This window comes from Rhizobium sp. Leaf341 (assembly GCF_001424325.1).
GTDB lineage: Bacteria > Pseudomonadota > Alphaproteobacteria > Rhizobiales > Rhizobiaceae > Ferranicluibacter.
The window spans coordinates 9,839-67,509 of sequence record NZ_LMPE01000002.1 but is presented as its reverse complement, the minus strand read 5'-3'; the positions used below and the strand labels follow the sequence as shown (position 1 = coordinate 67,509).

48 protein-coding genes (1 of these 48 cut by a window edge) are annotated in these 57,671 nt (G+C 62.9%); 10 read left to right on the top strand and 38 right to left on the bottom strand.

Annotated elements, in window-relative coordinates; genetic code table 11:
• On the top strand, nt 1-819 hold the 3' portion of the coding sequence (locus tag ASG03_RS00310) for an NAD-dependent succinate-semialdehyde dehydrogenase (RefSeq protein ID WP_062691423.1). It extends 663 nt beyond the left edge of the window; 819 of the gene's 1,482 nt are visible here — the last part of the coding sequence; the start codon falls outside the window, past its left edge; it ends in the stop codon at nt 817-819.
• Nucleotides 820-914: 95 nt separating this feature from the next.
• On the opposite strand, the gene lpdA is transcribed toward ASG03_RS00310, so the two are convergent.
• From lpdA to sdhC, 15 genes are all read right to left on the bottom strand, one after another.
• A complete protein-coding gene (lpdA, locus tag ASG03_RS00305; RefSeq protein ID WP_062691421.1) occupies nt 915-2,318 on the bottom strand; it encodes a dihydrolipoyl dehydrogenase in 1,404 nt (467 codons plus the stop codon).
• Nucleotides 2,319-2,429: 111 nt separating this feature from the next.
• Nucleotides 2,430-3,080 (bottom strand): LysE family transporter, encoded by a 651-nt coding sequence (locus ASG03_RS00300; RefSeq protein ID WP_062691726.1) that lies wholly within the window; start codon nt 3,078-3,080, stop codon nt 2,430-2,432.
• Between the two features lie 95 nt (nt 3,081-3,175).
• Entirely contained in the window at nt 3,176-3,589 is a 414-nt protein-coding gene (locus tag ASG03_RS00295) for an MAPEG family protein (protein ID WP_062691420.1), read from the bottom strand.
• A 60-nt stretch (nt 3,590-3,649) separates the two neighbouring features.
• Nucleotides 3,650-4,927, bottom strand: coding sequence for a 2-oxoglutarate dehydrogenase complex dihydrolipoyllysine-residue succinyltransferase (odhB, locus tag ASG03_RS00290; RefSeq protein ID WP_062691418.1), 1,278 nt, complete (start codon nt 4,925-4,927; stop codon nt 3,650-3,652).
• Between the two features lie 239 nt (nt 4,928-5,166).
• Nucleotides 5,167-8,163, bottom strand: coding sequence for a 2-oxoglutarate dehydrogenase E1 component (locus ASG03_RS00285; protein WP_062691416.1), 2,997 nt, complete (start codon nt 8,161-8,163; stop codon nt 5,167-5,169).
• A gap of 219 nt (nt 8,164-8,382) precedes the next feature.
• A complete protein-coding gene (sucD, locus tag ASG03_RS00280; RefSeq protein WP_062477869.1) occupies nt 8,383-9,285 on the bottom strand; it encodes a succinate--CoA ligase subunit alpha in 903 nt (300 codons plus the stop codon).
• Between the two features lie 3 nt (nt 9,286-9,288).
• Complete coding sequence (locus ASG03_RS00275; protein WP_062477871.1) at nt 9,289-9,666, bottom strand: hypothetical protein; 378 nt, start codon at nt 9,664-9,666, stop codon at nt 9,289-9,291.
• Between the two features lie 4 nt (nt 9,667-9,670).
• The gene (sucC, locus tag ASG03_RS00270) at nt 9,671-10,867 is read right to left on the bottom strand and encodes an ADP-forming succinate--CoA ligase subunit beta (protein ID WP_062477874.1); all 1,197 of its coding nucleotides are present in this window, start codon (nt 10,865-10,867) and stop codon (nt 9,671-9,673) included.
• A gap of 45 nt (nt 10,868-10,912) precedes the next feature.
• Nucleotides 10,913-11,875 (bottom strand): malate dehydrogenase, encoded by a 963-nt coding sequence (mdh, locus tag ASG03_RS00265; protein WP_062477877.1) that lies wholly within the window; start codon nt 11,873-11,875, stop codon nt 10,913-10,915.
• A 189-nt stretch (nt 11,876-12,064) separates the two neighbouring features.
• Complete coding sequence (zapE, locus tag ASG03_RS00260) at nt 12,065-13,159, bottom strand: cell division protein ZapE (protein ID WP_443216572.1); 1,095 nt, start codon at nt 13,157-13,159, stop codon at nt 12,065-12,067.
• 137 nt (nt 13,160-13,296) lie between these two features.
• Nucleotides 13,297-13,842, bottom strand: coding sequence for a protease inhibitor Inh/omp19 family protein (locus ASG03_RS00255; RefSeq protein WP_062478166.1), 546 nt, complete (start codon nt 13,840-13,842; stop codon nt 13,297-13,299).
• A 160-nt stretch (nt 13,843-14,002) separates the two neighbouring features.
• Complete coding sequence (locus ASG03_RS00250; protein ID WP_062477884.1) at nt 14,003-14,782, bottom strand: succinate dehydrogenase iron-sulfur subunit; 780 nt, start codon at nt 14,780-14,782, stop codon at nt 14,003-14,005.
• A 26-nt stretch (nt 14,783-14,808) separates the two neighbouring features.
• The gene (gene sdhA / locus ASG03_RS00245) at nt 14,809-16,653 is read right to left on the bottom strand and encodes a succinate dehydrogenase flavoprotein subunit (protein ID WP_062477887.1); all 1,845 of its coding nucleotides are present in this window, start codon (nt 16,651-16,653) and stop codon (nt 14,809-14,811) included.
• 4 nt (nt 16,654-16,657) lie between these two features.
• A complete protein-coding gene (sdhD, locus tag ASG03_RS00240; protein WP_062477890.1) occupies nt 16,658-17,038 on the bottom strand; it encodes a succinate dehydrogenase, hydrophobic membrane anchor protein in 381 nt (126 codons plus the stop codon).
• Nucleotides 17,039-17,048: 10 nt separating this feature from the next.
• Nucleotides 17,049-17,441 (bottom strand): succinate dehydrogenase, cytochrome b556 subunit, encoded by a 393-nt coding sequence (sdhC, locus tag ASG03_RS00235; protein ID WP_062477893.1) that lies wholly within the window; start codon nt 17,439-17,441, stop codon nt 17,049-17,051.
• Nucleotides 17,442-17,743: 302 nt separating this feature from the next.
• On the opposite strand from sdhC, the gene ASG03_RS00230 reads away from it, so the two are divergent.
• Nucleotides 17,744-18,289 (top strand): hypothetical protein, encoded by a 546-nt coding sequence (locus tag ASG03_RS00230; RefSeq protein ID WP_062691411.1) that lies wholly within the window; start codon nt 17,744-17,746, stop codon nt 18,287-18,289.
• Nucleotides 18,290-18,319: 30 nt separating this feature from the next.
• On the opposite strand, the gene ASG03_RS00225 is transcribed toward ASG03_RS00230, so the two are convergent.
• The 5 genes from ASG03_RS00225 to tsaD are packed head-to-tail and all read right to left on the bottom strand — an operon-like array spanning nt 18,320 to nt 21,814.
• Nucleotides 18,320-19,021 (bottom strand): class I SAM-dependent methyltransferase, encoded by a 702-nt coding sequence (locus ASG03_RS00225; protein ID WP_200934673.1) that lies wholly within the window; start codon nt 19,019-19,021, stop codon nt 18,320-18,322.
• Nucleotides 18,961-19,404 (bottom strand): EVE domain-containing protein, encoded by a 444-nt coding sequence (locus ASG03_RS00220; protein ID WP_062477902.1) that lies wholly within the window; start codon nt 19,402-19,404, stop codon nt 18,961-18,963. Before ASG03_RS00220 ends, ASG03_RS00225 begins: the two co-directional genes overlap by 61 nt.
• A gap of 5 nt (nt 19,405-19,409) precedes the next feature.
• The gene (locus ASG03_RS00215; protein ID WP_062477905.1) at nt 19,410-19,700 is read right to left on the bottom strand and encodes a YciI-like protein; all 291 of its coding nucleotides are present in this window, start codon (nt 19,698-19,700) and stop codon (nt 19,410-19,412) included.
• 18 nt (nt 19,701-19,718) lie between these two features.
• On the bottom strand, nt 19,719-20,723 hold the full coding sequence (locus ASG03_RS00210; RefSeq protein WP_062691407.1) for an NAD(P)H-dependent glycerol-3-phosphate dehydrogenase: 1,005 nt from the start codon (nt 20,721-20,723) through the stop codon (nt 19,719-19,721).
• Nucleotides 20,720-21,814, bottom strand: a complete 1,095-nt coding sequence (tsaD, locus tag ASG03_RS00205) for a tRNA (adenosine(37)-N6)-threonylcarbamoyltransferase complex transferase subunit TsaD (protein WP_062691405.1) — start codon at nt 21,812-21,814, stop codon at nt 20,720-20,722. Before tsaD ends, ASG03_RS00210 begins: the two co-directional genes overlap by 4 nt.
• A gap of 77 nt (nt 21,815-21,891) precedes the next feature.
• Between tsaD and hemC the strand changes: the two genes are divergently transcribed.
• From hemC to ASG03_RS00180, 5 genes are all read left to right on the top strand, one after another.
• Nucleotides 21,892-22,821: a hydroxymethylbilane synthase gene (hemC, locus tag ASG03_RS00200; RefSeq protein ID WP_062691403.1), complete on the top strand. Its 930-nt coding sequence runs from the start codon at nt 21,892-21,894 to the stop codon at nt 22,819-22,821.
• 4 nt (nt 22,822-22,825) lie between these two features.
• Nucleotides 22,826-23,527 (top strand): uroporphyrinogen-III synthase, encoded by a 702-nt coding sequence (locus ASG03_RS00195; protein WP_062691402.1) that lies wholly within the window; start codon nt 22,826-22,828, stop codon nt 23,525-23,527.
• 87 nt (nt 23,528-23,614) lie between these two features.
• Entirely contained in the window at nt 23,615-24,973 is a 1,359-nt protein-coding gene (locus ASG03_RS00190; RefSeq protein ID WP_062691401.1) for a COG4223 family protein, read from the top strand.
• 11 nt (nt 24,974-24,984) lie between these two features.
• Complete coding sequence (locus ASG03_RS00185; protein ID WP_062691400.1) at nt 24,985-26,781, top strand: heme biosynthesis protein HemY; 1,797 nt, start codon at nt 24,985-24,987, stop codon at nt 26,779-26,781.
• Nucleotides 26,782-26,905: 124 nt separating this feature from the next.
• Nucleotides 26,906-27,382, top strand: a complete 477-nt coding sequence (locus tag ASG03_RS00180) for a tellurite resistance TerB family protein (RefSeq protein ID WP_062478169.1) — start codon at nt 26,906-26,908, stop codon at nt 27,380-27,382.
• A gap of 40 nt (nt 27,383-27,422) precedes the next feature.
• Here ASG03_RS00180 and ASG03_RS00175 read toward each other — a convergent pair whose 3' ends face one another.
• Complete coding sequence (locus ASG03_RS00175) at nt 27,423-28,664, bottom strand: MFS transporter (RefSeq protein WP_062691399.1); 1,242 nt, start codon at nt 28,662-28,664, stop codon at nt 27,423-27,425.
• A 264-nt stretch (nt 28,665-28,928) separates the two neighbouring features.
• Between ASG03_RS00175 and ASG03_RS00170 the strand changes: the two genes are divergently transcribed.
• On the top strand, nt 28,929-29,231 hold the full coding sequence (locus tag ASG03_RS00170; RefSeq protein WP_062477929.1) for a YggT family protein: 303 nt from the start codon (nt 28,929-28,931) through the stop codon (nt 29,229-29,231).
• 79 nt (nt 29,232-29,310) lie between these two features.
• Here ASG03_RS00170 and ASG03_RS00165 read toward each other — a convergent pair whose 3' ends face one another.
• The 11 genes from ASG03_RS00165 to ASG03_RS00115 form a co-directional block, all read right to left on the bottom strand.
• A complete protein-coding gene (locus ASG03_RS00165; RefSeq protein WP_062477932.1) occupies nt 29,311-30,963 on the bottom strand; it encodes an OFA family MFS transporter in 1,653 nt (550 codons plus the stop codon).
• 111 nt (nt 30,964-31,074) lie between these two features.
• Nucleotides 31,075-31,452 carry a formate dehydrogenase subunit delta gene (locus ASG03_RS00160; RefSeq protein WP_062691398.1) on the bottom strand — a complete coding sequence of 126 codons (378 nt, stop codon included), beginning with the start codon at nt 31,450-31,452 and terminating at the stop codon, nt 31,075-31,077.
• The gene (gene fdhD, locus ASG03_RS00155; protein WP_062691724.1) at nt 31,442-32,311 is read right to left on the bottom strand and encodes a formate dehydrogenase accessory sulfurtransferase FdhD; all 870 of its coding nucleotides are present in this window, start codon (nt 32,309-32,311) and stop codon (nt 31,442-31,444) included. Before fdhD ends, ASG03_RS00160 begins: the two co-directional genes overlap by 11 nt.
• A 79-nt stretch (nt 32,312-32,390) precedes the next feature.
• Nucleotides 32,391-35,270, bottom strand: a complete 2,880-nt coding sequence (gene fdhF, locus ASG03_RS00150) for a formate dehydrogenase subunit alpha (protein WP_062691396.1) — start codon at nt 35,268-35,270, stop codon at nt 32,391-32,393.
• A gap of 225 nt (nt 35,271-35,495) precedes the next feature.
• On the bottom strand, nt 35,496-37,064 hold the full coding sequence (locus tag ASG03_RS00145; RefSeq protein WP_062691394.1) for a formate dehydrogenase beta subunit: 1,569 nt from the start codon (nt 37,062-37,064) through the stop codon (nt 35,496-35,498).
• On the bottom strand, nt 37,061-37,540 hold the full coding sequence (locus tag ASG03_RS00140; RefSeq protein WP_062691392.1) for a formate dehydrogenase subunit gamma: 480 nt from the start codon (nt 37,538-37,540) through the stop codon (nt 37,061-37,063). The genes ASG03_RS00145 and ASG03_RS00140 overlap by 4 nt, the downstream gene beginning before the upstream one ends.
• A 158-nt stretch (nt 37,541-37,698) precedes the next feature.
• Nucleotides 37,699-38,592, bottom strand: coding sequence for a LysR family transcriptional regulator (locus ASG03_RS00135; protein WP_062477958.1), 894 nt, complete (start codon nt 38,590-38,592; stop codon nt 37,699-37,701).
• A gap of 102 nt (nt 38,593-38,694) precedes the next feature.
• Nucleotides 38,695-39,465 carry a sugar transferase gene (locus ASG03_RS00130; RefSeq protein WP_082475461.1) on the bottom strand — a complete coding sequence of 257 codons (771 nt, stop codon included), beginning with the start codon at nt 39,463-39,465 and terminating at the stop codon, nt 38,695-38,697.
• A 262-nt stretch (nt 39,466-39,727) separates the two neighbouring features.
• Entirely contained in the window at nt 39,728-40,741 is a 1,014-nt protein-coding gene (locus ASG03_RS00125) for a DUF6030 family protein (protein WP_062691390.1), read from the bottom strand.
• Between the two features lie 138 nt (nt 40,742-40,879).
• Nucleotides 40,880-41,077, bottom strand: coding sequence for a hypothetical protein (locus ASG03_RS00120; RefSeq protein ID WP_062477964.1), 198 nt, complete (start codon nt 41,075-41,077; stop codon nt 40,880-40,882).
• Between the two features lie 176 nt (nt 41,078-41,253).
• Nucleotides 41,254-42,036, bottom strand: a complete 783-nt coding sequence (locus tag ASG03_RS00115) for a potassium channel family protein (RefSeq protein WP_062691720.1) — start codon at nt 42,034-42,036, stop codon at nt 41,254-41,256.
• A 344-nt stretch (nt 42,037-42,380) separates the two neighbouring features.
• On the opposite strand from ASG03_RS00115, the gene mprF reads away from it, so the two are divergent.
• Together mprF and ASG03_RS00105 are read left to right on the top strand one after the other, a co-directional pair.
• Complete coding sequence (mprF, locus tag ASG03_RS00110) at nt 42,381-45,020, top strand: bifunctional lysylphosphatidylglycerol flippase/synthetase MprF (protein ID WP_082475460.1); 2,640 nt, start codon at nt 42,381-42,383, stop codon at nt 45,018-45,020.
• Nucleotides 45,017-46,396, top strand: coding sequence for a virulence factor family protein (locus tag ASG03_RS00105; protein ID WP_062477969.1), 1,380 nt, complete (start codon nt 45,017-45,019; stop codon nt 46,394-46,396). The genes mprF and ASG03_RS00105 overlap by 4 nt, the downstream gene beginning before the upstream one ends.
• Nucleotides 46,397-46,411: 15 nt before the next feature.
• On the opposite strand, the gene ASG03_RS00100 is transcribed toward ASG03_RS00105, so the two are convergent.
• The 6 genes from ASG03_RS00100 to ASG03_RS00075 form a co-directional block, all read right to left on the bottom strand.
• Nucleotides 46,412-46,987, bottom strand: a complete 576-nt coding sequence (locus tag ASG03_RS00100; RefSeq protein ID WP_062691388.1) for a dual specificity protein phosphatase family protein — start codon at nt 46,985-46,987, stop codon at nt 46,412-46,414.
• 106 nt (nt 46,988-47,093) lie between these two features.
• The gene (locus ASG03_RS00095; RefSeq protein ID WP_062477976.1) at nt 47,094-47,573 is read right to left on the bottom strand and encodes a chemotaxis protein CheW; all 480 of its coding nucleotides are present in this window, start codon (nt 47,571-47,573) and stop codon (nt 47,094-47,096) included.
• A gap of 96 nt (nt 47,574-47,669) precedes the next feature.
• Nucleotides 47,670-48,593: an arginase gene (gene rocF / locus ASG03_RS00090; protein ID WP_062477979.1), complete on the bottom strand. Its 924-nt coding sequence runs from the start codon at nt 48,591-48,593 to the stop codon at nt 47,670-47,672.
• 186 nt (nt 48,594-48,779) lie between these two features.
• A complete protein-coding gene (locus ASG03_RS00085; RefSeq protein ID WP_162241347.1) occupies nt 48,780-54,497 on the bottom strand; it encodes a translocation/assembly module TamB domain-containing protein in 5,718 nt (1,905 codons plus the stop codon).
• A gap of 264 nt (nt 54,498-54,761) precedes the next feature.
• A complete protein-coding gene (locus ASG03_RS00080) occupies nt 54,762-56,681 on the bottom strand; it encodes an autotransporter assembly complex protein TamA (RefSeq protein ID WP_062477984.1) in 1,920 nt (639 codons plus the stop codon).
• Between the two features lie 247 nt (nt 56,682-56,928).
• A complete protein-coding gene (locus ASG03_RS00075; RefSeq protein WP_062477987.1) occupies nt 56,929-57,186 on the bottom strand; it encodes a YMGG-like glycine zipper-containing protein in 258 nt (85 codons plus the stop codon).
• Nucleotides 57,187-57,671: the final 485 nt, after the last annotated feature.

The following is a 57,671-nucleotide window of genomic DNA, read 5'->3' as shown; positions in this document are numbered from 1 at the left end:
GATTCGGCCGCCGTCGGGCTTGAAATGTGCGAGAGCGACAAGGTGCGCAAGCTGACCTTCACCGGCTCCACCAATGTCGGCAAGATCCTGTTCCGGCAGTCGGCAGGGCAGGTGATGAAGCTCGGACTGGAGCTTGGCGGCAATGCGCCCTTCATCGTGTTCGATGATGCCGATCTCGATGCGGCGGTCGAAGGCGCAATGATCTCGAAATATCGCAACAACGGGCAGACCTGCGTCTGCGCCAATCGTCTCTATGTGCAGTCGAGCATCTATGACGCCTTCGCCGAAAAGCTGGCCGCCAAGGTGCGGGCCATCAAGGTCGGCGGCGGCTTCGAGCCGAACGTCAGTGCCGGGCCGCTGATCTCGGACAAGGCGCTGGCCAAGGTCGAGGATCACATCGCCGATGCCGTCGCCAAGGGCGCGTCGATTGCCGTTGGTGGCGCGCGCGATACGGACAAGGGTGATCTGTTCTTCCAACCGACGATCCTGACCGGCGTGACGCCAGAGATGAAGCTCGCACGCGAGGAAACCTTCGGTCCCGTCGCGCCGCTGTTCCGCTTCGAGACGGAAGAGGAGGCGATCGCCATGGCCAACGACACGGAATTCGGCCTGGCCGCCTATTTCTACGCGCGTGACATCTCCAAGATCTTCCGCGTGGCGGAAGAGCTCGAATACGGCATGGTCGGCATCAATACGGGCCTGATTTCCACGGAGGTCGCACCCTTCGGCGGCATCAAGCAGTCCGGCCAGGGCCGCGAGGGCTCGAAGTACGGGATCGAAGACTACATCGAGGTCAAGTATCTCTGCCTCAGCGTGTGACGTCGCCGGGTCATCGATAACGAAAAGCGGGCGCCTCTCGACGCCCGTTTTTTCTTTTCAGGATAGATGCTCGGACAGGTCCATCCGGCTTTCCCCTACATATGGATCGGCTTGAAGAAGGTCGCGAGCGCAGCTTCCTTGACGGCTTCCGACATGGTCGGATGGGCGTGGCAGGTGCGGCCGAGATCCTCCGAGGAGCCGCCGAATTCCATGAGGACGGCGATTTCGTGGATCATCTCGCCGGCGCCGAAGCCGATGATGTGGCCGCCCAGAACGCGGTCGGTTTCCTTGTCGGCCAGAATCTTCACGAAGCCGTCGACGGCCTGCATGGCGCGGGCGCGACCATTGGCGGTGAAGGGGAACTTGCCGACCTTGTAGGCGACACCGGCACTCTTCAGCTCTTCCTCTGTCTTGCCAACGGAGGCGACCTCCGGCTGGGTGTAGACGACGCCGGGAATGACGTCATAGTTCACATGGCCGGCCTGGCCGGCGAGGATCTCGGCCAGCGCGACGCCTTCGTCTTCTGCCTTGTGGGCAAGCATCGGCCCGCGTACGACGTCGCCGATGGCGTAGATGCCATCGACATTCGTCTTGAAGTGACCGTCGATCTCCACGCGGCCGCGATTGTCGAGCGCTACGCCCGCTTCCTCGAGACCAAGGCCTGCCGTGTAGGGCTTGCGGCCTGTCGCCACCAGAACCACGTCGGCCGAAATCGTCTGTGCCTCGCCGCCCTTTACAGGTTCGAACGTGACCGTTGCGCCGTCGCCTTCGCGCGCCACGCCGGTGACCTTGGCGCCAAGGTTGAAGGTGATGCCCTGCTTGGCGAGAATCCTCTGGAACTGCTTGGAGACTTCGCCATCCATGCCGCCGAGGATGTTGTCGAGATATTCGACAACGGTGACCTGCGCGCCCAGGCGGGCCCAGACAGAGCCGAGTTCGAGGCCGATAACCCCGCCGCCGACCACCACCATGGTGCCGGGAACCTTCTCCAGTGCGATGCCGCCGGTGGAGGAGACGATCACCGTCTCGTCGATCTCGGCGGGAACGCCCGGGATGCCGGCGACATCGGAGCCGGTGGCGATGACGATGTTCCTGGTTTCGACGGTCTGCTCTTCGCCGGCCTCGTTGGTGACGACGACCTTACCGGCACCGGCGATGCGACCTGTGCCCTGGATGGCGTCGATCTTGTTCTTCTTGAACAGGAACGCCACGCCCTCGACGTTCGACTTCACCGTCGCGTCCTTGTGCTCCATCATCTTCGGCAGGTTGAGGCGCGGGGCCTCGACCTCGATGCCGAGGCTGTCCATGTGTCCAGCGGCGTGGAACATCTCGGACGCATGCAGCAGCGCCTTGGAGGGAATGCAGCCGATGTTGAGGCAGGTGCCGCCATAGGTCGCGCGCTTTTCGACAACGGCGACCTTGAGGCCGAGCTGGGCTGCCTTGATGGCGGCGACATAGCCGCCGGGGCCGGTTCCGATGATGACGACGTCATAAGCCATGATTTGTCCTTCCGTGTGCAGCCGTGTCGGGCTGCCGATGTTGACGCTGGCGGCCGCTGAAGCGGCTGCCGGATGTGACTGTCGAGCAGGGCGCGCCGTGAGACCGTCGGCTCAGGCGGCCTTCTCGGTTGCGAGTTTCAGGCCGAGCGCAATGAAGACCATGCCGCTCGCACGGTCGATCCAATGGCTGATGCGGGCAAAACGCGCCCGCATGGCAGGAGTCGTCATGAACAGGCTGACGGCAACGAACCACAGGATGAGGCAGCTCGCCATGACGAGGCCATAGCCGAACTTGACGGTAACCGGCGTGTGCGCGCTGACCACGGTCGAAAAGATGGAGAGGAAAAAGAAGACCGGTTTCGGGTTCAGCGCATTTGCGGCAAAGCCGAGGCCGAACGCCTTGAAAGCGGACTGTGTGCTGCGGGTGGCTGGCGCGGTCTGGGCCGGCGCCGATGCGTCGACGTCTTGTACCCGCTTTGACCGCAGCGCCTTCGCACCAATGTAAAGCAGGTAGGCGACGCCGCACCATTTGACGATGTTGAACAGGGTGATCGACTGCGAAATGACGAGCCCGAGTCCGAGGATCGTATAGGTGACGTGAAACATCAACGATGTCCCCACACCGAAAGAGGTAAGTATCGCCGCGCGGCGTCCGTGCAGGATCGACTGACGCATGACCATGGCAAAATCCGCGCCGGGCGAGATGATGCCGAAGACGAAGATAGCCATCAGCGATGTGAGTTCGAAGAGATAAGGATGCACGGACAGTTCCATCATGCGTCTCCGGCAATGGCGGCGCCCGGCTATCAGAACCGTCGCACTTAAGGATCGGGCAACCGGGCGCGAAGCCTGGAGCCTCAGAACACCAGGACAAGCCCCATCATGCCAAGGCCGACGAGAGAGCCGAGCCAGACGAGCGAGCGGATATAGGGGATACCTGCGAGATAGAGCGGGATGTAGACGATGCGGCAGGCAAACCAGATCCACGCGCCGACAAGTCCCCAGCCGGACGGATCGCCTGTGATCGCAAGACCAAGGGCCAGGCCGACGAAGGCCGGATAGGTTTCCTGGAGGTTTTTGGACGCGCGCCCCGCTCGGCCGGCCAGAACGCCTTTCGCCTGCTTGTCGCCGTCGCGCGGGCCAGCATTCCAACCAGAGCCCAGTTCGCGCGTGACCAGCATGGCATGCAGGCAAATCTGGATGACGAGCAGCACAACGCTCCAGGCAACGAGCGCCGGAAACGGCGAAGCGGCGATGACGGTAGGTTCCATGACAGTCTCTTTCAGTCAGGCAAAGGCCCACCCGTTGCGGGCGGGCCTCGCGATGGGCTCCTAGAGATCGAGAACGAGGCGTTCCGGATCTTCAAGGCTTTCCTTGACGCGCACGAGGAAGGTAACGGCCTCCTTGCCGTCCACGATGCGGTGATCGTAGGAGAGGGCGAGATACATCATCGGACGGATGACGATCTGGCCACCGACGACCACGGGACGATCCTGGATCTTGTGCATGCCGAGGATACCGGACTGCGGGGCGTTGAGGATCGGCGAAGACATCAACGAGCCGTAGACGCCGCCATTGGTGATCGTGAAGGTACCGCCCTGCATGTCGGCCATCGACAGCGAGCCGTCACGTGCAGCCTTGGCAAGGCGGCCGAGTTCCTTTTCGATCTGGGCGATCGACATCTGGTCCGCGTCGCGGATCACGGGAACCACCAGACCCTTGTCGGTGCCGACAGCCATGCCGACGTGGCAGAAGTTCTTGTAGACCAGATCCGTGCCGTCGATCTCGGCGTTGACGGCCGGCAGTTCCTTCAGCGCGTGGGTGACGGCCTTGGTGAAGAAGCCCATGAAACCGAGCTTGACGCCGTGCTTCTTCTCGAAGACGTCCTTGTACTTGGTCCGCAGGTCCATCACGGCCTTCATGTCCACCTCGTTATAGGTGGTCAGCATAGCGGCCGTGTTCTGGGCGTCCTTGAGGCGCTTGGCGATGGTCTGGCGCAGGCGCGTCATCTTCACGCGCTCTTCGCGCGGCGCGTCCGCAGCATTCGAAGGGCCGCGGGCCGGGGCTTTGGCCGGTTCGGCAGGTGCAGCCGGTGCCTGAAGGCCGCGATTGACGGCCGCAATGACATCGCCCTTGAGAACCTGGCCGCGCTTGCCGGAACCATCGATATCGTCTGCCGAGGCGTTGTTCTCAGCGAGCATCTTGGCGGCAGCAGGGGCTGGCGGCATGGAAGACGGGGAGGAGGAAGACGAGGAGGAGGGAGACGGGGAAGAGGCGGAAGCGCCAGCCGCTTCGGCTGCAGGCTTCTCCGCGGTCTGGGCAGGGGCCGAGGTTTCGGCAGGCTTTGCGGCCGGGGAGGCGCCAGCGCCTGCACCTTCAGCGATCTGGCCGAGAAGCGCGCCGAGACCGACCGTCTCGCCCTCATTGGCCACGATTTCCGAAAGCGTGCCGGAGGACGGCGCGGGAACCTCGATCGTGACCTTGTCGGTTTCGAGCTCCAGCAACGGCTCGTCGGCGTTCACGGTGTCGCCGACCTTCTTGAACCAGGTGCCGATCGTGGCTTCGCTGACGGATTCACCCAGGGTGGGCACGCGGATTTCGGTTGCCATTGTTAAAACGTCCTGATGTTGTGGGCGTTGCTGCCGGACCGGTCAGTCGCGCCTGGAAAGGGAAGATGTGAGGAAGCGGAGCGGGGCGAAACGGCGTTCCGCCCTTGGAACCGGCCCTGCGCAGGGCCGGTGGTGGGTTGACGCCTCCACCACCTCGCCAGATCGGGCAGATCCGCTGCGGGAGCAGCGGTCCAACCGTTCCGGGTAGGGATGATGCAAAGGAAACCCATATCGACGCGTCAACCTCCGAGCGCGTCTTCGAGGAAGGCGGCAAGCTGGGCAAGATGCTTTGACATCAGGCCGGTTGCCGGCGAGGCTGCGGCCGGGCGGCCGGTGTAGCGTACCCGCTGGTACTTCGCATCGATATGGGCCAGGACCCATTCGAGATAGGGATCGATGAACGACCAGGACCCCATGTTCTTCGGCTCTTCCTGGCACCAGACCATTTCCGCATTGCGGAAACGGCTGAGCTCGTTGATCAGCGCCTTGGCCGGGAACGGATAAAGCTGTTCCAGACGCAGCAGGTAGATATCGTCGATGCCCCGCTTTTCACGCTCTTCGAGAAGGTCGTAATAGACCTTGCCGGAGCAGAGCACGACACGACGGATCTTTGCATCCTTCTGGAGCTTGATCGGGCCATCCTTGATGACCTCCGCGTCATCCCACAAGAGACGGTGGAACGACGTCTCGCCGGCCATTTCCGACAGGTTGGAAATGGCCCGCTTGTGCCGCAGAAGCGACTTTGGCGTCATGATGATCAGCGGCTTGCGGAAGTCGCGCTTCATCTGCCGGCGCAGAACGTGGAAGTAGTTTGCCGGCGTCGTGACGTTGACGACCTGCATGTTGTCTTCCGCGCACATCTGGAGCCAGCGCTCGAGGCGGGCGGAGGAGTGTTCCGGGCCCTGGCCCTCATAGCCGTGCGGCAGCAGGCAGACGAGACCGGACATCCGCAGCCATTTGCGTTCGCCCGACGAGATGAACTGGTCGAAGACAACCTGCGCACCGTTGGCGAAGTCGCCGAACTGGGCTTCCCAGAGCGTCAATGCGTTCGGGCGGGCGAGCGAGTAGCCGTATTCGAAGCCGAGAACGGCTTCTTCCGACAACATCGAGTTGATCACTTCGTAGCGCGCCTGGGTGGGCGAGAGGTTGGCGAGCGGAATGTAACGCTCTTCCGTCTGCTGATCGTAGAGGACGGTATGGCGCTGGGAGAAGGTGCCGCGCTCGCAATCCTGGCCGGACAGGCGGATCTTCGTGCCTTCGACGGCGAGCGAACCGAAGGCGAGCGCCTCCGCCATCGCCCAGTCGATGCCTTCGCCCGTCTGGATCATGTTGGCGCGGTTGTCCATGAAGCGCTGGATCGTCTTGTGAACGTTGAAGCCTTCGGGAACCTCCGAAAGCTTGCGCCCGATCTCCTTCAGCGATTTCATCGGCACCGAGGTCTTGCCACGGCGCTGTTCGTCCTGATTGTCGGCGGTGCGCAGGCCCGACCAGGCACCATCCAGCCAGTCGGCCTTATTAGGCTTGTAGGACTGGCCGGCCTCGAATTCCTGCTCGAGGCGGGCACGCCAGTCGGCCTTCATCTTTTCCAGTTCGCCGTCGGTGATCAGGCCTTCGGCGATCAGGCGTTCGCCATAGAGCTGGACAACCGTCTTATGGCCACGGATGACCTTGTACATCTTCGGCTGCGTGAAGGACGGCTCGTCCCCCTCGTTATGGCCGAAGCGACGGTAGCAGAACATGTCGACCACAACCGGCTTGTGGAACCTCATGCGGAATTCGATTGCGATCTTTGCGGCATAGACGACCGCTTCCGGATCGTCACCGTTGACGTGGAAGATCGGCGCTTCGATCATCTTCGCGACGTCGGAAGGGTAGGGCGACGAGCGCGAGAAGGCCGGATTGGTGGTGAAGCCGATCTGGTTGTTGATGATGAAGTGAAGCGTTCCGCCGACGCGGTGGCCACGCAGACCGGAAAGGCCGAGGATTTCGGCCGTCACGCCCTGGCCGGCGAAGGCCGCATCTCCGTGCAGCAGCAGCGGCAGGACCTTCGAGCGTTCCTTGAGCGGAATCACGTCGCCTTCGAAGACCGTCGCCATCTGATCCTGCTTGGCGCGCGCCTTGCCCATGACCACGGGATTGACGATTTCCAGGTGCGACGGGTTGGCCGTCAGCGACAGGTGCACCTTGTTGCCGTCGAATTCACGGTCCGAGGAGGCGCCGAGGTGGTACTTCACGTCGCCGGAGCCTTCAACGTCGTCAGGCGCGGCGGAGCCGCCCTTGAACTCGTGGAAGACAGCGCGATGCGGCTTGCCCATGACGTTGGTGAGAACGTTGAGGCGGCCCCGGTGCGCCATGCCCAGAATGATTTCCTTCATCCCTTCCTGGCCGCCGCGCTTGATGATCTGCTCAAGCGCCGGGATCAGGGATTCGCCCCCATCGAGGCCGAAGCGCTTGGTGCCCTTGTACTTGACGTCGATGAACTGCTCGAAGCCTTCGGCCTCGATCAGCTTGGAGAGAATTGCCTTCTTCCCCTCCGGCGTGAACTCGACGCCCTTGGCGGGACCCTCGATGCGTTCCTGAATCCAGGCTTTGATTTCCGGATCGGAGATGTGCATGAACTCGACACCGAGCGTCGAGCAATAGGTCCGCTCGAGGATGTCGACGATCTCGCGCATCGTGGCGTATTCGAGCCCGAGCACGTTATCGAGGAAGATCTTGCGATCCATGTCGCCGGCTTCAAAGCCGTAATTGGACGGGGACAGCTCATGGTAATCATCGACCGGGGCTGCGATCTGCAGCGGGTCGAGCTTGGCATGCAGATGGCCGCGCATGCGGTAGGCGCGGATCAGCATGATCGCGCGGATGCTGTCGCGGGTCGACTGATGCACGTCGGCAGGCGAGGCAGGGACGCCGGTCGCTTCCGCCTTGGCCTCGGCCTTCGCCTGGACCTTCTTCTCGATGACCTTCTCGACCGTGCCCCAATCGCCGTCGAGCGCCGACGTGAGGTCGTCGCGGGGCGTCAGAGGCCAGTTCGGCTTCTTCCACGAAGCGCCCTTGGCGGCCTTCGCGACGTCTTCGGGATTGTCGGCCAACGCCTTGAAGAAAGACTGCCACTCGCCCGAAACCGACGATGGGTCGGCCTCGTAGCGCGCATGGAGCTGCTCGATGTAGCTCGCATTGGCGCCGTCCAGAAAGGACGTCAGTTGAAATTGCTCGTTGGCCTCTTGCCTTGCCATGGTTTTATCGCGGACCTGTCCGTCCGCCTCCTGACTTGTTGGATGCGGCCCTGGGCTCTGCAACATGCCGTCCCGGGCCGACTGTGCGACGGCCATCCAATACGGCCGAGCGCGTGTCATTTCTTTGGCAGAACCACAGGGCGGGGCCTTGACTGCCGTGTACCTTAGATGGGTTGAGGGACGCCCGACGCCAATGGCCGGCCGTCCCTCGAGATTGCATCAGCCCTTCAGGACTTCCACCAGGGTCTTGCCGAGGCGGGCCGGGGAAGGCGAAACGCGGATGCCGGCCCGTTCCATGGCGGCGATCTTGTCTTCTGCGCCACCCTTGCCGCCGGAGATCACGGCGCCGGCGTGGCCCATGGTGCGGCCGGGAGGTGCGGTGCGGCCGGCGATGAACCCGACCATCGGCTTTTTCCGGCCACGCTTGGCCTCGTCCATGAGGAACTGCGCGGCTTCCTCCTCGGCGGAGCCGCCGATTTCGCCGATCATGATGATCGATTTCGTCTCGTCGTCGGCCAGGAACATCTCAAGCACGTCGATGAACTCGGTGCCCTTGACCGGATCGCCACCGATACCGACGGCGGTCGTCTGGCCGAGGCCTTCGTTCGTCGTCTGGAACACCGCTTCATAGGTGAGCGTGCCCGAGCGCGAGAGAACGCCGACGGAGCCCTTCTTGAAGATGTTACCCGGCATGATGCCGATCTTGCATTCGTTCGGGGTCATGACGCCAGGGCAATTCGGGCCGATCAGGCGGGACTTCGACGCGTCCAGGCGCGCCTTGACCTTGACCATGTCGGCCACCGGAATGCCTTCGGTGATGCAGACGATCAGCGGAATTTCCGCGTCGATCGCTTCGATGATGGCAGCGGCAGCGCCCGCCGGGGGAACATAGATGACCGAAGCGTCGGCACCGGTCTGTTCCTTGCCCTCGGCAACGGTCGCGAAGATCGGCAGCGTCTCGCCCTTGGACCCTTCCCAGGTTTCGCCGCCCTTCTTCGGGTTGATCCCGCCGACCATCTTCGTGCCGTGATAGGCAAGCGCCTGTTCGGTATGGAAGGTGCCTGTCTTGCCCGTCAGACCCTGAACGAGGATCTTGGTGTCTTTATTGATGAGAATGGACATGGATCAGTTTTCCTCTTCCTCGAATTCGAGGGAATCAAATTCTTCGAAGGCGCCGTTGGACCAGCGGTAACCCTTGCCGGATGTCGATTTTTCGTCGTGATGGCTGTTGAGGTTCTTCGACCAATGGGTCTGGAACCAGTCGAATTGCTTGTCGGCCTTCGAGATCCCGAGCTCACCCTTCCAGACATACAGCGTGTCGTCCTTCGACTTCAGCTTGAAGAACTCGACGGCGTCGTCGTCATGCGTGAAATGCGCCCAGCGATCGGCAGCCTCGTCGTCGAGGTCCGGCGTGGTGTCCCAGCAGACGAAGTAGCAAAGATTGATATCGGTTTCGTTCGGGCCGAAGGATTGGCGATTGACCGTCTTTTTTGCACCGCTCATGAGATCAGGCTTCCTTCACGGCAGCGACGATCTTCTGCGCGGCGTCATCGAGATCATCGGCGGAGATGACGTTGAGGCCGCTCTCGTTGATGATCTTCTTGCCGAGATCGACGTTCGTGCCTTCGAGACGCACGACGAGCGGTACGGTGAGACCGACATCCTTCACGGCCGCGATCACGCCTTCGGCAATCACGTCGCACTTCATGATGCCGCCGAAGATGTTGACGAGGATGCCTTTCACGGCCGGATCGGCGGTGATGATCTTGAAGGCTGCAGTCACCTTTTCCTTCGTGGCACCGCCGCCGACGTCGAGGAAGTTTGCGGGCTCGGCGCCGTAGAGCTTGATGATGTCCATGGTTGCCATGGCAAGGCCGGCACCGTTGACCATGCAACCGATGTTGCCGTCGAGGGCGACATAGGCGAGGTCATATTTGGACGCCTCGATTTCCTTCTCGTCTTCCTCGGTCTTGTCGCGAAGCGCGACGACGTCTTCGTGGCGGAAGAGGGCGTTGCCATCGAACGACATCTTGGCGTCGAGAACGCGCAGGCGACCGTTGGTCATGACGATCAGCGGGTTGACCTCGAGCAGGCTCATGTCCTTCTCGATGAAAGCCTTGTAGAGGATCGGGAACAGACGCTCGCCGTCGGCCTTGGCTTCGCCTTCGAGCTTCAGCGCCGTGGTGAGGGTATCGAGGTTCTCAGCGGTGACGCCGGCAACCGGATCGATCGCGACGTTGATGATCTTTTCCGGCGTGTCATGGGCAACGGTCTCGATGTCCATGCCGCCTTCCGTGGAGACCACGAAGGAAACCTGTCCGACGGCGCGGTCCACGAGAATGGAGAGGTAGAGCTCGCGGTCGATGTCGGCACCGTCCTCGATATAGAGGCGGTTCACCTGCTTTCCGGCATCGCCGGTCTGCTTGGTGACGAGGGTGTTGCCGAGCATTTCCTTCGCGTGGGAAACGGCTTCCTCGATCGTCTTTGCCAGCCGCACACCGCCCTTGGCGTCGGGGCCGAGTTCCTTGAACTTGCCCTTGCCCCGACCGCCGGCATGGATCTGGCTTTTCACGACGTAGAGCGGGCCGGGAAGCGACTTCGCTGCGGCCTCTGCCTCGTCGGCCGAGAAGATCGCGACACCTTCGGCCACTGGAGCGCCAAAGCTCTTTAGAAGAGCCTTGGCCTGATATTCATGAATGTTCATGGGAAATTTTCCTGTCTGATGTCGGGCTGTCTGATGCCGGAAAGATTACTTCAGGCTCGGAGCGATACCGACGCAAGCTTCGCAGAGACCGGCAACCGCAGCCACGGACTTGTCGAAGGCTTCCTGTTCGGCCTTTGTGAATTCGACTTCGATGATGCGCTCGATACCGCCGGCACCGATGATGGTGGGAACGCCGACATACATGTCGTTCACGCCGTACTGGCCCGAGAGGTGGGCGGCACAAGGAAGGACGCGCTTCTTGTCCTTGAGGAAGGATTCGGCCATCTCGATCGCAGAGGCGGCCGGCGCGTAATAGGCCGATCCGGTCTTCAGCAGGCCAACGATTTCGGCACCGCCATCCCGTGTGCGCTGTATAATCTCTTCCAGACGCTCCTTGGTGACCCAGCCCATCTTGACGAGGTCCGTCAGCGGAATGCCGCCGATCGTGGAGTAGCGGGCGAGCGGGACCATCGTGTCGCCGTGGCCGCCGAGGACGAAGGCCGTGACGTCCTGAACGGAGACGTTGAATTCTTGGCTGAGGAAGAGGCGGAAGCGGGCGCTGTCGAGCACGCCGGCCATCCCGACGACCATGTTCTTGGGAAGGCCCGAAAACTTCTGCAGAGCCCAGACCATCGCGTCGAGCGGGTTGGTGATGCAGATAACGAAGGCGTTCGGAGCGTATTTCTTGATGCCGGCGCCGACCTGTTCCATGACCTTGAGGTTGATGCCGAGCAGATCGTCGCGGCTCATGCCGGGCTTGCGGGCAACACCAGCGGTGACGATGCACACGTCGGCGCCTTCGATCGCAGCATAGTCGCTCGCACCGGTCAGGTTGGCGTTGAAGCCTTCCACGGGCGAGGACTGCGCGATGTCGAGGCCCTTGCCCTGAGGCACGCCGTCGGCAATGTCGAAGAGAACGATGTCGCCCAGTTCCTTCAGTCCGGCCAGATGGGCCAGCGTGCCGCCAATCATTCCGGAACCGATAAGTGCGATCTTGTTGCGCGCCATGAAAGTGCTTCCTTTGAGATCAAATCTGGCAAGGTCTGCAGCGACACGACTCCCGCGTTTCCGGGCGGCACCCAACCTTACAGGCGAAAGCACTAGTCGCCTCGTCCGAAAATATCAACTGCTACTTTTGGAGCGTGTCTTTTCAATCGTTTAGATCAATATTTTCTTACGTAAACGTCATAAAATCGGTCATGATTTCTTCGCATTTGCAGCATGAGCACCGGCGTATTCGCTGCTTTGCAGTTCGATCAACCGCGAGACCGTCCGATCGAACTCGAAGCCCTCCGTCCCCTGCCGAACGATCAGAAGCTCTTCCGGCCGCGCGTCCGCCGTTGCGAACAACCGCGCACCGCGGTCGTAGATCGTGTCCACCAGCATGATGAACCGCTTCGTCTCGTTTCGCCGGTCCGCGCTGAGCAGCGGGATATCATCGATAAAGATGACGCGGTAATGCGACAGGATGGTGAGGTAATCGTTTGCACCGAGCGGACGCGCGCAGAGCTCAGCGAAGGAAAAACGCGCGCAATCGCCCGCGGCTGCGGGAATATGGATTGTTCGGCCTTTCAAGGTCAGGTCGACCGGTCCTGGATGCAGGCCTAATGTCGCTTTTGTCCACGATGCATCGAGCGCCTTGCGCGAGGCCTCGTTAAGGGGCGACGACCAGACGGGCAGGCCGCTGGTCTTCTCCAGGCGATAGTCTGTTTCCGTATCCAGAGGGACGACATCGGCATGGGCGCGCAGGAGATCCACGAAGGGCAGGAACAGGGCGCGATTGAGACCGTTGCGGTAGAGATCGCCGGGTTCAACGTTTGATGTGGCCACGAGAACGCAGCCCCGCTTGAAGAGTTCACCGAACAGGCGCGACAAGATCATTGCATCGGCGATGTCGGTGACCGAAAACTCATCAAAGCACAGGAGGCGGGCTTCTGCGTAGATATCGGCAGCAACAGGAGGCATCGGATCAGCATCCTTTGTCTCGCCGTTCTTGAGCTTCTGGCGATGTTTGAAGATGCGGTCCTGGACCTCCGCCATGAATTCATGGAAATGCGCACGACGCTTTCGCGCGATCGGCACGGTGTCGAAGAAGAGATCCATCAGCATGGTCTTGCCACGCCCGACGCCACCGTAGAGGTAGACACCCTTGATGGGCGGTCGCTGATCGCGCTTTGATGCGAAAAGCCAGCCGAGGGCATTCGATTTCCGGCTCGCGCGGCTCGCGGCCAGATCGGTGGACAGCCGATCCAGGCGCGCGGCGATTGCCAGTTGCGCCGGATCGCGTTGCATCTCGCCCTGGTTGATCAGGGCCTCTAGCCGTCTCGATATGGTGTTTTCGGCGTTTGGCACGCGCAGCCTTCCTGGCCGTCAGACCCCGTTTATCTACGACGCTGGCCGGTCGGGACGACCGAAGCGATCATCAGGGATCAGCGGCTCAGGCTGACAGGTTGGCCGCCATTGGTCTGGCCGTCGAAGCGGGCGTCGGCGGTCTTGTAGAGGCGCGCCAAGGCATTGCCGTTGCGATCCTTCAGCACGACCTGCTTGCCTGCCACTTCCCAGGACCCCATCTGCGTCAGCTCGCCGGCGCAGCCGCGGGTGCCGCCGCGCGAACCCGAGCCGAGATTGGTCAGTGTCAGGAACATGTCACAGGAACTACCGCCATTGGCGACGCGCCAGTTACCGACCATGGATTCCTTGGTGACGTCGAGAGAAGCGGCCGGCGCGGCGGGCGCGCCGCCGGGAACCTGCGGACTGCCGAGTGCGGCCGTCTGGTTGACGGGTGCTGCCGGGAACTGGGATGCGTCGCCACTTGTCGGGGGCGGCAAGGCGCCGCCGGAGACCGAGGGTACGGGTTGTGCTTGCAGGGGGGCAGGGCCCACGTCGCGCTGGTCGAAGGCGCCCACTGAGGTGCGCTGGCATCCTGAAAGCGCCAGCACCGCCGCCAGACCCGCCGCAACATGATATGCCCGCATTTCGAACTCCCGGTCGTCTCGCATGAAAATTGAACGTTCGGGACAGATATAGGCCGGATTAAGGTTAATCGACCTTTAAGGCTGCCAAAAAACGTTCTTTCCTACAGCCCTGTGGCGTAGACGAAGCGCCAGACGGCGTATTCTCCGTTCGAACCCTCGGTCAGACGCGGCGCTCGACCATCATCTTCTTGATCTCACCGATGGCCTTGGCCGGGTTGAGGCCCTTGGGACAGGTCTGGGCGCAGTTCATGATCGTGTGGCAGCGGTAAAGGCGGAACGGATCTTCCAGATTGTCCAGACGCTCCCCCTTGGCCTCGTCACGGCTGTCGATCAGCCAGCGATATGCCTGGAGAAGGACGGCCGGACCGAGATAACGATCGCCGTTCCACCAGTAGCTGGGGCAGGAAGCCGAACAGCAGGCGCAGAGAATGCACTCGTAGAGACCGTCCAGCTTGGCACGATCATCGTGGCTCTGCTTCCATTCCTTGGCCGGTGCCGGCGATACGGTCTTCAGCCAGGGTTCGATCGAGCGGTGCTGGGCATAGAAGTTGGTGAGGTCCGGCACGAGATCCTTGACGACCGGCATGTGGGGAAGGGGATAGACCTTCACCGCCCCCTTCACGTCGTCCATGCCTTTGGTACACGCCAGCGTGTTGGTGCCGTCGATGTTCATGGCGCAGGATCCGCAGATCCCCTCGCGGCAGGAACGCCGCAGGGTCAGCGTCGGATCGATCTTGTTCTTGATATAGAGCAGGGCATCGAGAACCATCGGGCCGCAATCGTCGACGTCGATGAAGAACGTGTCGATCGATGGGTTCTTGCCGTCGTCGGGGCTCCAGCGATAGACGCGGAATTCGCGGGTGTTCGTGGCGCCGGCAGGCTTCGGCCACACCTTGCCTTCGGTCATCTGCGAGTTCTTGGGAAGTGCAAGTTCAACCATATTCGTTTTCCTTGACCGGGCTTCCGTTAGTAGACGCGCGCTTTTGGCTCGATCTTGTAGGGATCGATGCCTTCGGCGAGCAGTTCGGTGTGAACGGGGCGGTAGTCGAGCTTGACGTCGCCGGCGTCGTTGACCCAGGCCAGCGTGTGCTTGCGCCAGTTGACGTCGTCGCGACCGCCGAACGGGCCGGAGGTATAATCTTCGCGTGCATGGCTGCCGCGGCTTTCCTTGCGGGCTTCCGCGCCGACAACCGTGGTAATCGCGTTGGCCATCAGATTTTCAAGTTCCAGCGTCTCCACGAGATCCGAGTTCCAGATCATCGAGCGGTCCGTGACCTTGATGTCGGACATGTCGGACCAGATGGCGCTCATGCGTTTGCAGCCGTTTTCAAGCGATTCCTGCGTGCGGAACACGGCGGCGTCTTCCTGCATCGTGCGCTGCATCTTCTCGCGCAGGACGGATGTCGGGGTTCCGCCGCTGGCGTAGCGCAGCCTGTCCAGGCGGCCGACGATCTTGTCGCAGGCGGCCTTGTTCAGCGCGGGGATCGGGCTTGCTCGGTCGATCACCTCTCCGGCGCGGATGGCGGCGGCACGGCCGAAGACGACCAGGTCGATCAGGGAGTTCGAGCCGAGGCGGTTGGCGCCGTGCACGGAGGCACAGCCCGCTTCGCCGACGGCCATCAGGCCCGGGATGATGCGTTCCGGGTTTTCGCCATCGGCATTCAGGACTTCACCCCAGTAATTGGTGGGGATGCCGCCCATGTTGTAGTGAACCGTTGGAAGAACCGGGATCGGCTCCCGCGTCACGTCGACGCCGGCAAAGATCTTGGCGCTCTCGGAAATGCCCGGCAGGCGTTCGTTCAGAACGGCAGGATCGAGATGGTCGAGATGCAGGAAGATATGGTCCTTTGCCTTGCCGACGCCGCGACCTTCGCGAATCTCGAGCGTCATGCAGCGCGAGACGACATCGCGCGACGCGAGGTCTTTGGCGGAGGGTGCATAGCGCTCCATGAAGCGCTCGCCTTCGGAATTGACGAGGTAACCGCCTTCGCCGCGGGCACCTTCGGTGATCAGGCAACCGGCGCCGTAAATGCCGGTCGGATGGAACTGGACGAACTCCATGTCCTGCAGCGGCAGGCCGGCGCGGGCGATCATGCCACCGCCGTCGCCCGTGCAGGTATGGGCTGAGGTCGCCGAGAAGTAGGCGCGGCCGTATCCGCCGGTCGCAAGCACGACCATCTTGGCGGAGAAACGATGGATGGTGCCGTCATCGAGGCACCAGGCGACAACGCCGGTGCAGCGGCTGCCGTCGTCGGACATGATGAGATCGAGCGCGAAATACTCGATGAAGAATTCTGCATTGTGCTTCAGCGACTGACCATAGAGCGTGTGCAGAATGGCGTGGCCGGTGCGGTCGGCGGCGGCGCAGGTGCGCTGCACCGGCGGACCTTCGCCGTAGTTCTGCATGTGGCCGCCAAAGGGACGCTGGTAAATCTTGCCTTCGGCATTGCGCGAAAAGGGCACGCCGTAATGCTCCAGCTCATAGACCGCCTTCGGCGCTTCCATGGCGAGATATTGCATGGCGTCGACATCGCCCAGCCAGTCGGAGCCCTTGACGGTGTCGTAAAGGTGCCACTGCCAGCTGTCGGGGGTCATGTTCTGCAGGGACGCGGCAATGCCGCCCTGGGCTGCGACCGTGTGGGAGCGGGTCGGAAAGACTTTTGTAATGCACGCCGTCTTGAAACCCTGTTCGGCCATGCCGAGCGTGGCGCGCAGTCCCGCGCCGCCGGCGCCGACGACGATCACGTCGTAGGAATGGTCGACATACTGGTAGGCCTTGCCGTTGACGGACGGTGCTTCAGTCGATGCCATGGTCTTATCCTGCAAAGGCGAGCTTCAGGATGGCGAAAAGACAGAGCCCGCCAACCGCGATCGCGAAGAATGTATTGAGCATGAGAAGGACGATCTTGATGCCTTCGGCGTGAACGTAGTCCTCGATGATCACCTGCATGCCGATCCGCATGTGGGTCAGTGCGGAGATGACGACAAGGGCCATGACGACCGCGACGAACGGATTGCCGAGCGCTGCGACCACGTCGGCATACGGCGCGCCTGCATGTGTCATCATGAAGATGACGAAGAAGGTAAGAAGAGGCACGTTTGCCACGGCCGTCAGGCGCTGGCGCCAGAAATGCTCCGTGCCTTCCTTGGCTGAACCGAGACCGCGGACCTTACCGAGGGGTGTGCGCATATCCATGGTCAAACCCTCAGCGAACGATGTAGCCGACGATCCACAACAGGAGCGTCACGGTAATGGAGCCGACGGCATTGGCGATGGCGAGTTTCGTCGAGAATTCCTTCTCGTAACCATAGCCCAGATCCCACATGAAGTGGCGCAGACCGCCGAACATGTGATGGATCAGCGCCCATGTGTATCCGAACAGGATGACCTGGCCGATGATCGTGCCGAAGAACCAGCTGGCCCAATCGTAATAGGCCGGGCCGCTGGCGGCTGCGATCAACCACCAGGCGACGAGAACCGTGCCGAAATAAAGTGCAGCGCCGGTAATGCGATGCACGATCGACATGAGCATGGTCGGAATGAGCTTGTAGATCTGAAGATGCGGCGAAAGCGGCCGGCTTTTGGTGACATTCGTCATCTGAACCTCACAGAACGACCGGTCAATCGTCCAAAAACTAGACTCTTTATATCCGGTTTGCGCAGGGATTGCGCAGCATTCAGTTGTGGCGAGCTTTAATCTTCGGCAGGGGTCTTAACAAGCCTGTTTGCAGCGCGAAAAGAAATTAATCGATTAGAGACGGAGGTTTACTGGACAAGCGTTTGCATCGCATTTGACCCGTTAAACATATCCAGCGAAACAGGCGGCAACGGCCTGACTTTCGGGCCGTCCTGCGCCAGATTGGTCTTTAACGCTTTGTTAAGATCTGTCGGAGGTTCATCATGTATCGTGACATCGCCCTGCGACCCCTGGCCGTCGCTGCAGCCCTTGCGGTAACGGCCGTTGGAGGGGCCGAAGCCCGGGACGAGGGCTATCGCGGACAGTATTTCCGCACGTATTCCGCGCAGGCCGAGCAGCTGGAACAGCGATCCGGCGTCCGGCTTCAGGGTCGGCGTCACGCGGTTCCCGATTACCGGGTCGTTCGTGGATTTTTCGACGGCCAGAGCCGGTACCGGGTGCGAGAGGATGCGACAACATGGCGCGGGGACGAGCGCATGCGCCGCGACGGGCGTGCACCCCCGGCGGTCATCGTCGGATCGGGCCGGTTTTCCGGGAATGCGAATGCCTGGTATCGCAGTGGCGCCGGCAGCTATTTCACGATCACGAGCTATGACGAGAATAGCAGCTATGGCGCTTTCGAGCGCTATGCGCCGCCCGACAACAGCGTTGCGCGAAGCGGCGTCATGACGGTGGATCGCGGCGCTATCCGTCGGAACGACAGTGCCTGCAGCTTCGAGGCCGGGGTTTGCGTCATTCGCGGGCGTTGAGCCCGGACACGAAGGCCGTCGGCGGCGCCGTCATCGAAACCGCCAAACCGTCGTCTTTTTCACCTCGCTGTCTTCCAGCGCACGGGTCACCGGGACGGCATAGGAGGCCAGCGGCACCATCCGGTCGCGCGGGCAATAGGCACGACCGGGATCTCCGACGAGCACGTCGATGCCCGCGGCAACCAGATCGTCGAACCAGGGCACCAGCCTGTCGGCGAATGCCTTGTCGTAGAAGACGTCGCCTGCAAGAAACACGTCACAGGCGACCGGTCGGCCAATCCTGTCGGCGTTGTCGTGGGCAATGACCACGTCGTTGAGCTGTGCATTGAGCCGGATCGCAGTGCCGGTCCAAGGATCCGTGTCCAGCGCCAGAGTGGATGCCGCGCCGGCCTTCATGGCGGCGATCGCAACCAGACCCGAGCCGGACGCAAAGTCGACGACGGTTCTGCCAGCCACCAGATCGGAATGATCAAGCACATAGCGGGCAAGTCCCTGGCCGCCAGCCCAGGCGAAGGCCCAGAACGGCGGCGGCAGGCCGATGGCCTCCAGCTCGTCCTCTGTCTTCAGCCACAGATCATGCGCCTCGCTCGCCAGGCGAAGCTTCACCTCGGGGACGTGCGGCGGCGAGAAGATGCTGGTGTTCTCGCGGATGAAGCGCTCCGGATCGGTCTTCACGCTGTGGGCGAGAGCGGAGGATTGTCGAGGCCGCCCATGCGGCAGATTTCTTGCCATTCCGCTTCCGTCACGGCCTGAACCGAGAGCCGCATGGACGTGACCAGTTGCATGTCCTTCAGCTTCTCGCTCGCCTTGATCTCCTTCAGGGTCACGGGCGTCGGCATGTCGCAAACGGCCCGAATATCGACGCAGTCCCAGCGCGGATCGCCCTCTGCGGTCGAATCAGGGTGCGAGAGCGCGCAGACCTCGGCGATGCCGACGATCTCCAGTCCTTCGTTCGAGTGATAGAAGAAACCTTTGTCGCCGATCTTCATGGCCCGCATGTTGTTGCGGGCAAGGTAGTTGCGCACGCCTGTCCATTCGGTTCCCGCGTCGCCGGCGTCCTTCTGCATGGTCCAGGACCACTTGAAGGGTTCGGATTTCCAGAGCCAATAGCCCATGTCCGTCACTCCGGCTTGTTGAACACCCAATTCCAGGCGCGGACCTCGACGGAGGCAAACAAACCGGCCTTTGCATAGGGGTCTTCGGCAAAGAGCGCCGTAGCCGCCGCCTTGTCCTCCGCCTCGATGATGACCAGACTGCCGTTCGGCTTGCCGTCGGACCCGAGGAACGGGCCGGCGATCTTCAAGATGCCGCGGGCATTCAGATCGTCGAGATAGGCGACATGGGTGGGCCGCGTCTCGATGCGGATCTGGAGTGCACCTTCCTTGTCGGTGCAAAGGGCTGCAAAGAGCATGATCGTGCCTTTCCGAAGCTATTCTTGTGTGATGGGGCGGGACATGAGCTGTTCCAGTGCGGTTCCCACGTCGATTGCGCCATCGATCATGGCAGCGACGGCGAAGGTCAACGGCATGTCGAGGCCGAGGCGCCGGGCCTCCGTTGCCGCAACCGAGGCTGCAAGCGCACCCTCCACGAGATCGGCGGTCGTTGTGACCGCGCGGCCTTCGCGTCCGAGGGCGATGCCATAACGCAGGTTTCGCGATTGGTGACTTGTCGCGGTGAGAACGAGATCGCCGAGTCCGGACAGGCCGCGGACCGTTTCTCCCTGACCGCCACAGGCCGCGACATAGCGGGAGAGTTCGGCAAGCCCGCGCGCGATCATGGCAGCACGGGCGGATTCGCCGAGCCCCGCCCCTTCGACAATGCCGCAGGCAATGGCGAGCACGTTCTTGAGCGCGCCGCCGAGTTGCACGCCCGTGCGGTCGATGGACGGATAGAGGCGGAATGTGGGGCCGGAAAGAGCGTTTGCAAGCCGCGCGGCCTGCTCTGCCGAGGCCGCGGCGATGACCATCGCGGTTGGCAGGCCGATGGCGATATCGGCGGCAAAACCAGGGCCGGAGAGAACGGAGACCGCATGGTGTCCCAGTTCATCCGCCACGACCTCTGTCAGGAGGCGGCCCGTGCCGCGTTCCAGCCCCTTGGCGCAGACAACGATATCGGCTCCCGGGTCGAGGTATGGCTTCAGCGTCTGCGCAGCCTCGCGCTGTGCCTGCGACGGCATAGCGAAGAGCACCATGCCTGCTCCAGAGAGAGCGGCCGGGTCCGTCGTCGCAAACAGCGTTTGCGGCAGGTCGATGCCGGGAAGCGCGTCTTCATGCCGGCGCCGGGTTAGGATCGCGTCCGCTACATCCCTTCGCCGGGCTATGAGCAGGACCTCGGCGCGGCCCGCACGCGCGATTGTCGCTGCGAGCGCCGTCCCGAAGGCGCCGGCGCCGACGACCGCCACCTTCCCGGCAGAAGAGATCGCCGCGTCGCTCATGCCTTCGCGCCTCGCTTGCCGAAGCCGAGCAGGGTCTGTGCATGCGCGTCCAGAGGCCAGCGGGCACGGGGCGACACGGAAAGATCGTCGGCGGGCAGACCGGCCGCCATGCGCTCCGCACCCGCCCAGGCGATCATCGCCGCATTGTCGGTGCACAGATGGAGCGGTGGCGCGACGAATGCAAAGCCGTTCGCGCCACAAAGGCTGTCGAGCGTTGTGCGCAAAGCCTGATTGGCCGCAACACCGCCGGCAACAACGAGAGAGGGCCTGTCGACATCCGGATAGGCGGTTCGGAAGCGCTTGAGGCCGCGGCCGATCCTGTCCTTCAGTGTTCGCGAGACCGCATCCTGGAAAGAGGCGCAGATATCGGCGATATCCTGTTCCGCCACCGGGGCGATCGACTGCGCGGCCTGCCGCACGGCGGTCTTCAAGCCTGAAAAGGAAAAGTCCAGACGGGCCTCGCCGACCAAGGGCCGGGGAAAGGTGAAGCGTTCCGGGTTGCCGTCGCGCGCGGCGCGTTCGACGGCCGGACCCCCGGGATACGGGAGACCCAGGAGCTTTGCCGTCTTGTCGAAGGCCTCGCCCAAAGCATCGTCGATGGTCGTCCCCCAGCGCTCGTAGTCGCCGGTGTCGCGCACCAGTATCAGCTGGGTGTGCCCGCCCGACACCAGCAGCATCAGATAGGGAAAGGCGAGCCCGTGGGTCAGTCGCGCGGTCAGAGCGTGGCCTTCGAGATGGTTGATCGCATAGAGCGGCTTGCCTGCCGCGCGCGCCATGGCCTTGCCGGTCATGAGGCCGACGATCAGGCCCCCGATCAGGCCCGGGCCGCTGGTCGCCGCGATGGCGTCGACGTCCGACAGCGACATTTGCGCGCGCTCGAGCGCTTCAGCAATGAGGGTATCCAGTGCCTCGACATGCGCGCGGGCTGCAATTTCCGGTACCACGCCGCCGTAGAGGCTGTGTTCCTCGAGCTGGCTCAGCACCACGTCGCCCAGGATTTCGCCGCGCCCATCCTCGGTGCGCAGCACGACGGAAGCGGCGGTTTCGTCGCAGCTCGTCTCGATGCCGAGAATACGCAAGGGCCGGTTCATTGGGGTGGATGACTCGAAGATTGCAGACGGGAACAAAGGGAGATACACGGACCTCCGGTAACAATGGATCGTAGCGGATGCAAACGAAACCTTTCCGGATCGGCACGCGCGGCAGTCGGCTCGCGCTGGCTCAGGCTCATGAAACGCGCGATCGGCTGATGCTGGCGCATGGCTTGCCGGAGGAGATGTTCGAGATCGTGCCGCTGTCGACGGCGGGCGATCGCATCACCGATCGAGCGCTCTCGGAAATCGGCGGCAAGGGACTTTTTACGCAGGAGCTGGAAGATCAGCTGCTGGCAGGAACACTCGATTTTGCGGTCCATTCGGCCAAGGACATGGCAACGCGCCTGCCCGACGGCCTGTTTCTGTCGGCCTTCCTGCCGCGAGAGGACGCCCGCGACGCCTTCATCGGCGGCACGGCGCCCACGCTTCTCGCCCTGCCGGAAGGGGCGACGGTCGGTTCGGCCTCGTTGCGCCGACAAGCGCTGATCCGGAGACTGCGGCCCGACATCAAGGTCATCGTCTATCGCGGTCTTGTCGAGACCCGCCTGCGCAAGCTGGCCGAGGGCCAGGTGGATGGCACGCTGCTGGCGCTCGCCGGACTGAAGCGGCTCAACCTCGAAGGGGTCGCAACAGAAATTCTCGATCCCACCTATTTTCCGCCAGCCCCTGCCCAGGGTGCGATTGCCGTCGAGAGCCGGATCGGCGATACCCGGATCGACACGCTTCTTTCGGCCATCAACGACCGGACGACAGAAGAGGCGGTGACCTGCGAACGCGCATTTCTCGACACGCTGGATGGCTCCTGCCGGACGCCCATCGCCGGCTACGCCGTTTCGGACGGCGAGCAGATTTCGTTCTCAGGGATGATTCTGACACCGGACGGAACGCAGCATCACCGGGTCTATGCCGAAGGTCGGGCTACGGATGCCCGGAAGATCGGCGCACAGGCAGGCGAGGATATTCGCGCCGATGCGGCTCCCGGCTTCTTTTCCAGCTGGACGTGAGCGGATGCGCGTCCTCGTCACGCGCCCGGAAACCACCGCGGACAAAACGCTCCGGAAGCTTGCGCTTGCCGGCCACGAGACACTGCTCTTGCCCCTGAGCGAAGCCGAGCACTTGCCGATCCGGGCGACAGCGTTGGCCGCCTCGGCGGTTGTCGCAACGAGTGCCGAAGCGTTCCGTGCACTGCGGCAATCCCCCCAGGCATTGTCGTCGCTCGCCTCTTTGCCGGTCTACTGCGTCGGCGACGCGACGGCGGAGGCGGCGCTCGATCTCGGCTTTTCCCGCGTTCGAGTCGGTCCTGGAGATGCTGCAGGCCTCGCGGAATTGATCGTTCGTGATCGGGCTTCGGCAACGGGCATTCTGCTCTATCTCGCGGGCACACCCCGCCTGCCGGAACTGGAAACGCGCATGACCGTTGCCGGCGTCCCGCTCCAGGTTCGGCTGGTCTACCGCATGCGGCCCGTCGTCCGCCCGCCCGGTGCGTTTTCGGCGCAGGTTCACGCATTCAGCCCGGAAGCGGTGCTCTTTTATTCGCGGGAAGCAGCCAGGCAGTTCTTTTCCGACATCGCTCCCGCAATGCTTTCCGCGACGGTGCGGATCCTCTGTCTCGGCCCCCGCATTGCCGACGCCGTGCCACCCGGATGTCGTCACGTGGAGATCGCTTCCTCTCCGGATGAAGATACCCTGCTTGCTCTTCTCGACGCCTGAATGAAGCAAATCGACCGGTGGGGCCTTTCCCTCGCCCAGGTCGGTGTCTAGGTTTATGCTGTTGACCTCACGCATAGAGAAGAGAGCATGGATCCGGAGAAACCGCCGCGCCGCACCAAGCCCGACCGGCAGCCGCTGACGATCGATCTGCCTGCCACGCCCGCTGCATCCGATGCAGCGAGACCGGAAGACCGGGACGCTCGCCGAAAAGCACCGGAAACGGTCTTGCCCGCTGACGCAGTCGTGGCGGCTTCCGATATGGGCCCTCCGGCCAAGAATGCGATCGACGGGTCGCCGAGCGATCAGGGAACGCCGGCCGATGCGCCCGTGGACGCGAGCCTCAAAGCCGAGGCCGCCAAGGACGCGCGCGTCGAAGCCTCTGCTGCGAAGTCTGCAGCGTCGGCCCGGTCCGAGAAGACCGCCTCCGTCCCGCCGACGCCGCCCACCGGGGCTTTGGGGCCTGCGGGTTCTTCGACATCTGCCAATCGTGCGGCGGCTGCGCGTCCTTCACGCTCGGGTGCGCTGGCCGCGGGGATTGTCGGCGGCCTGATCGCTCTTGCCGGCGCAGGTGTCCTTCAATATGCCGGTGTCCTCCCATCAATCGGTCCGGCATCGAACAATAGCTCATCGGAGCGCGATCTCGCTGCCGAAATCGATGCCTTGAAGGCGCAGGCACCCGCGGCGGGCTCGCCTGCCAGCGAAGGCCTGGAACAGAGGCTTGCAGCTCTCGAGCAGGCGATCGGCGTGGATGGTCGTTCCTCCGATACGAACGATCTAAAGGCACAGGTCGAGAGCCTGACCCAAGAACTCGCCGCCGTGAAGTCCGGTCTTGCCGACCAGAGCCGTGCGGCACAAGCGACGACATCCGAGCTTTCGACGCGCATCGAGGAAGCCGAGAAGAAACTGGACGAGCCGGCCAGCGACGTGCAGCTTGCACGCGCCATCGCGGTCACCGCCCTGAAGACGGCTATCGACCGGGGCGGCCCATTCCTCGCCGAACTTGATGCCTTGAAGACCGTTTCGCCCGATGACCCGGCCGTCGCCGGTCTGGCCGACATCGCCCCCCGTGGCGTCTCCGCGCGCGCGGATCTGACACGATCGTTCCCCGACACGGCCGACGCAATGCTGGCCGCCATTCAGGGCGCCGACCCGAACCAGGGCATCTTCTCGCGGCTGATCGGAAGCGCGGCGTCGGCTGTTCGCGTGCGTCCCGTCGGCAGCGTCGAGGGCACAGGTCCGGAAGCCGTCGTGGCGCGGATCGAGGAGCGCCTGACCAATGGTGACCTCAAAGGCGCAAGCCTCGAATGGGACGGCCTGCCGCAGCCTGCCAAGGACGCCGGCGCGGCATTCCGCACGAAGCTCGACGAGCGCATCAAGGTCGAAGGTTTGATCGATGCCGCCGTCGCCGGAGCCGCAACCGGCCCCACACCTGTCAAGCAGGGCTGAGGAGAGCCGATTTGATCCGTATTCTCATCTTCGTCCTGATCGTCCTCGCACTCGGTGCAGGGTTCTCCTGGCTTGCCGACCGGCCGGGCGAGCTATCGCTGGTCTGGATGGGCCAGCGTATCGAGACCAGCCTGATGGTCGGCGCCACTCTGCTTGTCGCGCTCATCGCAGCCATTCTGCTTGTCGTCTGGCTTGTCCGCGTCATCTGGTTTTCGCCGCATTCGATCGCCCGCTACTTCCGGGTCCGCAAACGCGACCGTGGCTATCAGGCGCTGTCGACCGGACTGATTGCCGCCGGTGCCGGCGATGCTATCCTCGCGCGCAAGATGACCGCGCGCACGCGCGGTCTCCTGTCCGCCGATCAGGAGCCGCTGATCCATCTCCTCGAGGCGCAGACCGCGCTGATCGAGGGCAAGCATGATGATGCCCGTCGCAAGTTCGAGCGAATGGCCGAGGATCCCGAAACGCGCGAGCTCGGCCTGCGCGGTCTTTACCTCGAAGCCAAGCGTCTGGGTGCCAACGAGGCAGCCCGGCAGTATGCCGAACAAGCGGCGGACAAGGCGCCGCATCTCGCCTGGGCGACGCTTGCCACCCTCGACGAGCGCAGCCAGGCGGGACGCTGGGACGAGGCTGTGCATCTTCTGGACCAGAGCCGCACCAGTCATGTCATCGACCGCAAGGAGGCCGATCGCAAGAAGGCGGTTCTGCTTGCGGCACGGGCACGGGAACGGCTGGATGCCGATCCGAAGGCCGCGCGCGACGACGCGCTGGCCGCACTGAAGCTCGACCCTGCGCTGGTGCCGGCTGGCCTCATAGCGGCCAAGGCCCTGTTTCGCGAGGACAATCTGCGCAAGGCGGCGTCCGTGCTTGAGAAGCTTTGGAAACACGCACCGCATCCCGAAATCGCCAGGGCCTATGTCCGCGCAAGAAGCGGCGATTCCGCGGTCGACCGGCTAAAGCGCGCCCGCAAGCTGGAAGCCTGGAAGCCGAACAATGCGGTGTCGCTGATGGCCGTTGCCGAGAGCGCTCTGGAGGCCCGAGAGCTGGAACTGGCGCGCTCCATGGCGGAAGCTGCCGCCCGCATTGCGCCGACGGAAAGCGTCTTCCTGCTGCTTGCCGATATCGAGGAAGCGGATACGGGCGATGAAGGGCGCATCCGCCACTGGATGAACCAGGCGTTGAAGAGCCCGCGCGATGCGGCCTGGATCGCCGATAGCGTGGTCTCGCAGGAATGGCTGCCCGTGTCTCCCGTCAGCGGGCGCCTGGATGCGTTCGAGTGGAAAATGCCCGTCAGCACGATCGACGGTCCTCTCGAAGAGGGTGGCGTCAGCCGCGGCGAAGCGGCGATCCGCAGCCTGCCACCGGTTGCGACTTCCGTTGCCGCGCCAAGCCGGGCCGAACAGGATGCAGAGGTCGCGACGCAGCCGACAAAGCCCACCGAAACGGTGGAACGGACGATCGCGATTGCCGTACCGGTGCCGACCGAATCGGTCATCGTCTACGAGCCCGCCGAGCCGGCCCGTCCGAACGTTGCAGCCGACACGGACGGCAAGCCCGGACAGGAGCTCGCCACGAAGGATGAGACCCCGCTTGCTGTCCGGACACCGGTCTTGCCGTCTTCCTCACCCTCACCCTCACCCTCACCCTCACCCTCATCCCCATCCCCGGTGCAGCCGTCGTCATCGGGTGGTCGTTCTGCGACCAAACCCGCCGAAGCGCCGGTCGAGCCGTTCTTCGGGCGCCCGCCGGATGATCCCGGCGTTCGCACCGATAGAGTTGCAGAAAAGACGACATTCAAACTTTTCTGACGGTTCAGGGGCCCTGCGGGGCCCCTTTTCGCACGTGCGAAGCCGAGGGGGGCTAGACCGGGCTTTGCGGCTCGTCTTTCCTGTCGGCATCAACGACCCTCCTGCCGTGAGCGCCGCGCCATCCATGTTCGACCGTATCCGCACTTTCATCGACAGTCTTACCGGTGCCGAGCACCCGAATCCGATCGAGGCCGGCGATCCGCGCATCGCGATCGTCGCGCTCTGCATTCAGGTCATGGAGGCTGACGGCCATGCCGACGACGTCGAGCGCCGTAAGGTGCGTTCGATGATCAAGGAGCACTACACGCTCGACGACGCCGCGCTGAATGCGCTGATCGCCGCGGGCGAAGATGCCGAGAGCGAAGCGATCGACTTCTTCCGTTTCACCTCCGACATCAAGCGGCACTTCAGCGAGGAACAGCGGATCGATCTCGTCGGGATGCTCTGGGAGATCGTCTACGTGGACGGCGAACGCAGCGAGATGGAAGATCACGTCATCTGGCGGATCGCAGACCTTCTCGGCGTATCCAGCCGTGACCGCATTATGAAGCGGCAGGAGGCTGCCGCGAAATCCGACGTCGTCGAGACGGCGGAGCGCTGAGACGCTTTCCTGCCTCTGTTACGGACGCGGCCCTCGGCCTTTATCGTTTCGTCTCGGGCGCATCGAGCGTGTCGATGCGGCGGAGCTGCGAGAAGCCGAGCGACCAGAGCACGGCCACAAGCAAGGTGCCGGCTCCGCCGATGACCACAGCGGGAACCGCGCCGATGGCGGAGGCCATCATTCCGGCCCGGAACTCGCCGAGTTCGTTCGATGCGCCGACGAACACCATGTTCACCGCGTTCACACGTCCGCGCAGCTCGTCCGGCGTCCACAGCGTGATCAGGGTTTCCCGAACATAGACCGAGATCATGTCGGAAGCGCCCATGATGACGAGCGCGATGATGGAGATCCAGGGCGTCGCCGATAGGCCGAACACGACCGTACCAAGCCCGAACAGCGCCACGCCGACAAACATCAGCACGCCTGCGCGATGCCGGATCGGATGGGCCGCAAGCCACATGGCCATGCCGACCGCGCCGACCCCGGGCGCCGCGCGCAGGAGGCCGAGGCCCCACGGTCCGAGCGCGAGAATATCGCGCGCGAAGACCGGCATGAGTGCAATGGCCCCGCCAAGCAGAACGGCGAAGAGGTCGAGGGAGATGGCGCCAAGGACGACCTTCTCCGCGCGGATGTAGCGAAAGCCGGCCGTGATGGCCCGCCAGCTTTGCGCCGTCTGGCTGCTCTTCTGGGCAGGCTTGGGGATGGCATAGACCATGACGACGCTGGCGGCGAAGAACAGGACGGCGACGCTGTAGGGAACGGCCGGTCCGAGCGCATAGATGAGGCCGCCGACGACAGGACCGACGATCATTGCCGTCTGCCAGGAGGTGGAGTTCCATGCGATGGCGTTGGCGAGATCGCGCTCGGGTACGAGATTGGGGGCTAGCGATTGGGAGGCCGGCGCGAGGAACGCCCGCTCGATGCCGAACACGACCAGGATCGTATAGACCGGCCAGAGGGAAAAGGTGTCCGTCAGGGTGAGAGCGAGCAGGGCCGCCGCGCAGAGCGTGCTGACGCCCATGCAGACGCCCATGATCATGCGCCGGTTGTAGCGGTCGGCGACCGATCCGGTGACGAGAATGAGAACCAGCGACGGCAGGAACTGGAATAAGCCGATCAGGCCTAGGTCGAAGGGATTGCGCGTCAGGTCGTAGATCTGCCATCCGACGGAGACACTGACGATCTGGATGGCGAAGTAGGCGAGGAAGCGGGCGAAGAAGTAGCGGCGGTACCCGACATGCCGGAAGGCGGCGTAGCGGTCTCCGGTTTCGACGATGGACATGAATGGTCTTTCCCGGCCTCTGGTGCATCGGCCCGTTCATATGGACGCCGGCTGGTGCGGCACAGCGTCGTCTTAAACATGTTTCACACCGCGCAGACCGCAGGGTTGCCGCCTTGCCTGCCAGTGGCTACATGTCTTCCAACTATTGCATAATGCTCCGCTCCGGAATCGGTTCGAGGAGAAAATTATGCGACGCCATAAATGTTGGACCGACGGTTGCCCATCGCCGATGGCACACGGTGGTCCCGGAACCGGAGGCCCGGCATGCTCGCCGTCATCGCAACGCTGAACTTCATCATCAATATCGCCTGGTTTCTGATCATTGCCTCGGCGATCTTTTCCTGGCTGTACGCGTTCAACATCATCAATACCAACAACCAGGCCATCAGCATGATCGGCCGGTCGCTCTATCAGCTGACGGAGCCGCTCTACCGCCCGATCCGCCGCATTCTGCCGAATATGGGCGGCGTCGACCTGTCGCCTTTGGTGGTTCTGGTCATCCTGTTTTTCCTGCAGCAGTTCCTCAACACGACGATCGCTCCGGCCCTGCTCGCACCGACCTACTGATCCGATTTTTGTCGCTCTAAAAACAAAGGCCCTTCGCACGATTTCTCGTGCGAAGAGCCTTTGTTGATCCAATGAGTGTTCACCCGAAGAGCGCAAGGCTGGCTTTCACGGTGACGAACACGCCCCAGGCCAGCGGCAAGCCGACACAGGCCCAGGCGAGCATCGCCTTCGCATCAAGCCCACCTCGGCCGATGCCGAAGGAACCGGACGGACCGGCATTGACGGCGGCCGTCTTGGCCTGGAGCGCTGCGACCTCCGCATCCTTCATGAACCACTTATCGGCCAGCGGCCGCACGAAGGCGTTGGCAACAAGGCCGAGCGCCAGCATGCCGGCAAGGATGTACATGGTGGTGTTGTAGACCTGATCACGCGGGAGCCCGGCGGCAATCTGCGCTTCCCGGATGTAATTGACGACGACCGGCCCGATGATGCCGGCCGTTGCCCAGGCCGTCAGTAGGCGTCCGTGGATGGCGCCAACGAACTGGGTGCCGAAGATGTCGGCCAGATAGGCGGGGATCGTGGCAAACCCGCCGCCATACATCGACAGGACGATGCACAGCATGCCGACGAAGAGAAGCTTGCTCTGAATGCCCGCCGCCCAGGGTATCAGTGCATAGAGCACGATTCCGATGACGAAGAAGCAGAAGTAGGTGTTCTTGCGGCCGATCCGGTCGGACAGCGAGGCCCAGAAGAAGCGCCCGCCGATGTTGAACAGCGAAAGAAGGCCGGTGAAGCCGGCGGCGATGGCGGCCACGCCTGCCAGCTGCTCCTTCGACATATCGGTAAAGGCGACACCGGGTGCACCGATCAGCGAGCCGGCGAAGATCTCCTGCAGCATGGGCGAAGCCATGCCGATGACGCCGATGCCGGCGGACACGTTCAGGCAGAGCACGGCCCAGATCAGCCAGAACTGCTTCGTCTTGTGCGCATCGCGCAGGTGAACGTGACGGGTCGTGATCATCGTGCTTTTTGCAGCCGGCGGGACCCATCCCTCCGGACGCCAGCCCGCAGGCGGAATGCGGTAGCCAAAGGCGCCCGCGAGCATGAAGACAAGATAGCCGAGCGCCATGACGACAAAGGTCTGCCAAACGCCGACCGAGGTGTCCGAGCGAAAATGCGTCATCAGGATATTGGCAAGCGGCGCGCCGATCATGGCGCCGCCGCCAAAACCCATGATCGCCATGCCTGTCGCCATGCCGCGGCGGTCGGGAAACCATTTGATGAGGGTGGAAACAGGCGAAATATAGCCAAGGCCGAGCCCGATGCCGCCAATGACGCCGGCACCCAGCCACATCATCCAGAGTTGGTGCGTCGCAACACCAAGGGCGGCAATGAGGATACCGCCGCACCAGCAGAAGGCCGAAACGGTCGCGGCCTTGCGCGGACCGACCTTCTCGAGCCAGCCGCCCCACATTGCGGCAGACGAGCCGAGCAGCACGAAGAACAGCGTGTAGATCCAGCCGAGATCGCTGACCCTCCAGTCACAGGTCGTGGTAAAAAGCGCCGACCCCAGCGTCAGATCGGCGCACGCCGCCGGTGCCGTGATGCCGATCGCTTTTGACAGAGGCAACCAGAACACGCTGAAACCATAGGCCATGCCGATGCAGAGATGAATGGCGAGCGCCGCCGGAGGAACGAGCCAGCGGTTAAATCCGGGCTTGGCAATGATCCGCTCCCGGTCGAGCAGCCCCGCCGATCCGGGAATGCCGAAGTGTTCTGCCGTTGTCGACATCGTTGTCCTCCTCCTCTGAGCCCCTCCTCGGGCGGTTGGTCTTTGTCCTCAAGCGCGGGATCGATGACCTGCAGTCTCCTCACTGCAAGGACGATCGACGCCGCGTATGGTCTACCTTTCGGGCATGTTGGGTTCCGACAGCGATTCGCCCGCAGCCGTGCCCTTGCCGCCGGGTGCGCCACGGGCCGCATCCGCACCGGTGCCGATCGCATCCTCTTTCGCGTGTGGCCGCTTGATGAGCGGAGCAGCGGCAAGCACGAGCGGATCGAATCCGGCATGGCCGTTCTCGATCAGCGCGAGAAACGCGCCGCGCATCCGGGGCTCCCAGAACTTGTTGATATGGATCGCGACGCCCGCCGGCCCGTCCTCCTGCGGCTGCGAGCGGAAGAAGGTGGCAATCTGGTTTGCCATGCGCACGAGCTTTGCGTCCGTGCCATGCAGAGCGCCGTCTTCTCCCGAATGAACGTCCGATACGGGATCAGGCGACATGGCTGGTCCTTTCGGTTGGCCGGACGGCTCGGGGTTGGTTGCCTTCGGCACGGATACGGTCCGCATGGGTGAAGACCTCGAAATCGTCGCCGCGAACCAGCGCTACGAGTGTCATGCCCGCTTTCTCGGCCGTCCGGATGGCAAGCGCCGTCGGCGCCGAGATGGCGATGATGAAAGGGCTTCCGAGAATGGCCGTCTTCTGAACCATCTCCACCGAGACCCGGCTCGTGACGACGACGGCGCCGGTGGCCCCCTTGTAGCCTTGGCGGGCGGCGGCGCCTGCCAGCTTGTCGAGCGCATTGTGCCGCCCGACATCCTCGCGCACGGCGACCAGTCCCTCATCCGGCGCGAAGAAACCGGCGCCGTGGACCGCCCGGGTCTCCGCATGCAGCGGTTGCCGGGTGTTCAGCAAGGCGACGGCCTGCGTGATGTCGTCAGGTGTCAGGCTGAGCCGGGCGGCGGCGACCGATGGCGTCTGGCGGACTGCCTGTTCCAAGGATTCGATGCCGCAAAGACCGCAGCCGACGGGACCGGCCATGTGCCGGCGTCGGGTTACCAGCGCGTCGTGTGATTCATCGCGCAGGATAATCTGCAGATCATATCCTTCGGGGGTTTCAACGGCTTCGATACTCTCGATCTCGGCGGGATCGGTGATGATGCCTTCCGTCAGGCTGAAGCCTGTGGCGAAATCGTCGAAATCCGCCGGCGTCGCCATCATGACGGCGTGTGTGGAACCGCCATAGCTGAAGGCGACGGGGGTCTCTTCGGGCAACTGCCGGCTCGCCGGACGAATGTGGCCCTTCCGGCGGGCAAGTTCGGCGACGGTGCGGGCGAGGGGAGGATTGGTGGATTGGGTCATGGACATGATCTATGTGCGGCAGGGCCCTTGTCCACCGCCCGACGGCACCCCGGCGCATCGTGATGGTGCGCGGCATGTCTCATTCCGCAGCCTCCAGCTTGCCGATGATGCGGCGTGACTGACGAGCCTGGTCCTCGTATTCCGTCTGCCATTCCGACGGTCCGTTCGAGGGCGAAATCTGCACCGCCGTGACCTTGTATTCCGGACAGTTGGTGGCCCAGTCGGAAAAGTCTGTGGTGATGACGTTGGCCTGGGTCGTCGGGTGGTGGAAGGTGGTATAGACGACGCCGGTCGCGACACGGTCGGTGATCAGCGCCCGGAGCGTTGTGTCACCCGAGCGGCTGGCCAGCCGCACCCAGTCGCCATCGCGGATGCCGCGCAGTTCGGCATCGTGCGGATGAATTTCCAGTCGGTCCTCCTCATGCCAGACGACATTCTCGGTGCGCCGCGTCTGCGCGCCGACATTGTACTGGCTGAGAATACGGCCGGTGGTCAGGAGAAGCGGGAAGCGCGGACCGGTCTTCTCGTCGGTCGCGACATACTCCGTGCGGATGAACTTGCCTTTGCCGCGCACAAAGCCATCGACATGCATGATCGGGGAGCCCTCAGGCGCCTTTTCGTTGCATGGCCACTGAACGGAGCCTTTCTCTTCGAGATAGGCGTAGGAGACCTTGGCGAAGCTCGGAGTTGTTGCTGCGATCTCGTCCATGATCTCAGACGGATGCGTGTAGCTCCAGGCAAGGCCCATGGCACGGGCGAGGTTCTGCGTCACTTCCCAATCGGCATAGCCGTTGCGCGGTGTCATGACCCGGCGCACGCGATTGATGCGGCGTTCGGCATTTGTGAATGTTCCGTCCTTTTCGAGGAAGGTGGAGCCAGGCAGGAAGACATGCGCGTAGTTCGCCGTTTCGTTGAGGAACAGGTCCTGCACGACGATGCATTCCATGGCGGCCAGACCTGCCGCAACATGCTTGGTGTCGGGATCGGACTGGAGAATGTCTTCGCCCTGGATGTAGAGGCCCTTGAAGGATCCCTCGACAGCTGCGTCCAGCATGTTGGGAATGCGCAGGCCCGGCTCGTCGGAGAGCGTGACGCCCCAAAGCTTTTCGAAGATATCGCGCGTTGCGTCGTCCGAGACGTGCCGGTAACCGGGGAGCTCATGGGGGAACGAACCCATGTCGCAGGAGCCCTGAACATTGTTCTGACCGCGCAAGGGGTTCACGCCGACGCCCGGGCGGCCGATATTTCCGGTCGCCATGGCCAGATTGGCAATCGCCATGACGGTGGTCGAGCCCTGGCTGTGCTCGGTCACCCCGAGGCCGTAATAGATCGAGCCGTTTCCGCCCGTGGCAAACAGACGGGCAGCGCCCCGCAGGTCATCGGCCGGAACCCCTGTCAGGGCTTCGGTTGCCTCCGGGCTGTGACGCTCTTCCGCAACGAAGCCAGCCCAGTCCTCGAACTCCGACCAGTCGCATCGGGTCCGAATGAATTCCTCGTCGCAGAGGCCTTCGGTAACGATCACGTGGGCCAGCGCCGTCGCGACGGCGACATTGGTGCCGGGGCGCAGCGGCAGGTGATAAGCGGCCTCGATATGGGGCGAGCGGACGAGATCGATCCGGCGAGGGTCGATGACGATCAGTCTGGCACCCTGCCGCAGCCGCTTCTTCAGCCGCGAACCGAAAACGGGATGACCATCGGTCGGGTTCGCGCCGATGATGATGACGACATCGGTCTCCTCGACCGAGTCGAAGTTCTGCGTGCCGGCCGATGTCCCGAAGGCTTGGCCGAGGCCGTAGCCCGTCGGCGAATGGCAGACGCGGGCGCAGGTGTCGACATTGTTGTTGCCGAAACCGGCGCGGATCAGCTTCTGGACAAGATAGGTTTCCTCGTTGGTGCAGCGCGACGAGGTGATGCCGCCGATCGACTCGCGCCCGTACTGGTACTGGATGCGTCGAAATTCTGCTGCCGTATGGGCAAGCGCTTCCTCCCAGCTGACCTCCCGCCAGGGGTCGGTCACCTTCTCGCGGATCATCGGGTTGAGGATGCGCTCCTTGTGGGTCGAGTAGCCATAGGCGAAGCGGCCCTTGACGCAGGAGTGGCCGCGATTGGCCTGACCATCCTTCCACGGCACCATGCGCACCAGTTCCTCGCCGCGCATTTCCGCCTTGAACGAGCAGCCGACGCCGCAATAGGCGCAGGTGGTAACGACCGAATGCTCCGGTTGACCAATGGCGATGACGGACTTTTCCGTCAGTGTCGCGGTCGGGCAGGCCTGGACACAGGCGCCACAGGAAACGCATTCCGAAGACAGGAAATCTTCGTGCTGACCGGGCGACACGCGGCTGTCGAAGCCACGGCCCTCGATCGTGAGCGCGAACGTGCCCTGCACCTCCTCGCATGCCCGCACGCAGCGTGAACAGACAATGCATTTGGAGGGATCATAGGTGAAATAGGGGTTGGATTCGTCCTTCGGCATCCAGCGCGCATTCAGGCCTTCGCCCGCGCGCGTCTTTACATGATTGTCACCGTCATAGCCGTAGCGAACATCGCGCAGGCCCACTGCGCCGGCCATGTCCTGCAGCTCGCAGTCACCATTGGCGGCGCAGGTGAGACAGTCGAGCGGATGATCGGAAATGTAGAGTTCCATCACCCCCTTGCGGATATCCTTCAGTCGGGCGGTCTGTGTGTGAACGACAAGGCCGGGAGCGACGGGCGTCGTGCAGGACGCAGGCGTGCCGTTGCGGCCCTCGATTTCGATCAGACAGAGCCGGCAGGAGCCGAAGGCATCGACCATGTCGGTGGCGCAGAGTTTCGGCACCTGGATGCCTGCCTCCATCGACGCGCGCATGATGGATGTGCCCTCGGGCACCGTGATCTCGCGACCGTCGATGGTGAGGGTGACCTGCGTTTTCGCGCGGGAGGCCGGAGTGCCGAAATCGGTTTCAGGAACGAGCAGCATGGGGGTCTCCTGAACGATGAGGATCTTGTGTGGTCCTGGCGTGGGGTTGCTCCCGATCCGGCTGTCGACGCTGGCTCTCCGTTTCGACCGGAAGAGGGGATGTAAGGCGACAGTCTGCCGTCGGCGCAAAGAACGCGCGGACCACGTGCTCTCTCCCGACAACCAGATAGACGGGCACGGCGAAGGGCCGCCCGGGGTATGCAATCATCGTGGAAGCGTTCATCGTCATTCCGCAGCCTCCGCAACCGGTGCCGGGACGAAGTCATCCGGGAAATGGGTGACGGCGCTCATGACCGGATAAGGTGTGAACCCGCCCAGCGCGCAGAGGGAGCCGAACTTCATCGTGTTGCAGAGGTCCGAAAGCAGCGCGAGGTTCTTTTCCGGCTCGATGCCCTGACCGATGCGGTCGACGACCTCGACGCCGCGAGTCGAGCCGATACGGCATGGCGTACACTTGCCGCAGCTTTCCACGGCGCAGAACTCCATGGCGAAGCGGGCCTGTTTCAGCATGTCGGCGGTGTCGTCGAAGATGGTGATGCCGGCGTGACCGATGAGGCCACCGGCCGCGGCGAAGGCCTCATACTCGAACGGCGTATCGAACAGCGCGCGCGGGAAATAGCCGCCGAGCGGGCCGCCGACCTGCACCGCCTTGACCGGACGCCCCGTCGCGGTGCCGCCGGCAACGCGATCGACGATCTCGCCGAGGGTAAGCCCGAAGCCGACCTCGTAGAGCCCCCCCTGCCGGGCGTTGCCGGCGATCTGGATAGGAATCGTCCCGCGGGAACGGCCCATGCCGAAGTCGCGATAGTGCTCCGGGCCCTTGTCGAGGATGACCGGCACCGAGGCCAGCGAGATGACGTTGTTGACGACGGTGGGTTGGCCAAACAGGCCCTTGTGCGCCGGCAGAGGTGGTTTGGCCCGCACCACGCCACGCTTGCCCTCGAGCGAATTGAGAAGCGCAGTTTCCTCTCCGCAGACATAGGCCCCGGCACCGGTCCGGATTTCGATATCGAAGCTAGGCCCCTGGCGGAGCACCGACGGGCCGAGAATGCCCGCCTGCCGAGCCAGATCGACAGCTTTCGTCATCGTATCGATGGCATGAGGATATTCCGAGCGGATATAGACGAACCCCTTGGTGGCGCGGGTTGCAAGACCTGCGATCGCCATGCCCTCGATGACGACGAAGGGGTCGCCTTCCATGATCATGCGGTCGGCAAATGTGCCGCTGTCGCCTTCATCGGCGTTGCAGACGATGTATTTGCGCGTGTCAGGACAATCGAGAACGGTCTTCCACTTGATCCCCGTCGGGAATCCTGCACCACCGCGGCCGCGCAGGCCGGAGCGCGTGACGGCCTCGACGACGGCCTCCGGCTGCAACGCTATGGCCTTGGCGAGACCCGACAGCCCACCATGCGCGCGATAATCGTCCAGTGACAAAGGGTCGATGATGCCGCACCGCGCAAAGGTCAGCCGCGTCTGGTCCTTGAGGAAGGGGATATCCTCTGTCGGGCCAAGGAAGAGCGGATGATCGATCCCCTCCTTCGCGTCGGGATGAAGAAAACCGGCGTCGAGCAGTGCACCGACATCGTTTACGTTTACGGGGCCAAAGGCATAGCGGCCCTTCGCGGTTTCGACCTCGACAAGCGGTTCCAGCCAGTGCAGGCCGCGCGATCCTGTTCGCACGATGGCAAGGTCGAGGCCGCGGGACGTCGCCTCCTGCGCCAGGCTGGTCGCGACGCGGTCGGCTCCGACGGCAAGGGCTGCGGCATCGCGGGGGATGAAGATCCGGATCATGCGACCACCTCGGCAAGGAGGCTGTCGAGGGCCGATGCGTCAAGGCGCCCATGCACGCCGCCGTCCAGCATAGCGGCGGGCGCGGTGGAACAGAGACCCAGACAGAAGACGGGCTCCAAAGTGACCGCGCCGTCTGCCGATGTTTCGTGAAAATCGATGCCGAGATGGATCTTGACCTGCTCGGCAAGGCGGTCGGCCCCCATGGCTTGGCATGCCTCGGCCCGACAGAGCTTCAACACGTGCCGGCCGGCAGGCTGGTGGCGGTAATCATGGTAAAAGGTCACCACGCCGTGCACTTCCGCGCGCGACAGGTTCAGGTCGGCGGCGATCATCGGGACGGCTTCCTCCGGGACGTAGCCGAACACCTCCTGCACGGCATGCAGGATCGGCAGAAGCGGCCCCTCCAGATGCTTCAAATCGGCAACGATCGCCGCCACGCTCGTTGCGAGATCGCTTTTCCCAAGGTGTCGATCCACCAGGCTCCTCCATGCAGGTCTGCGACGTCCCGGCGTGTGCTCCGGTCTCCTCCAAGCGGCCCGTGTCGTGATAACCAGAGCCTACGTCAGGTATGAAGATTCCAGAGGTGTCCCGTGGCGGCAATAGCGGAGATTCGTGGAGCGATAGAAGATTTCTATCAAAGCCCGTGATGTTCAGCCAGCTTGCGGGCTTCATGCAGCAGTGCGGAAACGAGCGGCGTGTAGGGTTCACGGTGGGTCGCGACCAGTCCGACGAGATGGCCGGCATCCGGTTCCTCGATCGGAATGACATGGATGTCGTCGTGAAAGCCAAAGGATTTCGCGACGTTGTACGGCATGATGCTGGCCCACTGTCCGGTGCGGATGTGGGAGAACAAGACGATCATCGAATTGGATTCCAGCGTCGGACGCGCCAGCACGCCCGCCGCACTGAAGTGCTGATTGATGATGCGGCGGTTCTGCATGTCGTTGGTCAATAGACAAAGTCGAATGGCGCTGACGTCCGCCCACGTCACGGTGGTCCGGTCTGCAAGAGGTGTTCCGGCGGCGGCCACGAGGTGGTAGCGCTCCATCAGGAGAGGCACGCTCGTGACCCTGCCGACCGGCTCATTGTCGAGATAGGTGAGGCCCGCATCGATCTCGAGGTTCTCCAGCAGGCCCAGCATTTTCGATGACGTGGTCGAGAGGACCGAGAAGGTGACGTCGGGATGCTTCTCCTGGAAAGGCGCGGTCAGGCGGGGCACCATGGCAAGCGTGGTCGGGACGGCCGCGAGACGAATATGTCCGACGAGGCCCTTTTTTGCGGCCCGCATTTCCTGTCGCATCGTTCGGGCATCACCGACGATGCGACGCGCCCATTCCAGCACGCGCTGGCCTTCCGGTGTCAAACCCTGATAGCGAGCGCCGCGATTGACAAGCATGACGCCGAGTGTGTCTTCCAACTGGCGGATGGCAGCAGACAGGGTCGGTTGCGTAATGCCGCATTGTTCGGCAGCGCGGCCAAAATGCCGTTCCTGTGCAAGGGCGATGAAAAATTCGAGCTTGTCGATCATGCAGGCGAGATCATGCGCTTTCCCGGCTCTCTCGGCAACAGAGGAGCCGACGCTTCAGCCGGTACGCGCGGTTCCCCATAAGGGCGACCCGGGGGCAGGCAATCAGGAACCGGTGCCGCCACGCAGTTCGTTCACGATGGTGCGCACAAGAATCCACGCGTCGAGAAGGATGGAAAAGGTCTCGATGTACTCGACGTCGCTGAGGATCCGGCTCACGGCCGTATCTGCATTCGTCGTGGAACCTCTCAGGCCACGGCATTGGGCAAGCCCCGTCAGTCCGGGCCGAACCAGGTGACGATCTTCATAACCACGCACGAGGTCCGCATAGGTCATCCCGCCAGCGATCATGTCGGGGACATGCGGCCTGGGGCCGACGAGAGACATATGCCCGACGACGATGTTCCAGAGCTGGGGGATTTCGTCGAGACTGGTCCGGCGCAGGAACCGACCCACCCGTGTCACGCGAGGATCGCCGTCGGTCGTCAATCGTATGCCGGCAGGGTCGCACTGCTCCACGTACATCGACCGAAATTTCAGGATTTCGAACGGCACTTCGTGTCGTCCCGTCCGCAACTGGCGGAAGAAGATGGGGCCTTTGCTCTCGAGCCTGATGAGCAGGGCAATCAGGAGAAGAATCGGTGCAAGTCCGATCAGTCCGGCAACCGCACCGCACATGTCGAACATCCGTTTCACCGCAAAACTGATCGGTTTGCAGGCCGGCGTGCAGCGCGGGAGCGTACGCCTGTTGTCATTTGCCAGCGTCGCTCTCGTCCACCCGTCTGCCCGCACCTGTGGCTGGGCGCCATGGAGATTGCCCGAGACGCCGAATGCCTGCAAACGACCGGTTGTCTGCAACAAGGAACGAGGGCTCATGAGCTGTTTCCTGGGGTCGGGCTTGTTAACATAGGAGAAGGGTGAGGCTCAATGCATGTATGCTTATGATCAATATGAAACATCCTTGATCCGTATTGATACATACGTGCGTTTATCTCGGCGGATACTCTGCTTTATTGTCGTCCGAAATGGATTACTCTTAACGATTTAGTGAACATACGGATCCGTGGCAAGCTTTGCTGCGCGAGAGATGTGAGGATTGGTAAACGTTGAGCGCGCGGAGCTTTTCGCTCCGAAGCGGTTACGCCCGTGGAAAAGGTGGGGGCGTAAAGGCGCGTAAAGCGCTCCGCGGCATCCAGAGCGTGGGGTCGGCATCGCTGAGGGGCAACCAGGCGGAAGGATCGAAAAAGGCGTCGCTGATCTTGCGGCGCGGCTTTTCGCTCTTGCGGGCCAGGAAGTTGAACCGCGGCAGATCCACGCGTTCCCGCTTGAAGGCGATGTGACTTCCGAATTCGTCCCTGTCGAACTCCTGGAGCGCTGCGATCTGGCGGAGCATGTCGCCATCATCCTGCCAGCGCACTTGCTGGAGGAAGGCCTCGACGGCGCGACTGCCTGCCTGGATGACGGCGGCGCGGTCCGACTCCAGTTCGATGTTGAACTTGACGCGAAAGGTCAGCACGCGACCTTTCAGGTCACCCTTCAGGAGCACGAAGACGGACGATTGTTGCGGTGGCGGAGGCTCGTCCGGCGGCGCTTCCATCAGCGGCTCGTTGTCCGGGTCGACATCGTCGCCAGGCTGCGCCTTGGGGGGTGGTTTCGGGGCGGCGACTTCCGGCCGTTTTGCCGGTCCGGTACCGGTAGGCGCTCCGTTGCCGATCGGCAGGAAGGACGAGCACTCGGATCCCTGGCCGTCCACGGCGCTCGCGGACCAGGCAATGTCGGGAAAGCCATTTGCTCGCAATGTCTCGCACAGGCGGCGGGGATCCATGCGGATCGATCGGACGAAGGTGGTCGGAATGCCGTCCAGATTGGCGCGGGCGTAGCGCGGCACCCGAATGGTCGGCGATGGCAGGCGGATGCCCTTGACGACACGGATCACGGGAAGAGGACCCCCTTTCGCATCGCCGGCTGTCGGTTCTGCAAAAGGAAAGAGGTGCTCGAGCTTCACCGGCGGATAGCCGAAACGGGCCAGGACGATATTGAGGTTGCGAAGGTCATTGGCGCCCAGCGCCGTGCCGAGGATGGCCGTGAAGATGACGAGAACCGCAAAGGCAAAGAATACGCGTCCCGAACGGCCTCCCTTTCCTTGCGTCATGCCGCCTCATCGTCTCCGTCTGTCGTCGCTCGCCTGATCAAGGCCTATGAGCTTGTCTTTGCCCGGAGTCCAGTGCGGCAAAGATGCGCGAAGGCGGATGCCGTCCAAGCTTTCGCCCTGTCGTTACGAACACCATGATCAGCGAGCATGCCGATCCCGATAGGCAACAATGCCCACATGCACAATCATGAGCGGCCAAGCCACACAGTACAACAGACCGACGACACGCATCATGTCCCATCCCTTCGTCAACGACATCTCGCCCTCGCGAAACGTCGTCTCAAGGAAGAACAGCGCGACAAGCGCGTAAAGTGTCAGCAGGATCGTTTCTGTCATGACTGTTTCCGCAGGTTACATTAGCAGAATCTGGTATTCTTGCCAAGAATCAAAGATGTGCCATAGCGGCGCAATGTGTCCTGATTTCGCAACCGGCGTGCGATTCCTGGGAAACATCCTGCCTATGAAGCCTATCCGGGCTTGTGCGGGTCTGGATGTCGAGGATGCGGACCCGATCAAAGACCTTCATCGGGAATGTTGAGAATGTGGCCGCAGGCCTTGCAATGCACGGCGTTCGCATCATGCCGGTTCAGTCCGCATTGCGGGCAGGAGAACCGCACCTTGTTCGGGCGGACGATGGCCTGCGCGAGGCGCACAAAGAGCGAGATGCCGAAGATCATCGTGACGATGGATGTCAGCTTGCCCAGCGTGCCTGGCAGGGTGATGTCGCCAAAGCCCGTGGTGGTGATGGTCGCGACCGTGAAATAGAGCGCATCGACAAAGCCTTCGATACCGGCCTCCGTTGCGAAGAAGGCGGTGTACACGAAACCTGTGACGAGGAAGAGAAACGTCACGAAGTTGATGCAGGCACCGATCACCTCCTGATATTCGCGGCAACCGGCCCGATGAACCAGAATACCGAAGACGCGGCTCTGGCTGAAGGACCAGATACGGAGCGCCCGAAGAAAGGCGAAGTTCGAGAATGTCTCGGGGAACAGCAGCGTCGCAAGGATGACGATATCGACCAGCGTCATCGGTCGGAAAAGGAACCGCCAGGGATTGTTGGCGATCAGCGCCCGGGCTGTAAATTCGAAGGCGATTAACGCGGCGATTGCATAGTCGATGACGAGATAGGTGCCGTGACGCGTCAGATAGGGACCGGCAAGAAAAAACAGGATGACGGCAAGATCGATAATGCCGATCGTTGCCTGAAACCCGACGGCTTGGCTGTCCGTGCCGTAGTAAAGACGTCGCAACGTTCCGCGAGGGCCGGCCTCAGACCCGCCTTCGTGCGCCATGTCGTCGGCGCGCTCCGTCTTCGAAAGGTTCACGATCGGGTCCTGACCCTTCGTCTCCCCGATCTCGCGGACGCCGCCGTCTTTGTCATCTATCATACTGTCTGCCTGAATTCGGTCGAAACATAGCCGTGCTCGGCGCCTCTTCAAGAGATTGCGCGCATGTCCGCCCTCGTATTGCCGGAATTGCTGATGAAAGCGACAGGCGACCTCGACGTCGTCATGGGCTTGCTCCGTTTCGCAATTCATCCGACGTTACAGGAAGTTCACTGTCAAGCAGCGCAGCCCGGCTGTATAGAGCATTGCGCTATAGGGCTTTCCGGTTCTCGAAAGACGCATGTGGTTCCATGACCCTTCCCGATACAACGCCTTCGCCTACTGCTTCTGCCGGTTCAGCATCTATCGCGGGCGACGGGTCTGACGAGTCTCGCGGCATCCTCGCCCGGTTCGGAGGCATCAGCCGGTTCGCCGCCGGCGGCGCCATTCTTCTAATCGCGGCCATTGTCGTCATTGCCATCGTGCACCTGACGTCGGAGGTCCGCTACGAGGACGTCATGGCGGCGCTCGATTCGACCAGCTGGTCGGCGATCGCTCTTGCGCTTGTGTTCACCGGGCTCAGTTTTTTTGCCCTGACCTTTTACGATGTCAGCGCGCTTTCCTACGTCAAACGCCGGCTGCCCTACAACGATGTCGCCTTGACCGCCTTTGCGGCCTATGCCGTCGGCAATACAGCGGGCTTTGGACCGTTGAGTGGTGGAGCGATCCGCTATCGCGCCTATTCCAGGCTTGGCCTGAAGCCGGAGGAGATCGGCGGCGTCATCGCCTTCGTGACGCTCGCCTTCGGGCTCGGGCTTGCAGCGGTGGGATCGCTGAGCATTCTCGCCATCGCGCCCGAAATCGCGCCGCTCACCTGGCTGCCGGCATCTGGCCTGCGGGTCGTCGCCATCCTTGCCCTGACGGGCATCGTCGCGCTGATGGTCGCGGGCCGCGATGGTCAGCCCATGGTGTTCGGCCGTATCTCCGTGCGTCTGCCGGACTCGCGGACGGCCTCCCGGCAGTTCCTCGTCACGGTTCTCGATCTCGCAGCATCGGCCTCGGTGCTTTACGTCCTGCTGCCGGAAGGCACGATTGGCTGGCCCGCTTTCCTTGCCATCTATTCCGTGGCGGTCGGGCTTGGTGTGCTCAGCCACGTGCCGGCAGGTCTCGGCGTGTTCGAAACCGTGATTGTTGCTGCGCTCGGCCAGACGGCGAGCGTCGATACCGTTCTGGGTGCGCTGGCGCTCTACCGGCTGATCTACCACGTCGTGCCGCTGATCCTTGCCGTCCTGTTCGTCGTCATCGCCGAAGTGCGCACGCTCGCGCGAAAGCCGGTCGGATCGAGCCTGCGGCGGGTTGCAGGCAGGCTTACGCCCCTTCTGCTTTCGGCCCTCTCCCTCGTTCTTGCGGCCATGCTCGTGTTTTCCAGCGTGACGCCAACGCCCGACGAAAACCTTGCCTTCCTCGCCGACTACGTGCCGCTGCCGGTCATCGAGGGCGCGCATTTCCTCGCCAGCGTCTTGGGTCTTGCCTTGCTGATCGCTGCACGCGGACTGGCGCGCCGGCTGGATGGCGCCTGGTGGGCAGCGCTCGGACTTTCGCTCGCTGCGCTTCTGCTTTCGCTGGTCAAGGCCGTGGCCCTGTTCGAAGCCGGGCTTCTCGGTTTCTTCATCATCAGCCTTCTCATCAGTCGTCGCGCCTTTACACGACCGGCGACAATGACCAGCACCGCTCTGACGGTTCCCTGGCTGACGGCGATGGGCGCGCTCTGCCTGTTTGCCGTTGCGCTGCTCCTGTTCGTCTACCGCGACGTCGAATATTCCAACCGGCTCTGGTGGGAATTCGAACTTTCGGCCGAAGCACCGCGCGGCTTGCGTGCCGTGCTCGGCCTTGTGCTTTTCTCCGGTGCTTTCGCGTTCTGGAGCCTGATGCGACCGGCGCGGGGCGCCATCGAAACGCCGTCTCCCGACGATCTCGACAAGGCCATGGCGATCATCGCGCATCAAGGGGTCTCGGACGCCAATCTCGTGCTGATGGGTGACAAGAGCCTGATGTTTTCCCAGGACGGCAGGGCTTTCATCATGTACGGCCGGCAGGCGCGCTCCTGGATCGCCTTGTTCGATCCGGTGGGTCCACGGGATGTCTGGCCCGATCTCATCTGGCAATTCGTCGAAAGCGCCCGCGCCGTCGGATGTCGCCCGGTCTTCTACCAGGTGTCGCCGGCCGGGCTCTCCTATTATGCCGATGCGGGCCTGCGGGCGTTTCGCCTCGGGGAAATCGCGACGATGGACCTGACCAGCTTTTCCTTAAAGGGCGGCAAGTGGGCGACATTGCGCCAGACCGTCAGCCGAGGGCAGCGCGACGGTCTTTCGTTCGAGCTCGTTGAGGCGGCCGATGTGCCGGATATACTGGATGATCTCCAGGCCGTATCGGACAGCTGGCTTGCCCATCATGACGCCAAGGAAAAGGGTTTCTCGCTGGGTGCCTTTTCGCGGGACTATCTCTGCCGCCAGCCCGTGGCCGTCCTCAAGGTCGGTGGCAAGATCGTTGCATTCGCGAATATCCTGATCACCGATACGCGGGAAGAGGGTTCTGTAGACCTAATGCGCTTCTCCCCGGAGGCTCCAAAGGGCTCGATGGACTTCCTGTTCGTCTCCGTCATGGAGCATCTGCGAGACCGCGGCTTCCAGCGCTTCAATCTCGGCATGGCGCCGCTCGCCGGTCTCTCGGAAAGACGATCCTCTCCGGTCTGGGACAAGGTGGGACGGACAGTGTTCGAGCACGGCGAGCGCTTCTACAACTTCAAGGGCCTGAAGGCCTTCAAAACGAAATTCCATCCTCGGTGGGAGCCTCGTTACATGGCAGCGGGCGGGGGGATCGGTCCGATCCTGTCGCTGATGGACGCCACGTTCCTGATCGGCGGTGGCGTGAAAGGGCTTGTGAAGAAATGAAACCGTTGAAGACCTTAGCCCTTCTGGGCCTGCTGGCGATGTCGCCTTGCACTGTTCATGCCGAGAACGCCTCCGGTTTCGATACCGGCATGATCCCTGCGCCGCATATCCTGAAGCCCTCGGGCGAAGTGAAGGCTGCCGTGGTCCTGCTGTCGGACGCAGGCGGGTGGGGCGCAAAGGAAGACGGCGTTGCCTCGCGGATGACGGGCGAGGGCGCCCTGGTTATCGGGATCGACCTGCCATCCTACCTCGCCGCCCTTGCCAAGGATGATGGTGATTGCGTCTATATGGTTTCCGACATCGAGGCGCTCAGCCAGCAGATCCAGCGCTCCCTCGACAACTCGGACTATGATCTTCCGATCGTCGCAGGTGTTGGCGCAGGTGGTGCGCTGGCGCTGGCCATCGCCGCGCAAACGCCCCCGGCCACGATCGGCCACACGCTGGCCGCTGATCCGGACGCGGGCATCGCCCTGATGCGCGAACTGTGTACGCCAGCCGACAAGCGCACCGTCGGTGACCGGATGATCTACGGCCTGACGGACGGACCGCTGCCCGATCCGGTCACCGTTCTGCTCGGCGCGTCTGCCCCGGCGGACGGACGGACGCATGTCGAAGCGCTGAAGGCCGTGCATGACGATATCGATGTTCAGGACAGCGACGGCGACATCTGGCAGGATTTCTCCGACACGCTGTCCGACCTTGTCGAAAACAGTGGCGGCGACGATAACCCGCTGGGCCTGCCCTTGACCGTGCTCGATGCCAAACCGACGCGTGACACGATGGCCATTGTGATCTCCGGCGACGGCGGCTGGCGTGACATCGACAAGGAAGTCGGCGACGTTCTGCAGCAACAGGGCATGCCCGTCGTTGGCCTGGATTCGCTGCGGTACTTCTGGACGGAACGCCAACCGCAGGAGGTAGCGAGCGATATTTCCCGGATCATCGGGCTCTATGGCAAGCGCTGGAACGTGAAACGGGTCCTGCTGATCGGCTATTCCTTCGGTGCCGACGTGCTGCCGCGGACCTACAATCTTCTGCCGGCAGCCGACCGTGCCCGTGTCTCGCAGATCTCGCTTCTCGCCGTATCGAATCAGGTGGACTACAAGATTTCCGTGCTCGGCTGGCTGGGCGCCGGTGCGTCCGATGGTCATGGCGATCCCGCAGATGACCTGAAGTCCATCGATCCCGCGCTCGTGCAATGCGTCTATGGCACCGACGAGGAAGACGATGTTTGCCCCACGCTGAAGGACACGGGCGTCGAGATCATTCCGATCGAGGGAGGCCATCATTTCGACGAGGACTATCCCGCTCTGGTGAAGCGGATTCTCGATGGATATGACCGACGCCTGGGGAAACCGGCCACGCCCGCGCCCTGATCCCTTGCGATTGGCCTATCCTGGTCGATTGAGCGTTGCTTCGAAGGCTTCCCAGCTCTCGTCCATGGCGAAAGCAGAAGACAGGAAGGGAATGGCGATGTGGCCGTAGGCGATGGAGAGCTGGCGTCCCGCCGTCTCCGCGTCTTCGCCGGCAACCTGACTTGCGTAGATGACGCTCGCCAGACCTGTGCGATCGGCTCCGGACTTGCAGTGGATGAGAATGGGCTTCGGGGAATCCCGGAGGATCGCGATCAGCGCGTGGTTTTCTTCGAGCGTGAGAGCCTTGAAGGCCGACATGCGGAAATCGATGTGCACCATGCCCTCGCGTGCGGCCGCTTCGACCTCGTCGCGATACCAGGCGGACGAGCCTTCTCCCCGCAGATTGATGACGGTGCGGATCCCGTAGCGGGATTTGTATTCCGAGAGATCGGCACCGGACGGCTGTGCCGATCGATAGAGCTGCCCCGGAATGACTTCATGAAAGTTATCGGTGAGGAGAATGCGGCCGAAATGGGCCGCGGCGACCAGCGTGAGGGGGAGAAAGGCCGTAAGCAGCAGCGCTGCCAGCGATGGTTTCTTGCATCCCCACATGCATCAGGATCTCCGGATCGCGGCAGCGCGAGGATGTTCCCACGCTGCCGGTCGGTTTTCTCACAGTCATGTAACAGAATGATGTAAATTAGGCGTCCAAAGCCTGTCAGGCCGCCATTTCTTCGACGTCGCGCTCTTTGAACATGCGCGCGAGGTTGAGGAAGCAGATCATGCCGTTTTCGTTGGCGATGATGCCTTCCGCATAGGCCTTATCGAAGGAGGTGGTGACTTCCGGAACCGGCTGGACCTGGCTACCCTGGACTGTGAGGATGTCGGAAACGCGATCAACGACAAGGCCGACGACCATGGAGTGCACTTCGGCCACGACAATGGCGCTGCGCTCGTTGGCGACGGTGGATTTCATGCCGAGCTTGTGCGCCAGGTCGATGATCGGAATGACTGTGCCACGCAGGTTCATTACACCGATGACCTCTGGCGGAGAATGCGGGATCGGCGTCGACGGAGCCCAGCCGCGGATTTCCCGGATCGTCGTGGTCTTGACGCAGAATTCCTGATCGTGAAGCCGGAACGCGATGATTTCCAGCGTTTCGCCGCCAAAACCGGCCATTGTCAATGCATTGCTCATGTCTGTTGTCCCCGGATTCAAAACCACAACGGATTTTCAGACGGCAGGATATCTCATCAATGGTTAAAAGAGCTTTTCGTCCGCGCGCAGTCCCGTTCAACCGCTGCGGGTCGGGCGATCCAGGATGCGGCGGCCGAACAGGCTGGCGGCGAGCTCGACCATGACGCGGGCGCTTTTGCCCCTGTCGTCCAGGAAAGGATTGAGTTCCACGAGATCGAGCGAGGAGACGCGACCGCTGTCACAGAGCAGTTCCATGACAAGATGGGCTTCCCGGAAGGTGGCGCCGCCGGGAACGGTGGTGCCGACACCGGGTGCGATGTCCGGCTCGAGGAAATCGACGTCGAGGCTGACATGCAGCAGCCCGTCCTCGCGCTCCACGGCCCCGAGAATCTCCTTGACGATGGCGGCGACGCCCATCTCGTCGAGGGCGCGCATGTCATAGACGTTGACGCCGTGTCGGTTGATCTCCTGCCGTTCCGTCTCGTCGACGGACCGGATGCCGACCTGATAGACCCGCTTCGGATCGACGAGCGCACGCTTGGACGGCAGGATGTCCGCAAATTCGGCCTGGCCGCAGAAAAAGGCGACAGGCATGCCGTGCATGTTGCCCGACGGCGATGTTTCCGGCGTGTTGAAGTCGGCATGGGCATCCAGCCACAGAACGAAGAGCGGACGCCTGACTTTCGCGGCATAGCGCGCCATGCCTGAGACGCTGCCCATGGACAGCGCATGGTCGCCCCCGAGAATGACCGGGACGGCGCCCTTCGATGCAATGGTGTAGGTCGCCTCTTCCAAGGCTCTGACATAGCCCGCGACGATGGAGAGATGCTTGGCGCCCGGATGCCGCCCGAGGCCCTCGACCGGTTCGGGGCGCAGATCGCCGTGGTCCGTGACGTCGAAACCGAGATCGGCCGTGACGTGATCGATGCCAGCAATCCGAAGCGCGGTCGGCCCCATGCTGCAGCCCCGACGCCCGGAGCCTTCTTCCAGGGGCACCCCAATCAAGCCGATCGATACCATACGCATTTTTCCTCAGCGAAACGTCTCGCAGCAGACTTTGCACCGGTAGCGCTACCGCAGAAAGAGACAAGATTGGTAAAATTGCGTGCCTCTTCTTGCAATTTGCAAGCGCCCCATTGTCAGATTGCTCATCATGGATGCGTTGGGAGCGGACATGGAGGCCGCAGCGCCTGGTATCTCCGGGCGTCAGTATTCCTTCTCATAGAACACCCCTGCGCCGCCGCCTTCCGAACCGGCTTCGCCGCGCAGCTTCACGCCGCGGCCGACATCCAGGTTGATCACAGCCTTTGCACCTTCATCCGAACTTTGTTGCAGTTCGAGATAGGTCCGGTCGTTGATGTAGCGGCCGGCCCGGAACACGGCGCCGCCGCCATCGTCCGTGGACACGTCCAGGTCATCGACGCCGAGCTTGTTGCGCAAGCCGTCGAACAGGGAGCCGCCGTTTCCTCCGGCCAGCTGTGCCACTGCACTGGCCAATTGTGCAATCTGGACCGCCGACAATTTGGAAAGCGATCGGTTGAAGATCAGCTGCGCGAGAATTTCGTCCTGCGGCAAAGCCGGGGACGAGCTGAAGGTCACGTTGGGGCTATTGGCAAGGCCCGCAACGTTCACGGTGACAGTAGTTGAGCCCGCGGTCGATGTCGCATCGAGATCAAGCGCGGGGATGAGGTTGCCACCGAACGTAATCGTGCCATCGGTAAAGTCGATGCGTTTGCCGAGGATCTCCAGACGGCCGCGCCTCATCTGGAACCCACCGGTGACGGCTGGGCTCGCCGCGGTTCCGCGGATGACGAGATCGCCTCCCAGTTCGGCATCGACGCCGCGTCCGCGTACGAAGATGCGGGAGGCCGCAACCGTCATGTCGAAGCCGATGCCGCCGCTTTTCTCAGTCGTGCCGCCGTCGCCGGCATCTTTCTGCACCTCTGCCTGCATGCGACGTACGTCGGCCGGCGCGTTGCGGTGCTTGATGTTGATCTCCGAAAGGGAAGCCGGAAGTTTTTCGGGAATGGTGATGGACGCCTTCGGGATTACGACGCGGCCGCTGAGGATCGGCGTTCCCGTCAAGGGGCCCGACAGTTTCAGCGTGCCGTCGAGGTTTGCCGTCAGCAGGCTGCCATCGACATAGGTCGCCTTTGCAAGGCGGATGTCGAGATTGGCAGGGAAGCCCGAATTGGGCTGGATGCCGATCGTGCCACTGATCGCGAGGGAGCCGCCGGTCGAGAGCGTACCCGTCAGTCGTTCGATCCGCGCCTCCTGTCCTGCCAGCACGACATTCGCCGTCAGGCCGTTGATCGAGAGATTGCGCCGGGCATCGAGAAGGCGTGCGCCGGAGGTGGTCACCGAGCCATTGACGATGGGAGCGGACACGGCGCCGGAAATGGCGGCATCAACCTTTGCGGTTCCCGTGAGAACAAAGCCGTTCTGTGCAAGGATGGGGCCGAGAAGCGAGAACGGGAGGTTGCCGTTGAACCGCATGTCGATCGGTCTGTTCCCGGTGATCCCCAGGCGCCCGCCGCCCTTAAAGACAAGCCCGCCTGCGCCGCGGATGTCGGTGTCGAGCGTCACCGTATTGTTGGAAAAGCCGCCTTTCGCGCCAATGGTCAACGCACCGACCCCGGCGGATTTTGCCTGCGCAACCGTGGCATTGGCCCAGCGCAGGTCATAGGTGACGTCGGGCGCCGACGCCGTTCCCTTGGCGACGATGGAGCCGTCGATCGTTCCATCCGCGCCGAGCGTCGGCGATACAGCATTGATCAGCCGCGCAGGGAGACGGTCGAGGCGGACCGTAAGGTCAAGCGTGTTGCCCGCCGTGCCGGTGACGGCCAGCGTGCCGCCGGACGCGCCGATGCGCAGGTCGGCGACCCGCACAGCGCCATTTTCGATGATGATGGTGGAGGGCGCTGCCAGTTTGAGCGCGATCTGGCGCGGGGCGGCGGACAGCGTTGCCAAGCGAACGGTCGTGCGTGTCGGTCCCGTCTCGATGGCGCCGCGGAAGACGAGCGGCGCGTTGTCGTAGACGGCATCGAGGCGGACATCGGTCAGACCCGCCTGTTTCTGGTCGAAAGCGAGATCCAGATTGGAAACAAGGTTTGCCCCCTGCGCAATCGTTTCCACCTTCGCTGTCCCGCGGATGGCGAGGGCCTTCAGGTCATCGACCGTAATGTCGGCCTGGGGCCGTGTGATGACAAGATCGCCCCGCTTGATGCCCGATCCGGAGGCCTTGAGCGCGAGAGACGTCTTGCCGTTCCCGCTGGCAATGGTGGCAGAGCCCGCGAGATCGCCCGATGCCCGCTCACCGGCCATCGCCGCGATGAGGCCGACATCCGGAAGGTTGAAGGTGATCGTACCGTTCGGCTCGTAAGCTTCGGTCAGGTCGATGCTGCCGTCCAGCCGGTTCTCGCCGATGCGAGCGGCGAGTTCCGGGATGCGGATGCGACCGTTCGTCGTTGCCAGCTGCGTTCGAATGTCGATCGCCTGACCGCCAAGGGCGCCGGTGGCCGTGATCGTGGCCTGCGGGTTTGCGGGATCGGCGGTCACGGTGGCAGCGGCGACGAGATCGCTCAAGGTTCGCCCCGCAAGCGTCGCACCGCTGGAGCGAATCTCCGCCTTGATCAGCGGACGTTCGAGCGGACCGGTTGCGTCCAGCGTGAAGCGGGCGTTGCCTTTGGCATCGGCCAGGACCTTGCCGAGATCGGGAAGCGTGCCTGCCGTTGCCGCTGTCAATTGTCCATCGACGAGCGACAGCGAGCCGTTGGCGGTGATGGTGCCGGACTCCACCGCGATATTGGCAACATTGAGGGCACCGGCCGGATCCCGGGTGACGTTTGCCGAGAGGGCGAGATTGGTGTCGAATCGCGATGCCAGGGCTGCGGGAAGTGCCGTTGGCGGTGCACTCAGGCGCAGCGCTGCGCGCAGGCTGTTGTCGCTCATCTGGAAACGGCCATTGACCGCACCGTCCAGACCGGCACTGTCGATGATGACGGGATCAAAACCGACCGCGGCGGGGGATACGGTGATGGTCGCGTCGAGCTTCAAAGGTGCGGGCAGGAGACGGCCGAGATCGGCATTGACGAAGCGGGTCGCGCCGGCATTGATGCTTGCCCGGATCGCGCCTTGTCGTCCTGTGATGTCGAAACGGTCGCTGTGAGCGACGATGCCGACCGTCTCGAGCCGGCCCTGCGGTACGGCGACATAGGCAAGCTCGCCCTTTACATCGATAACCGCGCCGGTCATGGGCCCCCGCGCGGTGATGTCGGCTGTCGAAATGGCAACGCGTGCTTCTCCGCCCTGAATGGGCTGGGCATATTCGACGGCCGGCTTGCCGCGTACGGCCACGGTGACATCGAGCGTTTGACCGACAAGGCCGGACACGCTTGCCGTGCCGCCCGGAAGCTCGATCGCAAAATTGTCGAGGCGAACACCGCCTTGATCGAGCGCGAGCGTCTTCGGATCGGAGAGCTCGAGCGGGATACCCCGCGGTGCAGCGTTCAGCGATTGGATGGTGAACGATGGCGTGCCGCCTTGCGTCGTCACCGCGCCCTTGAGTGACAGCGGCGCATTGTCGAACGTGCCGTCGAGCGCAATGCGCGTGTCCGCGCCCAGCTTGTTCAGGGTGATCGTCGCGCCCGTGGCGCGATTGGCGCCCTGGCCGAGGGAGTCCGCCGTGATCGTGCCGTCGATGGTGAGGTTCTTGAGGTCGTTGATGACGACCTGCGCCCGCGGATTGACGATCGAAAGGTCACCGCGCGACAGTCCGCTGCCCGTGGCGTCGACCGTTACGGCGGTCTTGCCGTCGCGGCTGACGATCTCGGCCTTGCCGGCGAGATCGCCGGCCGCCGTCTGGCCGGCGAGGGATGCGAGCGCCCCGACGTTCGGCAGGGCAAAGTTCAAGGTCCCGTTTGGTTGGAAATCCGGCGTGAAGGTCAGCGCGCCGGTGATCCGGTTTTCCGCAACGGTGGCTTCCAGCGTCGGTATGGACAGGGCGCCGTTCTCAGAGGCGATGTCGGCCGTTGCCGTGACCGCCTGGCCATCGACCGCACCGTTGGCCGTGAGCTTGCCGACCGGCAGGCCACCCCGCAATGTGGTGTCGGCGAGAATGGTCAGTCCGGTGACCGTTTTTCCGGCAATGGTGGCCTGATCGGTCTTGGCCTCCGCCTTGATGCCGAGCGCGCTCAATGGGCCCGAAATATCGGCGGTCACCGTCGCACGGCCGCTCGCATTGGCGGCGAACGCGCCAAGATCCGGAAGAGTGGCAGCGATACGTCCGGTCAGGCTTCCCGACTGAAGCGCCAGATCGCCGGTAGCATCGAGGGACGGCGCCTTGAGCGACAGGCCGGACAGCGAGAGGGCGCCATCGGCTCCCGTTTGAATCCGTCCATCCAGCGAAATCGGGCCCCCGGTGCGGCTCGCCACGGCGGGCGGCAGGGCTTCGGCCGGCGCGGTCAGACGAAGATCGGTGCTGAGGGTGCCGTTCGTCAGGTCGTAGCGACCGGTGAGGGTCCCGTCGAGCGCTGCCGTATCGATCGTCAGCGGATCGAAGGCGATCGCGTCAGGGCGAACGTCGAGCCGCCCGTCAACCGTCAGAGGCCCCCGGATGAGGCGATCGAGATCGGCGTTGGCAAGCCGCGTCGCACCCGTCTTCAGCGCAATCGCCACTGCGCCGCTGCGGTCGGAGATGTTAAATGCGTCGCTATGCGCCGTCAGGGCTGCATTCTCGATGGTCCCGTGCGGAAGCTCGGCGCGATCCAGCATGGCGTTGAGATCGAGCACGGCAGAGCGAGCGTCGCCGACGAGGGACAGCTCGGCCGAGCGCAGAGCGAGTTCGGCCAATGCGTCGCCAAGAGGAAGGCGAATGGGGGCGGGGCGCCCGTCGACACCGGCGAGCGTCACCTTGAGATCGTTCTTCCCGACCGTGCTCACCGTACCGGCGGCATTGACGTCGATCGTCGCGGTTGAGATGCGACCGCGATCGATGCGGATCGCGGTGCCATCCTGCAGCGCGGCGGCGATATCGATCGCGGTCGTGCCTTCGAACAGCGGACGCAGGGTTTCCGGCATCAGGCCCGCGAAGGTTCCACCGCCGTTAAGTGCCACCGTCCTGTAGCCGTCCGGCGCCAGCGTGTGCGCCCCAGCGAGCGTGAGCACTTCCTGGCCGTCAAGGGCGGCGGTTGCCTTTCCGGCCCAGCGCGAGAGCGGGCCGTCGCCTGTCAGACGAACGGTAACGGCGGGCTCGCCGGGCAGACGCAACGCGCGGGCGAGCATGCCGCCCTTCGGCTCGTCGATGCTGGCTTCGAGCTTCAGTGCATTGGCAGCGGGGTCATAGACGATGTCGGCAAGGGCTTTGGCATCGGGCCGGTCGCGCTGGGCAATGGCCACCGTTGCCGCGATGCTCGCATTCGTCGCCGTGACCGTCCCGCCTGCGTTTAACACCTGGTCTTCACCGGCAATTGCCTTGCCGATGACCAGTTCGTGAAGATCAAAGCGGTCGATCTTTACGTCCAGCGGCAGCGCAAAGCTGGAGCGAACCTCCTGCGTCTGTTGCGAAGGAATGGGCAGGCGGTCAATCCGGATATAACCGGCGGACAGGTTTGCGGCGTCGAAGCGTTTGGAAAACAGCGCCGTCGGGGTCCAGTCGAGTGTCAGCTCGCGGATTTCTGCGTAGGCGCCCTTGCTGTCGTAAAGTGCAATGGAACCGGCCTTGAAATTGCCGGTGAGGAGCGCGCTCGGATCGTTGATCTGGACGATCTGGTCCGGGGTCGAGGCATAATTCTCGATAAGGCTCGCAACCATGCGGGCACCCGGTGCCGTGAAGCCGGCAAAGAGGACGAGAGCCACTGCCAGCATGACCACAAGGCCAACAAGATAGGCAAAGCCGCGCAAAGCGATCGAGAAAATCCGTGTCATCGTCTGCTCCATGCCAGGTCGGCGTCTCGCCCCGGCTGCTCGAGCCCCTTTGGTGAATCCGGTTTCACGAAGGAGGCTCTATCTCTCTGCCATTGCCATATCTTCCCCCATCGAAACGCTCGCGCGCCGATGAGACAGTCCTCGGTCGTCATCATGTCCCGATCCCATAGGTCGCGATCATGTCATTGCAACGGCGGGTGCCCACACGCCGTACCGGCCCTCACCTGCATCGACCGTTCGCCGGCGACGTCACGGAGACCTGCGCTAGAAGGTCTGGCCTATCCCGGCATAGATGCCGTAGCGCGTTCCCCCGTCATAAGGATTGAGGGGAACGGCAAAATCCACGCGAATGGGGCCGACCGATGTCAGGTAGCGCACGCCGATACCGGCTCCGATCTTGACGTCCGAAAAGTCCGGGACGGTCTTTGCGGACACGGTCGCGGCATCGAGGAAGGGCACAACGCTGATCGTCTTCGTCACGCCGATGCGGGCTTCGACATTGGCATTGACGTAGGAACGTCCACCGAGAAGGTCGTCGTCGGCATTGCGCGGGCTGATCTCCTGATAGGCAAATCCGCGCACGGTGCCGCCGCCGCCGAGGAAGAAGCGGCGCGTTGCCGGTATATCGTCCAATGTGCCATCGGCCACGATGGTGCCGGCGCCAAGACGACCGGCGAGGACGTATTTGTCGTCTTCGCCAAAACCGAGATAGCCTGTGGCCGAGCCTTCGAACGTCGAGAAGAAGGTCTGACCGTAGATATCGTAGCTCGGCTTGATGCTAACCGTGGCGCGGTAGCCTTCCGTCGGGTTGAGCTTGTCGTTGCGGGCGTCGCGGACATAGTCGAGCGGAATCGACGGCGTGAGGTAGCGACGGTCACCGAAAGCGTCCTCGATGTTGTTCCAGGCGAGTTCCGCCCCGATGGAAACGGTATCGACCTCGGACAGTTCGTAGGCGATGCCGACGGCGCCGGTCACCACCTGCGCCTTGTAGGCATCGGGATCCATCATCGACGCTTTTACGCTGGCGGTGAGCGTGGAATAGGGATCGAAGACGCCAGGCTTGGTAAAGAGGATGCCGGCGGTATAATCGAGGTCTGTGATTTCCTTCGTTTCCCCCAGGCGGTCGATCGATCCTTCGATGCGCAGCGATTCGGCCTCGCCGAACAGGTTGCGATGCCCCCAGTATCCCTGGAGGCCGAAACCGTCCGTCGAGGAGAATTTGGCGCCCGCACCGAAATAGCGGTGCTTTCCTTCCGAAACCTCGATCGTCAGTGGCAGGGAGCCATCTGGCGCCAGCTGTTCGGCCTCGCGGATGGTGATGCTGGAGAACACGCCGAGCTGGCGCAGGCGCTCCGAAGCCTTGCGCATCTCTTCCGGCGAATATCGACGGCCGGTGTTGAGGCGTGAATAGTCCGCGATGAAGTCGGCGTTGACCGTGCGTGCGCCCTTGATGGCGACGGCGCCGAACGGGGCAACCGGGCCGCCTTCCGCGCCGATCGTGACATCGACGGTGTTGGTCTTGTGGTCGGCGACGGCGGTGCGGGATTTCAGGGTCGCGAGCGGTCGCCCTTCCTTCTTCAGGTCCTCGACGATCTTCTCGCCGGCCTTGATGATCAGCGTGGAGTCCGCACGGTTGCCCGGTTCGAGATCGTAGGCCTTGGGGTCGCGCCCGCCGGCATCGCTTTCCAGCAGAATATTGCCGAACGTGAAGACGGGGCCGGGATCGACCGTGATGACGACCGGAATGGGTGAGCCCGCCGGGAAGACGGGATCCGGCGGAAGGCTTTCGATCGGCTTGCCGGCGACCGTGACCTGCACGGTACCGCCATAGCGGGCTTTCTCGTAAAGCGCAGCCAGCAGCCTGTCGCGGTCGTCGCGGGCCTTGATGGCAAGGCCGAGATTGCCGGAAACGGGTTTGTCCTTGTCCTGCACCAGTCGCGAACTGCCGGAAAGCGCACTCTTCAGTTCGTCGTCATCCGTGCCTTCGTTCAGAGTCACGGTGTAGGTTACGGGGTCGATGACCTCGGCGGCCTCCTCGTCCTTGTCCTTGCCGAAGAAGTTGATGCCGAACAGCTTGAACGCAGCGGCGTCCTTTACGGAGGCGGGACCACAAAGGGCGAAGGCGGCGACGCCAAAGGCAAAGCCGACCTTACGATACGCGAGACTGAAAGTCGGCAAACGCATTCGATTCCGCATCCCGTGTTGGCTGACCGTCCTGTAGCGATCGCCCACGGAAAGCGATGCCGTCTCTCTCAAACGTTTGCACGCTTGCGATGTCCCGTGACACTACACATCCTCGTGAGCGGGATGAAGTCTTCATCGCCTCGTGACGAGGAAAACCGTCGTTAGTGTGACGTTACGGAAACAAAAGCCCCGCCGAAACGGGGCTTCCGCATCATACCTCCTTCGGGAAGGATCGTTGCATGCGCAATCAGCGCGGGCAGTCGTCGATGTAACGGCCGCCGTCGCGATCGCGGTAGTAGCACTGGCCCGGTTGTTCCGAGACATTGCCGATGACGGCACCAGACACGCCGCCAATGGCAGCGCCGACGGCTGCGCCCCGAACATTGCCCGTCACAGCGCCGCCGATGACGGCCCCAGATACGGCGCCGATGCCGGCGCCCTTTTCCGTCTGGCTGCAGCTTGCAACCGTCATGGCGAGTACCGCCAGCACAATGGCTTTCTTCATTGTCGTCTCTCCTGATGGGACAAGACGATGAAGTATCGCCGCGTCCGAACCTAAGCCTTGAAAGGCAGAGCCCTGCCGTTTCCCGAACCTTAACCAGAGAAGTTAAATGCGCTCTATCGAAAGTCCAATCGAAGGCGACAAATAACGTCTCCGAGGGAATGGACGCCAGTTATGATGAACGAAAGCTGAAGAGTGCCAGCCCTGTCTTTCCCATCTTCCGGAACTCCATTGCGTTCGACCGTCGCGGTATCGTGTCACAGGGCTGTTTTTGGTCGCGGTCTTGACTTGATCGGGATGAGCGTGGAAGGAAATCTTCACGATAATCTGGAACCATTTAAAACAAGGCCTAGAATGCCGCAAGGGCTCAAGGGCTCAAGGGCACCCGCCGTGCGGCACGGGAATGGTTCGATCAAAAGACGGGCAAGGGTCTGGAGACACGCATGAACTTCGAGCACTTCTTCAGATCGGAACTGGACGGTCTTCAT

Coding starts and splice junctions, on each gene's coding strand:
- ASG03_RS00170 (WP_062477929.1), top strand. CDS start 28,929: ATGCTCGCCGTCATCGCAACGCTGAACTTCATCATCAATATCGCCTGG.
- ASG03_RS00145 (WP_062691394.1), bottom strand. CDS start 37,064: ATGATCCGGATCTTCATCCCCCGCGATGCCGCAGCCCTTGCCGTCGGA.
- ASG03_RS00165 (WP_062477932.1), bottom strand. CDS start 30,963: ATGTCGACAACGGCAGAACACTTCGGCATTCCCGGATCGGCGGGGCTG.
- ASG03_RS00160 (WP_062691398.1), bottom strand. CDS start 31,452: ATGTCGCCTGATCCCGTATCGGACGTTCATTCGGGAGAAGACGGCGCT.
- ASG03_RS00080 (WP_062477984.1), bottom strand. CDS start 56,681: ATGCGTTTGCCGACTTTCAGTCTCGCGTATCGTAAGGTCGGCTTTGCC.
- zapE (WP_443216572.1), bottom strand. CDS start 13,159: ATGCAACGCGATCCGGCGCAACTGGCAATCGCCGCGCGCCTGGATCGG.
- ASG03_RS00075 (WP_062477987.1), bottom strand. CDS start 57,186: ATGAAGAAAGCCATTGTGCTGGCGGTACTCGCCATGACGGTTGCAAGC.
- sdhC (WP_062477893.1), bottom strand. CDS start 17,441: ATGACGAATGTCACCAAAAGCCGGCCGCTTTCGCCGCATCTTCAGATC.
- ASG03_RS00275 (WP_062477871.1), bottom strand. CDS start 9,666: ATGAGCGGTGCAAAAAAGACGGTCAATCGCCAATCCTTCGGCCCGAAC.
- sdhD (WP_062477890.1), bottom strand. CDS start 17,038: ATGGATATGCGCACACCCCTCGGTAAGGTCCGCGGTCTCGGTTCAGCC.
- fdhD (WP_062691724.1), bottom strand. CDS start 32,311: ATGACCCAATCCACCAATCCTCCCCTCGCCCGCACCGTCGCCGAACTT.
- mdh (WP_062477877.1), bottom strand. CDS start 11,875: ATGGCGCGCAACAAGATCGCACTTATCGGTTCCGGAATGATTGGCGGC.
- ASG03_RS00120 (WP_062477964.1), bottom strand. CDS start 41,077: ATGACAGAAACGATCCTGCTGACACTTTACGCGCTTGTCGCGCTGTTC.
- tsaD (WP_062691405.1), bottom strand. CDS start 21,814: ATGAACCGGCCCTTGCGTATTCTCGGCATCGAGACGAGCTGCGACGAA.
- rocF (WP_062477979.1), bottom strand. CDS start 48,593: ATGGTATCGATCGGCTTGATTGGGGTGCCCCTGGAAGAAGGCTCCGGG.
- odhB (WP_062691418.1), bottom strand. CDS start 4,927: ATGGCAACCGAAATCCGCGTGCCCACCCTGGGTGAATCCGTCAGCGAA.
- ASG03_RS00115 (WP_062691720.1), bottom strand. CDS start 42,036: ATGGCGCACGAAGGCGGGTCTGAGGCCGGCCCTCGCGGAACGTTGCGA.
- ASG03_RS00295 (WP_062691420.1), bottom strand. CDS start 3,589: ATGGAACCTACCGTCATCGCCGCTTCGCCGTTTCCGGCGCTCGTTGCC.
- ASG03_RS00130 (WP_082475461.1), bottom strand. CDS start 39,465: ATGAGCCCTCGTTCCTTGTTGCAGACAACCGGTCGTTTGCAGGCATTC.
- ASG03_RS00195 (WP_062691402.1), top strand. CDS start 22,826: ATGCGCGTCCTCGTCACGCGCCCGGAAACCACCGCGGACAAAACGCTC.
- ASG03_RS00220 (WP_062477902.1), bottom strand. CDS start 19,404: ATGGGCTATTGGCTCTGGAAATCCGAACCCTTCAAGTGGTCCTGGACC.
- sdhA (WP_062477887.1), bottom strand. CDS start 16,653: ATGGCATCGACTGAAGCACCGTCCGTCAACGGCAAGGCCTACCAGTAT.
- ASG03_RS00250 (WP_062477884.1), bottom strand. CDS start 14,782: ATGGTTGAACTTGCACTTCCCAAGAACTCGCAGATGACCGAAGGCAAG.
- ASG03_RS00225 (WP_200934673.1), bottom strand. CDS start 19,021: ATGGCAAGAAATCTGCCGCATGGGCGGCCTCGACAATCCTCCGCTCTC.
- ASG03_RS00255 (WP_062478166.1), bottom strand. CDS start 13,842: ATGCGGGCATATCATGTTGCGGCGGGTCTGGCGGCGGTGCTGGCGCTT.
- ASG03_RS00125 (WP_062691390.1), bottom strand. CDS start 40,741: ATGACGCAAGGAAAGGGAGGCCGTTCGGGACGCGTATTCTTTGCCTTT.
- ASG03_RS00175 (WP_062691399.1), bottom strand. CDS start 28,664: ATGTCCATCGTCGAAACCGGAGACCGCTACGCCGCCTTCCGGCATGTC.
- ASG03_RS00180 (WP_062478169.1), top strand. CDS start 26,906: ATGTTCGACCGTATCCGCACTTTCATCGACAGTCTTACCGGTGCCGAG.
- mprF (WP_082475460.1), top strand. CDS start 42,381: ATGACCCTTCCCGATACAACGCCTTCGCCTACTGCTTCTGCCGGTTCA.
- sucC (WP_062477874.1), bottom strand. CDS start 10,867: ATGAACATTCATGAATATCAGGCCAAGGCTCTTCTAAAGAGCTTTGGC.
- ASG03_RS00100 (WP_062691388.1), bottom strand. CDS start 46,987: ATGTGGGGATGCAAGAAACCATCGCTGGCAGCGCTGCTGCTTACGGCC.
- ASG03_RS00285 (WP_062691416.1), bottom strand. CDS start 8,163: ATGGCAAGGCAAGAGGCCAACGAGCAATTTCAACTGACGTCCTTTCTG.
- sucD (WP_062477869.1), bottom strand. CDS start 9,285: ATGTCCATTCTCATCAATAAAGACACCAAGATCCTCGTTCAGGGTCTG.
- ASG03_RS00215 (WP_062477905.1), bottom strand. CDS start 19,700: ATGCTCTTTGCAGCCCTTTGCACCGACAAGGAAGGTGCACTCCAGATC.
- lpdA (WP_062691421.1), bottom strand. CDS start 2,318: ATGGCTTATGACGTCGTCATCATCGGAACCGGCCCCGGCGGCTATGTC.
- ASG03_RS00105 (WP_062477969.1), top strand. CDS start 45,017: ATGAAACCGTTGAAGACCTTAGCCCTTCTGGGCCTGCTGGCGATGTCG.
- ASG03_RS00095 (WP_062477976.1), bottom strand. CDS start 47,573: ATGAGCAATGCATTGACAATGGCCGGTTTTGGCGGCGAAACGCTGGAA.
- ASG03_RS00085 (WP_162241347.1), bottom strand. CDS start 54,497: ATGACACGGATTTTCTCGATCGCTTTGCGCGGCTTTGCCTATCTTGTT.
- ASG03_RS00210 (WP_062691407.1), bottom strand. CDS start 20,723: ATGAGCGACGCGGCGATCTCTTCTGCCGGGAAGGTGGCGGTCGTCGGC.
- ASG03_RS00230 (WP_062691411.1), top strand. CDS start 17,744: ATGTATCGTGACATCGCCCTGCGACCCCTGGCCGTCGCTGCAGCCCTT.
- ASG03_RS00135 (WP_062477958.1), bottom strand. CDS start 38,592: ATGATCGACAAGCTCGAATTTTTCATCGCCCTTGCACAGGAACGGCAT.
- fdhF (WP_062691396.1), bottom strand. CDS start 35,270: ATGCTGCTCGTTCCTGAAACCGATTTCGGCACTCCGGCCTCCCGCGCG.
- hemC (WP_062691403.1), top strand. CDS start 21,892: ATGCAAACGAAACCTTTCCGGATCGGCACGCGCGGCAGTCGGCTCGCG.
- ASG03_RS00190 (WP_062691401.1), top strand. CDS start 23,615: ATGGATCCGGAGAAACCGCCGCGCCGCACCAAGCCCGACCGGCAGCCG.